General features: G+C 61.0%; 50 protein-coding genes, 1 pseudogene and 1 riboswitch (2 of these 52 only partly in view). Of the genes and pseudogenes, 18 read left to right on the top strand and 33 right to left on the bottom strand.

Annotated elements, in window-relative coordinates; translation table 11 throughout:
- The 6 genes in view from ADU59_RS02260 to ADU59_RS02235 are tightly spaced (at most 51 nt apart) and all read left to right on the top strand, a layout consistent with a single transcriptional unit that may run on beyond the window.
- Positions 1 to 668, top strand: the 3' portion of a protein-coding gene (locus ADU59_RS02260) for an SDR family oxidoreductase (RefSeq protein WP_068951277.1). Its footprint begins 112 nt before the window's first position; the window shows 668 of its 780 coding nt (coding positions 113-780); the start codon falls outside the window, past its left edge; the stop codon is at positions 666 to 668.
- Between the two features lie 5 nt (positions 669 to 673).
- The gene (locus tag ADU59_RS02255) at positions 674 to 1801 is read left to right on the top strand and encodes a pyridoxal phosphate-dependent aminotransferase (RefSeq protein WP_068951275.1); all 1128 of its coding nucleotides are present in this window, start codon (positions 674 to 676) and stop codon (positions 1799 to 1801) included.
- A 51-nt stretch (positions 1802 to 1852) separates the two neighbouring features.
- On the top strand, positions 1853 to 2731 hold the full coding sequence (locus tag ADU59_RS02250; protein ID WP_068951273.1) for an alpha/beta fold hydrolase: 879 nt from the start codon (positions 1853 to 1855) through the stop codon (positions 2729 to 2731).
- Positions 2731 to 3987: a Zn-dependent hydrolase gene (locus tag ADU59_RS02245; RefSeq protein ID WP_244506334.1), complete on the top strand. Its 1257-nt coding sequence runs from the start codon at positions 2731 to 2733 to the stop codon at positions 3985 to 3987. Before ADU59_RS02250 ends, ADU59_RS02245 begins: the two co-directional genes overlap by 1 nt.
- Positions 3987 to 4916, top strand: coding sequence for a cupin domain-containing protein (locus tag ADU59_RS02240; protein WP_068951268.1), 930 nt, complete (start codon positions 3987 to 3989; stop codon positions 4914 to 4916). The genes ADU59_RS02245 and ADU59_RS02240 overlap by 1 nt, the downstream gene beginning before the upstream one ends.
- 1 nt (position 4917) lies before the next feature.
- Complete coding sequence (locus tag ADU59_RS02235) at positions 4918 to 5859, top strand: nucleoside hydrolase (protein ID WP_068951266.1); 942 nt, start codon at positions 4918 to 4920, stop codon at positions 5857 to 5859.
- A gap of 76 nt (positions 5860 to 5935) precedes the next feature.
- Here the strand turns inward: ADU59_RS02235 and ADU59_RS02230 are convergent, their stop codons facing one another.
- The 7 genes from ADU59_RS02230 to ADU59_RS02200 form a co-directional block, all read right to left on the bottom strand.
- Complete coding sequence (locus ADU59_RS02230; protein ID WP_068951264.1) at positions 5936 to 7765, bottom strand: hypothetical protein; 1830 nt, start codon at positions 7763 to 7765, stop codon at positions 5936 to 5938.
- Between the two features lie 753 nt (positions 7766 to 8518).
- Entirely contained in the window at positions 8519 to 9865 is a 1347-nt protein-coding gene (locus tag ADU59_RS02225) for a hemolysin family protein (RefSeq protein ID WP_068951263.1), read from the bottom strand.
- 326 nt (positions 9866 to 10191) lie between these two features.
- Entirely contained in the window at positions 10192 to 11175 is a 984-nt protein-coding gene (locus ADU59_RS02220; protein WP_068951261.1) for an ABC transporter ATP-binding protein, read from the bottom strand.
- 4 nt (positions 11176 to 11179) lie between these two features.
- Complete coding sequence (locus ADU59_RS02215) at positions 11180 to 12007, bottom strand: carbohydrate ABC transporter permease (RefSeq protein ID WP_068951259.1); 828 nt, start codon at positions 12005 to 12007, stop codon at positions 11180 to 11182.
- A complete protein-coding gene (locus ADU59_RS02210) occupies positions 12004 to 12882 on the bottom strand; it encodes a carbohydrate ABC transporter permease (protein ID WP_068951257.1) in 879 nt (292 codons plus the stop codon). The genes ADU59_RS02215 and ADU59_RS02210 overlap by 4 nt, the downstream gene beginning before the upstream one ends.
- 71 nt (positions 12883 to 12953) lie before the next feature.
- Positions 12954 to 14234 carry an ABC transporter substrate-binding protein gene (locus tag ADU59_RS02205; RefSeq protein WP_068951255.1) on the bottom strand — a complete coding sequence of 427 codons (1281 nt, stop codon included), beginning with the start codon at positions 14232 to 14234 and terminating at the stop codon, positions 12954 to 12956.
- A gap of 49 nt (positions 14235 to 14283) precedes the next feature.
- Positions 14284 to 16605: an alpha-L-rhamnosidase gene (locus tag ADU59_RS02200; RefSeq protein WP_068951253.1), complete on the bottom strand. Its 2322-nt coding sequence runs from the start codon at positions 16603 to 16605 to the stop codon at positions 14284 to 14286.
- 154 nt (positions 16606 to 16759) lie between these two features.
- Here ADU59_RS02200 and ADU59_RS02195 point away from each other — a divergent pair, with 154 nt between their 5' ends.
- Positions 16760 to 17803, top strand: a complete 1044-nt coding sequence (locus ADU59_RS02195) for a LacI family DNA-binding transcriptional regulator (protein ID WP_068952504.1) — start codon at positions 16760 to 16762, stop codon at positions 17801 to 17803.
- Positions 17804 to 17820: 17 nt separating this feature from the next.
- Here ADU59_RS02195 and ADU59_RS02190 read toward each other — a convergent pair whose 3' ends face one another.
- The 8 genes from ADU59_RS02190 to ADU59_RS02155 all read right to left on the bottom strand — a co-directional run bounded on the left by ADU59_RS02190 (position 17821) and on the right by ADU59_RS02155 (position 28152).
- Positions 17821 to 18465 (bottom strand): ThuA domain-containing protein, encoded by a 645-nt coding sequence (locus tag ADU59_RS02190; protein ID WP_068951251.1) that lies wholly within the window; start codon positions 18463 to 18465, stop codon positions 17821 to 17823.
- A 10-nt stretch (positions 18466 to 18475) separates the two neighbouring features.
- Positions 18476 to 19573 carry a Gfo/Idh/MocA family protein gene (locus ADU59_RS02185; protein ID WP_068951249.1) on the bottom strand — a complete coding sequence of 366 codons (1098 nt, stop codon included), beginning with the start codon at positions 19571 to 19573 and terminating at the stop codon, positions 18476 to 18478.
- Between the two features lie 44 nt (positions 19574 to 19617).
- On the bottom strand, positions 19618 to 21633 hold the full coding sequence (locus ADU59_RS02180) for an aldo/keto reductase (protein WP_068951247.1): 2016 nt from the start codon (positions 21631 to 21633) through the stop codon (positions 19618 to 19620).
- Between the two features lie 65 nt (positions 21634 to 21698).
- Positions 21699 to 23834 carry a beta-galactosidase gene (locus ADU59_RS02175; RefSeq protein WP_068951245.1) on the bottom strand — a complete coding sequence of 712 codons (2136 nt, stop codon included), beginning with the start codon at positions 23832 to 23834 and terminating at the stop codon, positions 21699 to 21701.
- A gap of 23 nt (positions 23835 to 23857) precedes the next feature.
- The gene (locus ADU59_RS02170; RefSeq protein ID WP_068952502.1) at positions 23858 to 25000 is read right to left on the bottom strand and encodes an ABC transporter ATP-binding protein; all 1143 of its coding nucleotides are present in this window, start codon (positions 24998 to 25000) and stop codon (positions 23858 to 23860) included.
- A gap of 62 nt (positions 25001 to 25062) precedes the next feature.
- Positions 25063 to 25914 (bottom strand): carbohydrate ABC transporter permease, encoded by an 852-nt coding sequence (locus ADU59_RS30185; RefSeq protein WP_068951243.1) that lies wholly within the window; start codon positions 25912 to 25914, stop codon positions 25063 to 25065.
- Positions 25914 to 26798, bottom strand: a complete 885-nt coding sequence (locus ADU59_RS02160) for a carbohydrate ABC transporter permease (protein WP_068951241.1) — start codon at positions 26796 to 26798, stop codon at positions 25914 to 25916. The genes ADU59_RS30185 and ADU59_RS02160 overlap by 1 nt, the downstream gene beginning before the upstream one ends.
- Before the next feature lie 82 nt (positions 26799 to 26880).
- On the bottom strand, positions 26881 to 28152 hold the full coding sequence (locus tag ADU59_RS02155; protein WP_068951239.1) for an ABC transporter substrate-binding protein: 1272 nt from the start codon (positions 28150 to 28152) through the stop codon (positions 26881 to 26883).
- A gap of 267 nt (positions 28153 to 28419) precedes the next feature.
- Between ADU59_RS02155 and ADU59_RS02150 the strand changes: the two genes are divergently transcribed.
- A complete protein-coding gene (locus ADU59_RS02150; protein ID WP_068952500.1) occupies positions 28420 to 29643 on the top strand; it encodes an ROK family transcriptional regulator in 1224 nt (407 codons plus the stop codon).
- Between the two features lie 36 nt (positions 29644 to 29679).
- Here the strand turns inward: ADU59_RS02150 and ADU59_RS30540 are convergent, their stop codons facing one another.
- The gene (locus tag ADU59_RS30540; protein ID WP_158515691.1) at positions 29680 to 29844 is read right to left on the bottom strand and encodes a hypothetical protein; all 165 of its coding nucleotides are present in this window, start codon (positions 29842 to 29844) and stop codon (positions 29680 to 29682) included.
- Between the two features lie 29 nt (positions 29845 to 29873).
- On the opposite strand from ADU59_RS30540, the gene ADU59_RS02145 reads away from it, so the two are divergent.
- Entirely contained in the window at positions 29874 to 30311 is a 438-nt protein-coding gene (locus ADU59_RS02145) for an NUDIX domain-containing protein (RefSeq protein WP_068951238.1), read from the top strand.
- A 180-nt stretch (positions 30312 to 30491) separates the two neighbouring features.
- Complete coding sequence (locus ADU59_RS02140; RefSeq protein WP_068951236.1) at positions 30492 to 31025, top strand: DUF992 domain-containing protein; 534 nt, start codon at positions 30492 to 30494, stop codon at positions 31023 to 31025.
- A gap of 819 nt (positions 31026 to 31844) precedes the next feature.
- Here the strand turns inward: ADU59_RS02140 and ADU59_RS31430 are convergent.
- From ADU59_RS31430 to thiC, 7 genes and pseudogenes are all read right to left on the bottom strand, one after another.
- Positions 31845 to 32831, bottom strand: a pseudogene (locus ADU59_RS31430) (ABC transporter ATP-binding protein/permease); the annotation flags it as partial.
- A gap of 236 nt (positions 32832 to 33067) precedes the next feature.
- A complete protein-coding gene (gene thiD / locus ADU59_RS02130; protein ID WP_068951232.1) occupies positions 33068 to 33814 on the bottom strand; it encodes a bifunctional hydroxymethylpyrimidine kinase/phosphomethylpyrimidine kinase in 747 nt (248 codons plus the stop codon).
- Positions 33811 to 34416: a thiamine phosphate synthase gene (locus tag ADU59_RS02125; protein ID WP_068951230.1), complete on the bottom strand. Its 606-nt coding sequence runs from the start codon at positions 34414 to 34416 to the stop codon at positions 33811 to 33813. Before ADU59_RS02125 ends, thiD begins: the two co-directional genes overlap by 4 nt.
- Positions 34413 to 35186, bottom strand: coding sequence for a thiazole synthase (locus ADU59_RS02120; protein WP_068951228.1), 774 nt, complete (start codon positions 35184 to 35186; stop codon positions 34413 to 34415). The genes ADU59_RS02125 and ADU59_RS02120 overlap by 4 nt, the downstream gene beginning before the upstream one ends.
- 2 nt (positions 35187 to 35188) lie before the next feature.
- Positions 35189 to 35386 (bottom strand): sulfur carrier protein ThiS, encoded by a 198-nt coding sequence (gene thiS / locus ADU59_RS02115; protein WP_068951226.1) that lies wholly within the window; start codon positions 35384 to 35386, stop codon positions 35189 to 35191.
- Entirely contained in the window at positions 35383 to 36438 is a 1056-nt protein-coding gene (thiO, locus tag ADU59_RS02110) for a glycine oxidase ThiO (protein WP_068951224.1), read from the bottom strand. Before thiO ends, thiS begins: the two co-directional genes overlap by 4 nt.
- Before the next feature lie 2 nt (positions 36439 to 36440).
- The gene (gene thiC / locus ADU59_RS02105) at positions 36441 to 38276 is read right to left on the bottom strand and encodes a phosphomethylpyrimidine synthase ThiC (RefSeq protein ID WP_068951222.1); all 1836 of its coding nucleotides are present in this window, start codon (positions 38274 to 38276) and stop codon (positions 36441 to 36443) included.
- Positions 38277 to 38364: 88 nt separating this feature from the next.
- A riboswitch (TPP riboswitch) is annotated at positions 38365 to 38503 on the bottom strand.
- Between the two features lie 151 nt (positions 38504 to 38654).
- Here thiC and ADU59_RS02100 point away from each other — a divergent pair.
- The 6 genes from ADU59_RS02100 to ADU59_RS02075 all read left to right on the top strand — a co-directional run bounded on the left by ADU59_RS02100 (position 38655) and on the right by ADU59_RS02075 (position 44569).
- The gene (locus ADU59_RS02100) at positions 38655 to 39323 is read left to right on the top strand and encodes a GntR family transcriptional regulator (RefSeq protein WP_068951220.1); all 669 of its coding nucleotides are present in this window, start codon (positions 38655 to 38657) and stop codon (positions 39321 to 39323) included.
- 273 nt (positions 39324 to 39596) lie between these two features.
- A complete protein-coding gene (gene bioB, locus ADU59_RS02095; protein WP_244506348.1) occupies positions 39597 to 40547 on the top strand; it encodes a biotin synthase BioB in 951 nt (316 codons plus the stop codon).
- Complete coding sequence (locus ADU59_RS02090; RefSeq protein ID WP_068951215.1) at positions 40544 to 41689, top strand: 8-amino-7-oxononanoate synthase; 1146 nt, start codon at positions 40544 to 40546, stop codon at positions 41687 to 41689. The genes bioB and ADU59_RS02090 overlap by 4 nt, the downstream gene beginning before the upstream one ends.
- Positions 41686 to 42321 (top strand): dethiobiotin synthase, encoded by a 636-nt coding sequence (gene bioD / locus ADU59_RS02085; RefSeq protein WP_068951213.1) that lies wholly within the window; start codon positions 41686 to 41688, stop codon positions 42319 to 42321. Before ADU59_RS02090 ends, bioD begins: the two co-directional genes overlap by 4 nt.
- Positions 42318 to 43583 (top strand): adenosylmethionine--8-amino-7-oxononanoate transaminase, encoded by a 1266-nt coding sequence (locus ADU59_RS02080; RefSeq protein ID WP_068951211.1) that lies wholly within the window; start codon positions 42318 to 42320, stop codon positions 43581 to 43583. The genes bioD and ADU59_RS02080 overlap by 4 nt, the downstream gene beginning before the upstream one ends.
- Positions 43580 to 44569 carry a beta-ketoacyl-ACP synthase III gene (locus ADU59_RS02075; RefSeq protein WP_068951209.1) on the top strand — a complete coding sequence of 330 codons (990 nt, stop codon included), beginning with the start codon at positions 43580 to 43582 and terminating at the stop codon, positions 44567 to 44569. Before ADU59_RS02080 ends, ADU59_RS02075 begins: the two co-directional genes overlap by 4 nt.
- 16 nt (positions 44570 to 44585) lie before the next feature.
- On the opposite strand, the gene ADU59_RS02070 is transcribed toward ADU59_RS02075, so the two are convergent.
- A complete protein-coding gene (locus ADU59_RS02070; protein ID WP_068951207.1) occupies positions 44586 to 45290 on the bottom strand; it encodes a GntR family transcriptional regulator in 705 nt (234 codons plus the stop codon).
- Positions 45291 to 45442: 152 nt separating this feature from the next.
- On the opposite strand from ADU59_RS02070, the gene ADU59_RS02065 reads away from it, so the two are divergent.
- Both ADU59_RS02065 and ADU59_RS02060 read left to right on the top strand, forming a co-directional pair.
- Entirely contained in the window at positions 45443 to 46837 is a 1395-nt protein-coding gene (locus ADU59_RS02065) for a pyridoxal phosphate-dependent aminotransferase (RefSeq protein WP_083198093.1), read from the top strand.
- A gap of 155 nt (positions 46838 to 46992) precedes the next feature.
- Positions 46993 to 47217 carry a hypothetical protein gene (locus tag ADU59_RS02060; RefSeq protein ID WP_139093132.1) on the top strand — a complete coding sequence of 75 codons (225 nt, stop codon included), beginning with the start codon at positions 46993 to 46995 and terminating at the stop codon, positions 47215 to 47217.
- Positions 47218 to 47229: 12 nt separating this feature from the next.
- On the opposite strand, the gene ADU59_RS02055 is transcribed toward ADU59_RS02060, so the two are convergent.
- From ADU59_RS02055 to ADU59_RS02015, 9 genes are all read right to left on the bottom strand, one after another.
- The gene (locus ADU59_RS02055) at positions 47230 to 49575 is read right to left on the bottom strand and encodes a polysaccharide biosynthesis tyrosine autokinase (RefSeq protein ID WP_068951201.1); all 2346 of its coding nucleotides are present in this window, start codon (positions 49573 to 49575) and stop codon (positions 47230 to 47232) included.
- A 109-nt stretch (positions 49576 to 49684) separates the two neighbouring features.
- Positions 49685 to 50590 (bottom strand): UTP--glucose-1-phosphate uridylyltransferase, encoded by a 906-nt coding sequence (locus ADU59_RS02050; RefSeq protein ID WP_068951199.1) that lies wholly within the window; start codon positions 50588 to 50590, stop codon positions 49685 to 49687.
- Between the two features lie 4 nt (positions 50591 to 50594).
- The gene (locus ADU59_RS02045) at positions 50595 to 51614 is read right to left on the bottom strand and encodes a glycosyltransferase family 2 protein (protein WP_068951197.1); all 1020 of its coding nucleotides are present in this window, start codon (positions 51612 to 51614) and stop codon (positions 50595 to 50597) included.
- Positions 51614 to 52549, bottom strand: coding sequence for a glycosyltransferase family 2 protein (locus tag ADU59_RS02040; protein WP_068951195.1), 936 nt, complete (start codon positions 52547 to 52549; stop codon positions 51614 to 51616). Before ADU59_RS02040 ends, ADU59_RS02045 begins: the two co-directional genes overlap by 1 nt.
- Positions 52550 to 52557: 8 nt before the next feature.
- Positions 52558 to 53556 (bottom strand): glycosyltransferase family 2 protein, encoded by a 999-nt coding sequence (locus ADU59_RS02035; protein ID WP_068951193.1) that lies wholly within the window; start codon positions 53554 to 53556, stop codon positions 52558 to 52560.
- Positions 53553 to 54752, bottom strand: a complete 1200-nt coding sequence (locus ADU59_RS02030) for a glycosyltransferase family protein (RefSeq protein ID WP_068951191.1) — start codon at positions 54750 to 54752, stop codon at positions 53553 to 53555. Before ADU59_RS02030 ends, ADU59_RS02035 begins: the two co-directional genes overlap by 4 nt.
- A gap of 88 nt (positions 54753 to 54840) precedes the next feature.
- A complete protein-coding gene (gene exoK / locus ADU59_RS02025) occupies positions 54841 to 55635 on the bottom strand; it encodes an endo-1,3-1,4-beta-glycanase ExoK (RefSeq protein ID WP_068951189.1) in 795 nt (264 codons plus the stop codon).
- Positions 55632 to 56777, bottom strand: a complete 1146-nt coding sequence (locus tag ADU59_RS02020; protein WP_274534640.1) for an acyltransferase family protein — start codon at positions 56775 to 56777, stop codon at positions 55632 to 55634. Before ADU59_RS02020 ends, exoK begins: the two co-directional genes overlap by 4 nt.
- 404 nt (positions 56778 to 57181) lie before the next feature.
- Positions 57182 to 57671 carry the final stretch of a lipopolysaccharide biosynthesis protein gene (locus tag ADU59_RS02015; protein WP_068951187.1) on the bottom strand. Its footprint extends 995 nt past the window's final position, so the window shows 490 of its 1485 coding nt (coding positions 996-1485); its start codon lies beyond the right edge, outside the window; the stop codon is at positions 57182 to 57184.

The following is a 57671-nucleotide window of genomic DNA, read 5'->3' as shown; positions in this document are numbered from 1 at the left end:
CTCGTAACGGTCAGGCGATGGAGCAGCTCAAGAGCGAGCTTGCCGCGCAATACCCGGTCAACGTCACCGTTCATGAAGGCGACCTCAGCAGCGCCGAGGCCATGGTTGCGCTCGACAAGGCCTGCGGCGACTACGACATCCTCATGAACAATGCCGGCGATATTCCGGCTGGCAGCATCGAGGATGTGACCGACGAAAGCATGCGCCGCGGCTTCGATCTCAAGGTATTCGGTTATATCAATCTTTCGCGCGAGTTCTGGAAACGGCGCAAGGGCAGGGATGGCGTCATCATCAACGTCATCGGCAATTCCGGTGAAAATTGGGATGCCGCCTATTTCGCCGGCTCCACCGGCAATGCCGCGCTGATGAGTTTCACCAAGGCCCTTGGCGGGCGCAGCATGGATCAGGGTATCCGTGTTGTCGGCGTCAATCCGGGGCCGGTCGATACCGCGCGCATGTTCAAGATCATGAAGCGCAAGGCGATCGACATGCTGGGTGACGAGTCACGCTGGCAGGAACTGTATGAAAAATATCCGGGCAAGCGGCCGGCAACGGCGGAAGAGGTCGCCGATCTCTGCGCTTTCCTCGCCTCGCCCAGGGCGGGTTACATTTCCGGCACCGTCGTGACCATCGACGGCGGTATCGCGGCGCGCGGATCGGTGATCTAGTCGTCATGGCCGATGTTCGCACTCGTAACCGTTATTTCGACGATCTGTTTTCCACGCCGGACCTGGCCTGGATGGGGCAGAACACCAATCACATCCCCGCGCACCCGCTGGTGCGCGAGGCCATGATCCGCTCGGTCGAGGCCGGCGAGTTCAACGCTTACGCACCGCCGATGGGGTTCGAGGCGCTGCGCAGTGCGATTGTCAGCGATCTCGATGTGCCGGGCGAAGCTCTGGTGACCGAAGGTGGTGTCAATGCGCTTGCGATGATCTGCAAGGCGCGCGCGCGGCCGGGCACGACCCTCGTGACCACCGACCCGACGTGGAAATGGCCCTGCCTTTTCGCCGAGCAGGCCGGCGCGGAGGTGATCCAGATCCCGATCTACGATCCGGCGACGAATTACAAACTCACGCCGGATGCCCTGCGCGCTGCCGTGGATGAGCGTTGTGCGCTGATCTATATCGTCGATCCGAACAATCCGCTTGGTATCCGCTATGACCGTGCCGAAATCGAGGCGTTTGCCGAGATCGCCCGTTCCGCCGGAGCGCTGCTGATCCACGATTGCACCTATCGTGATTTTGCCGACGGACACACGCCGGTGCTGCGGGTGGCGCCGGAAGGAACGGTGGTTTCGCTCAGCTTTTCGAAATGGTTGGGCCTTGCCGGCATGCGGATCGGCGCACTGGTTGCCGAGCCGGGGCTGATCGACGAGTTTTCGGCGGCATCGACCTCCGTTCTCGGCGCTTCGGTGGTCGCCCAGCGTGCCGCCATGGCCGGGCTCTCGGTCAAATCCGAATGGATGGCGGACGTGCGCCGCATCGACCGCGCCAACAAGACCATGATCGTCGCCAGTGCCGAGGCCGCGGGACTGTCTGTCCCGGTTCAGCCCTCGCACGGCAATTTCCTTGTGATCGAGATCGCCTCCACCGGCGTTTCGCCCGAAGCAATCGTCGAGGCGGCGCGGCGTGAAGGCGTGATGATCCGGCAGGGGCGTTATCACACGGCGCGGTTCGGCGATCGTTTCATCAAGGTTTCGACGTCGGTTCCGACCGCATGGGCCGAGCGTTTTTGCGAAGGCTTGCCCGGTTATCTCGAAACCGCCCGTACCCTCAATGACGTGCCGGCCCTGTTCTAGGGCCGCGCATCGAAACCAAGAGCAGGCCAAGAAGAAAAGAAGGTCGATCGGATGTACGCCACGGCACAGGATGGGACGAAGCTCTATTACGAAACGGCCGGCGAGACCGGAACGCCGATCTTGTTCATCCACGAGTTCGGCGGAAATTACGACGCCTGGGAACCGCAGATGAATTTCTTCCCGCGCCGGCACCGTTGCATCACCTACGCGGCCCGTGGTTATGCCCCTTCCGATATTCCGGCCGATGTCGAGAAATATTCGCAGTCGATTGCCGCCAGCGATGCGCTTGCGGTGCTCGATCATCTCGGCATCGACAAGGCGCATATTGTCGGCCTGTCGATGGGCGGCTTTGCAACATTGCATTTCGGCCTGAAATTCCCGGATCGTGCCCTGTCGCTGACAGTCGCCGGTGCCGGCTACGGCACCGAGCGCGCAACGGCGGATTACTTCCGCAACACGTCCTTGAAAGTGGCCGACAATTTCGAGAAGGACCCGGTCGCCTTCTCGAGGATCTATTCGCTTGGCGCAAGCCGCGTGCAGTTCCAGAACAAGGATCCGCGCGGATGGGCGGCGTTTGCGGAGCGTCTTTCGCGCCACTCGGCTGTCGGTGCCGCCAACACCATGCGCGGCGTCCAGTGCCGGCGCCCTTCGTTCTGGGATCTGGAAGACGAACTGAAAGCAATGATGGTGCCGACACTGCTGATGACCGGTGACGAGGACGACCATTGCCTCGCGCCGTCCATCTTTCTCAAGAAGACGATTCCGGCCAGCGGCCTGTCGATCTTCCCCAAGACCGGGCATACACTCAATCTCGAGGAGCCGCAGATGTTCAACACGCTGGTCGCCGACTTTATCAGCCAGGTCGAAGCCGGAGCCTGGGGCGCGCGCGATCCACGCGCCGATCCGGGCCAGGTGATGCGGACGGAATGATGGAAACGCCCTCGATTTCCCCGGACCGCATCTGGTCGCGCCTGATGGCGCTCGGTCAGGATGGCGCATTGCCGGGGAAGGGCGTCAATCGCCAGGCACTTTCGGATGAGGAAATTCTCGCCTGGCATCGCCTGATCGGCTGGGGCCGGGAGGCCGGTCTGACGCCGGCGACCGACGCCGCCGGAAATCTTTTCCTGACCCTGGAGGGTACGTCTCCCCAGCTGCCGCCCGTCCTCGCTGGCAGTCATATCGACAGCCAGCCGACGGGCGGCCTTTTTGACGGGGCATTCGGAACTCTGGCGGCCCTTGAAGCCGTCACGTCGATTGCCGAGGCGGGATTGAGGCCGGAGCGATCGATCACGGTCGTTGCCTGGATGAACGAGGAGGGCAGCCGCTTTGCGCCCGGCATGATGGGATCCGAACTGTTTGCCGGCAAAAGAACGCTCGGTGAGGTGATGGCTGTCACCGACGCATCCGCCATCAGCGTCGGCGACGCCCTTGCCAGGGTCCATCAAGCATTTCCGCAGCTGGAGCGCCGGCCGCTCGGCTTTCCGATCCATGCCTATATCGAGCCGCATATCGAACAGGCGGACGGTCTGGAACGCGCCGGCGCCGTCATTGGTGTGGTGTCCGGCATCCAGGGCAAGAAAACCTTCGAGATGTGCATTGCCGGCCGTGAGGCCCATGCCGGAACCGAGCCGATGGGCCGCCGCCTCGATGCCTTGCAGGCCTTTGCCCGCGTGGCGCTGCGCATGCAGATGGAAACGGCCTTTGTCGATCAGGCCGTCAAATTTACCATTGGCCGGATCGAAGTCGAACCGAATGCCCCGTCCGTCGTTCCGGCACACGTTCGCTTTCGGATCGATCTGCGGCACCCGGACAACGCAGTGTTGGACCGGTTGGGGCAGCGGCTTGAATTCATTCTGGCGGAGGATGCTGCTCCCTGCGCCTTCTCGATCCGGCGGTTGGTCGATGCCCCCTCGAACGATTTCGATCCGGCCCTGCGGGATGCCATCCGGCGCTCGGCGGCACGGCACGGTTTCCCGGCGCTCGATCTTCTGTCGGCCGCAGGACACGACGCCCGGCAGATGGCCCCGCTTGCGCCGAGCGCGATGATTTTTATTCCCTGCCGTGGCGGCATCAGCCACCATCCCGACGAATGGGCGGAGCCCGCGCATGTTGCAGCGGGCACAACAGTTCTCTTGGATCTGATACTCGAGCAGTCAGGTCTTTCATCCCAACAAGGAGATGCATGATGAGCACAGTCAACGACATGGCCGAAATGCCGGTTCAATTGCCGCGCGAGCCGGCCAACGCGGCGGAAGCCCGCAGCCGCTATTTCAATTCGGGCAATGCCTTCAATATCAAGCTTCCTCCCGTGCCGGGCAGGATCTTCACCGACGAGCCGGCACAGGCGCTTGCCTTGCAACAGACCGGCTTCATCAACTGCGATCTTTCCGGTGAACTGGAATGCGCCTTCCCGGCAACGACGCCGCTGATGCTGGCACGCTACGCCGTGATCAAGGCCGGCGAAACGCTGGACACGACGCTCAACAATACCGCATCGATCTGGTACGTGATCAAGGGGCGCGCCGGTCTGACGGTCGGGGACGAAAAGGCCTCGCTCGGAAAGGGCGATGTGTTCCTGCTGCCCGGCGGCACTCCTTCCGCAATCGCGGCCGCCGAAGATTGCGTGTTGTGGGCGGTCGGCAACGATCCCCAGCTCCGGTTCGACCAATCCGTCCCCAGAACCGGTGAAGCCGCCGCCGTCCGTTTCGTGCATTATCCGGCAGCCGAAATCGAGTATCAGCTCGGCGTGGTCTACGGCACAAATGCCAATGCCTCGACCTCGGGCCACGCCCTGATTTTTTCCGCCGAGAAGACCGAAGCGGCCCGCAACATCACGCCAACGATGACGCTGTCGCTCAACACGCTGAAGCCGAAAAGCTCCCAGCCGCCCCATAAACACAATTCCGCGGCGATCACACTCGCCGTTGCAGGCGATCCGGCCTATTCGATGGTCGCGGATGTCAAATGCGACTGGTCGCCCTGGGCAACGCTGATCACACCGCCGGCGGCCAAGCACAGTCATCACAATGACGGCGACAGCCGTGCCGAATTTCTGATCGTGCAGGATGGTGGGCTCTATTATCATGCCCGCACCATGGGCTTCGAGTTTTACTGAGATGCGGCTCATCATCGACACAGATACAGCCGGCGACGACACCTACTCGTTGCTGCTCGCCATGCGCACACCGGGCTCGACGCTGGAGGCCGTTACCGTCTGCGTCGGCAACGTGCCGTTCGACCAGCAGGTGGAAAATGCGCTCGCCACCATCGAGGCTGCCGGCTTCTCCGGAAAGGTGCCCGTCTATCTCGGTGCCCGGCGCCCTATGGTCAAACCGTGGGAAGCCTCGACGATGCACGGCAATGACGGCATGAGCGGCGCAAACCCGCCGCTCGCACGCCAGCGCCCCGAAACGCAGCATGCGGTCGATGCGATCATCGAGCGGATCATGGCCGAACCGGGCGAGATCGATATTCTCGCACAGGCGCCGCTGACCAATATCGCGCTTGCCGTGATGAAGGAACCGCGCATTGCCAAAGCCACCCGTCACCTGTGGATCATGGGCGGAACCGATAATTCGGTCGGCAATATCACCCCATGCGCCGAATACAATTTCTTCATCGACCCGGAAGCCGCCCGGATCGTCTTCGAAGCCGGTTTCGACATCACGCTATCGACCTGGACGCTGACCATGCGATCGAGCCTTTTCGAGGGGGATCAGCTGGACGAGATTTTCGCGATGAAGACACCGCTTTCGGAATTCTACCGGAAGGTGTCTTCGACACCCCGTCAGATGGCGGAGGCCCGGTACGGCCGGCCGATCAGCACGCATCCGGATTCGCTGACCTGCGCGTGCGCACTCAACCCCGCCCTGATCGAAAAGGCCCGCGATGCCGTGGTCAGGATCGAGACCGCAGGCGAGATAACGCGCGGCTTTTCCGCCATCCATCCGGCGAAACTCGGCAACCGGTGGCCGGAATATTCCGTCAACGCCCGGGTGATTGAACAGGCGTCCAACAGCGGTTTCTTCGAGATGATGAAGCGTGCATTGTCCTCTTAGCGCAATTTTCCGGGAGCGGGACAAGAGTAGTGGGTGCCAAAAAAGGCGGCCAGACTGAAGCGGCGCCGCTGAGTGATTATCGACGAGGCGAAACGAACGAGCGGTAGCTCGCGTAGAAGAGCGCTATCGAAGCTACCGAATGGAAGGCCACAACCATCATGTTATGCCAAAACAGCTTGCTGGATATCTCCATCCACGATGTCGCCACCAATGACATAAAGCATACGGCGAGGATCGCCACGATCAATAGCACGGCATTCAACAAAACGTCTTGGCGTTGATCACTAACAAGATCGGCCATGACGCATGTCGCTACAGCATATAGAACTGCAGTCATTCCAAAAATGTACTTGAAAAACAATGCCGAAACGATCGTGAAAGAATTCATGTTTCCAAGTGTTGCGGCATCAGGACTGATGAAATTATAGAAAACAAACGTAAAAACCAAAGGCATGAAAGCAGCCATGCCACACCAGAGAACGATACCTACATAGTTCGAAACTCTAAACGAAAAAAATGAGCTAAATTTAACCCATGAGCCCTCATCAATCTTCATGGATCGAATGAATAGCGAAACTATGCTGGATAATCCAAAAGACAGTGAAATTGTAATTGTGGTTGACATTGATTTGCGCATCGCTTCGGAAAGTGTCACAGCGTTTTCATTTGTCTGAGAAAAATACTGACTGTCAAAAAAATCCACCGCGTAAAGATAGATGGAAAGGAGCGTAAAACAGACCGCGAACCCCCCGAATATCGCGACGGCGGCAGCCTCACTCCAGGCGGAATCTTCTGACTGATGATCGGCTATCAATTCAATCACAGCTCTCAGCACAGGATCAGAATGACTTGACTGCAGCATGTTGCCGTTTTGATTGGTTGACCTTTGGCCAGACAGGCGGCGCACCGCATCCTTGTCGCTTCGGGTCAGGATCGCGAAAAGAGCGCACAATTTGCGCACGACTAGATCGCTCTTGGCGACGACCTCTTGCCATTGCTTCGTAAGTTCTTCGATTGAAATCGTGCTTTCAGCCGTCCAGTTCGCTCTTACCGCGGCAAGATCCTCTCGCTTGGACTCATATTCCTCCAGAGGCAACAGATCGGAATTCGACGGGATCCCAAGAGCCTTTACCAGTTCCTGTAGCGGTTTCAGTTCGTAGCTCGCCTTTAAAAGCTTGTCCGTCTCCAAAATCAAATCGTCAACTTCAGGTGCGAGTTTTGCTATAATTTCGCCATAGGATTCGAGTTCGCCAGCCGACCAAATTCTTGACCCTTTGATAATCCATTGCGCAAACAGATCGACCGCGACGCACGTTCTGCCCTGGAGCATCGCCTCGTCAGTGGGGAAGTCCAGACATGCCAAAACGTTGTTGATCTTTCGGTATTTCCTCCTCTCCGGCCTGTATTCCGGTGAGGAATCGAACAAGGTTTCGATTTCACCGCGGGTTAGCTTTGCTATTCGGTTGAAAAAATCGGCGGGAATATTGGCTACCCGCTGGGCGAGCCCTCGCAGCAATGTCTCCACCTCGGAAACCAAAGGCGTGGAGGGCAGCAATCCAACAACAATCAAAGCCGCCCCCAATGGCCACGCCGCACCCTCAAAAGCGACTCCAGTTTTCTCATTTGCAATCAACAAAACCAATGGCTTCGACGCGCAGAGAAAGAAGTACAAAAATTCGAGCATCAGGACATAGATCACGTATGCCTTGTTGAAATTGGCCTCTCCGACGATGGTCTCGATAGGCAATGCCCTAACGAAATCATACTCTGCCCCTTTCGGGGGTTTCGTCAGCTCCGAGATCCTCCTCCTCGAATAGAAAGCGATTGCCGCCATCCCGACAAAAAAAGAGACGGCGAAGGAACCTTCATCGTTAAGGAAGCTGGTGGCCGTACCGGAACCGTCCATCCCGTCTACTTACAATTCTGGTTGATGCGCGGATCACAGCCAGTAGCCTGCGCATACGCAAAAATGGGCAGAAATGCGGAAAATACTGTCGAAAATACAATCAGCATCATAAGGTATTGAAAAGTATTTCTCATTGAAGCTTCCTTTCCAAAATATGAAACGAATTTCACAAATGAGATAAATATCTAAGCGACTACGCTTATCTGTATCTAAGTATGTTGGCTTCGGATTCTATTTTAGGACTATTAGCCACGTGCGGAAGTCGATTCTTCCAGGGAAACTTATCGACCAACCATAAAATTGATTTGATGCACACAGAACTGTTGCGCCAGTTTGTCCAGCGCGGACTGCAATGGGTAAAGTGGTTTTGAAGTTGCCACTTCTACCTTGCAGCGGATTTTAACATGCTATTGCCGACAATCAAGCTGCTTCGATCCAGCCCAGGTCAATAGCTTGAAGTGGCAAAGGATTCCCGCATGCGTTTTGCTGCGATTCATAGAAGCCCTCGAATTCTCGAGCATTTCTAAGCCCTCGATGATCCCAAGCAATCGTGGACGTTCGTCTCTGCAGGAGATCCTGCTTTTGTTCCTGTGCGGAGCGCTTGCGGGGTCACGTTCGGCAGCGATCATGACCCCAATGATGCTACATATTCATGCTGAAACAGGGAGCTTTCGCTGTTCATGCCAATCAGCCTGCGGTGTCGATTGGCACCGCAGGCCGTGCCTGGGCATTCTGGCACCCGGAGCAGCCATGTCACATCGCCGTTGACGTATGTGTGCCGGGTTTGCGGCGAGCAAGCAGCTTGTCGATCCGTTTTCCATCCATATCGATGATCTCGAACTGCCAGTCCTCGTAATCGAAGCGTTCGCCGGTTTCGGGCAGGTGTCCAAGCTGAAACAGGGCGAGGCCGGCGATCGTGTGAAAGTCGCCATCCGCCGGTCCTGACCGCACGCCCAGCCGCGCAAAGGCATCGTGTGCGGCCATCATGCCGTCGATCAGCAGAGAGCCATCCTCCCGCTCCACGACGTCGGGATCCTCGCCTTCCGCTTCCGGCAGGTCGCCCGCTATCGCTTCGAGAAGATCGGTCTGCGTGACGATCCCCTCCAGGCTGCCATATTCGTCAATGACGATTGCCAGCCGCACCGGCGCCCTCTTGAACTGATCGAAGACCCGGAAGATCGGCGTGGCCTCGTGAACGATCACAGGTTCCCGGATGACGGCCATCGGATCGAGAGCCTTGCCGTCGAGTACCTGATCGAGAAGGTCTTTCTTGAGAATCATGCCCAACGGTTCGTCGACGTCGCCACGGCCGACCAGAAGCTGCTCGTGGCGGCATTCGCGGATGGTGCGCAGGATTTCCTCCGGGCTGTCATTCGTATCGATCCAGTCGACATCGCGGCGCGGTGTCATGATATCGGCAATACGCCGGTCGCCGATGTTGAGGACTCTTTCGACGAGTTCCTGCTGCGCCTGCTGGAGAATGCCGGCCTCCTGGCTGGCCTGAACCAGCAGCTTCAGCTCTTCCGGCGAATGTAACGTCTCCTCGCCTGTACCGGGGCGAAGGCCGCAGAGACGCAAAACCAGATTGCCGAGGCCATTGAGCGACATGATCGCAGGCCGCAGCAGAAACAGAAAGAGGCCGAGGGGGCGCACGACCCAGAGGGCCGTCCCTTCGCTGCGCTGAAGCGCAAGGCTCTTCGGAGCAAGCTCGCCAAGCACGATATGCAGCGCGGTGATGATGATGAAGGAGATGACGACTGCGATCGTATGTGAGCCGGCGGTAGCCAGCGAGCCCGGCAAAGCGCTGAGCAGCGGCTCGATCAGATGGGCAAGCGCCGGTTCGCCGACCCAGCCGAGTGCAAGCGACGATATGGTGATGCCGAGCTGCGTGGCCGCGAGATTGGCATCGAGATTATCGACGGCCCGCTTCAGGGCCGCTGCATTCAGCCGGCCGGCATTGACCAGTTCGATGACGCGGCTGCGCCGGACGGCGACAAGTGAAAATTCCGCCGCGACAAAAAAACCGTTCGCGGCGACGAGAGCAAGTACGGTGAATATCCCGATCAGGTCGGTGATACTACTGCCATCGGAACTAGGCATAATCTCCTTTTGGGCGGCTTGCCGCCACGGGTTGTTGGTAGGCAATGAGGCGTAATACGGCTGCATTTCGCAATCGGGACCAAGCCGAAACCGTTCGGATCGGTCTGCCAATGCGATAACAAGGATCGCTCACCCGCACAAAACAGGAATGCGAGACAATGGACGTGTATACGGAAATCGTGACAGGTCGGCAATGTCCGGTTGCGCATCGCGTGTCATCCGGGTCAGGGGCGGTGTGCTTTCGGTGTCGTCTGCTTGGGTCGCGAACGGCCGGCGGCTTGCCTCTCGCCCGGCCCATCCGGCCACCACGCCGTTAAGTGTGATGCCTATGCCGCGAACCTGTGCTCGGCGCCGGTGACCGGGCTTGCCCAGAGGGTGGCGCCGGGTACGAAGGGGGTCTCGCCCTCGGCGCGGACAATCATTTCGCCGAGTTCGGGCACGTCCAGATAGAGAATGGCGTCGGCGCCGAGGCGTTCGATGTGCCGCAGACGGCCTTGCCATGTGCCGGCCTCCGCCGAGAGGCGGATGTGTTCGGGGCGGATGCCGTAGGTGGTGCAGCCCATGCGCTCTGCGACGGCGCCGCCATAGAGGTTCATCTTCGGGCTGCCAATGAAGCCGGCGACGAAGGGGGTTGCGGGATTGCGGTAGAGTTCCATCGGGCTTCCCACCTGCTCGATCCCGCCGCCGTTCAGCACCACGATCTTGTCGGCCATCGTCATCGCCTCGGTCTGGTCATGGGTGACATAGATCATTGTCGCCTTCAGCCGTGCATGCAGTTCGGCGATCTCCAGCCGCATCTGCGCCCGGAGCGATGCATCGAGATTGGAGAGCGGTTCATCGAACAGAAACACCTTCGGATCGCGCACGATCGCCCGGCCGATGGCGACACGCTGGCGCTGGCCGCCTGAAAGCGCCTTCGGCTTGCGGTCGAGCAGATGGGTGAGTTGCAGCGTCTCGGCGGCTGTGTGGACCTTCGCCTCGATCTCGGCCTTCGGACGGCGGGCGAGCGACAGGCCGAAGCCGATGTTTTCGGCGACGGTCATGTGTGGATAGAGCGCATAGCTCTGGAAGACCATGGCGATGCCGCGTTTCGAGGGCTCCGCATAGGTGACATCGTCGCCGCCGATCGTGATCGTGCCGGAGGTCACCTCCTCGAGCCCGGCGATCATCCGCAACAGCGTCGACTTTCCGCAGCCTGACGGACCGACGAAGACGACGAACTCGCCGGACCGGACATCGAGATCGATGCCCTTGATGACTTCCAGCGCGCCAAAGGCTTTTCTGATCTGCGTTAGCGTAAGGTCGGTCATGCAGTCAGCCTTTCACTGCGCCGGCGGTCATGCCCGCGACGATCTGCCGGTTGAAGAAGATGAAGACGATCAGGGGCGGGATCGTGACGAGCAGGATGTTCATGAACAGGAGATTGTACTGGCTCGTATACATGCTCTGGAAATTGTAGAGCGTCAGCTGCACGGTGACGTTCTCCTTGCCGGGCAGGTAATAGAGCGGATTGGTAAAGTCGTTGAAGATCGCGATGGACTGCACGACGATGTTGGTGACGGTGACGGGCTTCAGCAGCGGCAGGATGACCCGGAAGAAGATCTGCCAGGGTTTGGCGCCGTCGATCAGGGCTGCCTCGTCGAGATCGCGCGGTATGGTCGAGATGAACGACCGGTAGAGCAATGTCGAGAAGGAGAGGTTGTAGGCGACCTGGATCAGCACCATGCCGTGGATGGTCTTGAACAGGCCGAGTTCCTGCAGCAGCCCGATGGTCGGCACCACGGCCGGCGGCATCATCAGGCCCATGAACAGCGCGATCTGGGCAACGGCATTCCACGGCGTCCGCCGCCGCTGCATGATATAGCCGACCATCGCCGAGAGGATGACCAGAATGGAAACCGATGCGACGGTGATCAGCGTCGAATTGAAATAGGCGAGCAGAAGCTGGTAGTCGCGCGCCTTGAAGACCGCGACCAGATTTTGCCAGAACAGCCAGTCCTGCGGCAGCGAGAAGCTGAGGCGCGAGGCTTCGGATTTCGATTTCACCGCCTGGATGAGAATGAACACGAAGGGCAGGATGAAGACCACGGCTGCGAAAACGAGCGCGATGCCGCCGGTGATGTAAGGCCGGATATGTCTCATTGTGCGACCTCGCGCCGGTTGAACCAGAGTGTCAGCGGCAGGATGATCGCTACGATGAGGGCAAACAGGATGACATTGCCGGCAGTCGACAGGCCGTAGAACCCCGCCTGGTACTGCTTGTAGATGACGGAGGCGACGACATCGGAGGAGAAGCCGGGGCCGCCCCTGGTCATAGCCCAGATCAGATCGAAGGATCGCAGCCCGCCGATCAGGGACAGCGTCACCACCGTGATCGTTGCGGGGCGCACCAGGGGCAGCGTAATCCGCCGGAATTGCTGGAAACGTGTCGCCCCGTCGATCCGCGCCGCCTCGTAGTAATCCGTGCTGATGGCGGCGAGGCCGGCGATGAAGATCAGTGTCGCAAGGCCGACGCCCTTCCACAGATCGACCAGCGCCACGGAAAACAGGGCCAGCGAGGGATTGGTCAGCCAACCCGGGCCCGCGATGCCGAGCGTGCCAAGAGCGACGTTGATGATGCCCTTGGTCGGATGCATCATGACGGTAAAAGCGATGCCGATGCCGATGGTCGAGACCAGCACCGGAAAGAACACCACCGTGCGCAGAAAGCCCCGGGCAAAGATATTGCCGGTCAGAAGCACGGCCAGCAACAGTCCGCAGACGGTCTTCAGCCCGGATGTCATCACGGCATAGATCAGCGTGTTGACGAGGCCCTGAACCAGAAAGGGCTCCGAGAAGAACTGCCGGAAATTTTCGAGCCCGATAAATTCCGCCGTCGTCAGGTCCCAGCGGGTCAAGCTGTACCAGAAAGATGTCGCGGTCGGCGCCAGAAAGAAAACGCCGTAGATGACCGCCGCGGGCAGGAAGAACCACAGGGGATAGGGGGATTTTTGTGAGCGGGGGCGGGGCGGAACCATGGACTACCTCTGCGTTCAGGAAAGTCCCGCCCATGACTTTGGGGCGGGACCGGCTTTCCCGAAGGATGCCACTACCAGTTGGACAAGCCGAGCTGTTTTGCCTGCTTGCGCACGTCGTCGTCATAAAGCGCTGCCGCTTCGGCCGGGCCGCGGATGCCGGAGCCGATCTCGACGGTGATCTGCTCCAGCGCCGGTCCCTTGATCGGCGAGACGAACTCAAGCGCCGGTGCTGTCAGTCCCTGCGTCTTGAAATAGGGAAGCATATCGGTGACCGCTGGGGGAACGTCGGCCGGCAGCGGGCATCCGTCGATGAGCGGCGGGCCCTGCACGGTATTGGTGTCGGTCATGATCTTGCAGCCTTCGACACTGCTGACGAAATTGGCGAATTTCTTCGCTTCCTCGATCTTTTGGCTGGCCGCCGGAATATAGATGGCCGGTGGCATCCAGACGGTCAGGCCGTTTTTCGCCGCGTCGTCGCCGGGCTGGGCGAAGAAGCCGACATCGGCAAGGTTTTCGGGATAATTCTGCTTCAGCGCGCCGATCGCGAAGGTCAGCATCGGATAATGCGCGGCTTCGCCTGTCGCCACCATTCTCAGGCCATCGTCATAGCTTGCCGCCCCGAAATCCTCGTTGAAAAGGCCTGCGTCGTGGACCTCCTTCAGATGCTCGAAGCCTTTCATGGCGGCCGGCGTGGTCGCATATTTCGCCTTGTTGTTGGTATAGTCTTCGGCGAAGTTCGGGACCGCGGCCTGGAGGTTGTAGTAGTCGGCAAGAACGAACAGCTGCGATGTCCAGGTGTCGCGATAGGTCTGGGCCACCGCGACCTTGCCGGCGGCCTTGATCTTTTCGTTGTTGGCCATGAATTCGGCCCAGGTCTTGGGAACGGACAATCCAAGTTCCTGATAGATCGCCCTGTTGTAGAAGATCCCGCCGCCCATGGCCGTGCCGAAGGGGACGCCGTAGACCTTGCCGTCGGCGCTGACCACGGATTTGAAGCCCTGGTCGACTTTTGCCTGCGCGGGCACGTCGCTCAGATCGACAAGCGTTTGCTGGGGCTTCAGGGCCTGCAGCAGGGAGCCGGAATTGTAGAGAAAGACATCGGACATTTCGCCTGTGGCAAGCCGCGTCTTGATGATGTTGTCGCCTTCGCCGCCGCCCGCGCGCTGCTCGATCTCGATCGTCACGTCGGGCGCTTGCTTCTGGTAGGCCTCAACGAGCGCCTCGGCGGCTGCGACGGTATCCGGGTTGTTGTCGATCAGGAAGGACAGCGTCACCTCGGCCTGGGCCGGGGTGATGGCGGTCAGTGCAATAAGAGCTGCGGATGCGAGATAGGCTTTGATGTGAATGGTCATGTCGTTCCTCCTCCGAACGGTTTGACGGTGGCCTTTCGATGAATGCGTCTTACGATCCTTGCAGTGTGAAGGTGAGATGGTGTTGTCCTGGCGGAAGAACGGTTTCTCCAGTGACCGCTTTGCCATTCAGGACAGGTGTTCCGTGCCGCGGGCCGGGCCGGAAGCGGCCGCTGCACCCCTCGGGCAGCGTCAACGTATACACGACCTCGTCACCGGTGCACTCCCAGCCGGCTTCGATCCGGCCATGGGCCACATCGTGATAGGCCGATACCGGCGACAGCGCAGCAATCGGAGCGGGATCGATGATGACCTCCGCAAAGCCCGGCGCCTGCGGATCCGGGGCGATGCCGGCGACGCTTTCGAACAGCCATTGGCAGACGGCGCCATAGGCATAATGGTTGTAGCTGTTCATGTCGGGCTCGTAGATCGTGCCATCCGGCGCCATCGAGTCCCAGCGCTCCCAGATCGTCGTGGCGCCTTGCGAAACCTGATAGAGCCAGCCGGGAACGTCCTGCTGCAGGAAGACTTTTCCGGCCACCTCGTCCAGACCGAGCTTGGTCAATGCCGGCAAGAGCGCCGGCGTCCCGATGAAGCCGGTGCCGATCTTGTAGTCGGCATCCTCGATCAGTGTTTTGAAATGCCGTCTGGCAGCCTCGTAGTGCTCGGCCGGGATCAGATCGTAGAGAAAGGCCAGCGCATAGGATGTCTGGTCGTTATGTGCCAGCCGGCCGGACGGCGCGATGAATTCGTGGGCGAAAGCGCTGCGGATGTCGTTGGCGCGCGATTGCATCTGGCTCTGGAGTTTCGTTTCATCGAGAACGCCGGCGATCTTGGCCAGAAGGTCGGTTGCAATGAAATGGTAGAGTGTCGCAGCGCAATCATCCGAGATCGTCGGCCGGGGTTTGCGGTTGTCTCCGACCGGCTGCAGCCAGTCGCCGAAGGTGAAGCCGCGGTCACCCCAGTGGGACGGTGGCCGCACGAGCGGGCCGTCCGAAATCGACCAGACGAAATCGACCCAGCGCACCATGGCATCGAGGCATTCGGACAGCACGGCGCGATCGCCGTAATGCGTATAGAGAACCCAGGGGATGACGACGATGGCGTCGCCCCAGCCGGTCGATCCGGCAAAGCCCGGGAAGTTCGCCGGATGAAGGCGGGTCGGATCGGGTGAGAAGTGGGAGACCGCGCCGTCCTCGCGCTGATCCGCCATCACGTCGCGCAGATATTTGCGCAGGAAGCTCTGGCTGTCGGTCAGCCAGCAGGCGGTCGCCGCGAAAACCTGGGCGTCACCCGTCCAGCCGAGGCGTTCGTCGCGCTGCGGGCAATCGGTCGGTACCTCGATGAAGTTGGCGCGCTGCGACCAGATGGTATTTTCCACCAGACGGTTGACCAGCAGGTTGCCCGAGGTGAAGCCCGCCGCGACATGCGGCACGGACGAAATCGGCACCGACGCGATCGCGGTGATCTTTGCCTCCCCGGTGATGGTGACGCGGGCATAGCGAAAGCCCTGAAATGTGAAATAGGGCGCGTAGGTTTCCGCACCCTTGCCGCTCAGGGTATAGATCGTATGGGCGGTCGCGGTCCGGTAGTTGCGGTTGTCGAAATAGCGATTGGGGCCGAGAACCTCGGAATGTTCGACGCGGACTTCAGCGCCTGCTGTGCCCTCGACCGTGTAGCGCACATAGCCGCCGGCGTTCTGCCCGAAGTCGTAGATCGTCCGTCCCTGGTCGTCGACCCATGTTTCGATCGGCGCGATCGGAGCCATTTCACGAACCGGTTTCGTTTCATGGGCGACGAGCAGCGTCTTGTCGAAGCTGATGGCCTCCGTGCCGTGGCTGTCGATGCGCGCCTCGTCGCGGGCATCGTAGATTTCACCGAAATAGATGCCGGATTTGAGGACGGGCAATCCGCCGCTGACCCAGCTGGCATCCGTCGACAGGATGATGCCATCGGGGCCGGCAAGCTCGGCGATCGCCGCGATCCGGCTGCCCCAGCAATTGGGAATGGGCTTGTCGCTCCACATCATGGGGGAGCGGTACCATCCGTCGCCGAGCCAGATTTCCAACCGGTTTTCGCCTCGCTGCAAAAGGCCGGCCACGTCATAGCCCTGATAGGCGATTCGGTGGTCGTAATTGGTCCAGCCGGGTGTCAGGAGATCGTTGCCGACGCGCTTGCCATTGAGGAAGCAGCGATAGAGGCCAAGAGCGGAAATGTGGAGTTTGGCGGTCGTCGGGATCGTTGTGAGCGTAAAGCTCTTGGCGACGAAGCTGGCACGGGTGCCTTCACCCTGATCTGCGAGCGGCGCGATCATGTCCGCCGTCCAGGTGCGCGAAACGATGCCGCCTTTGACGGCTGCAGACTGAAAATCCATCTCTTCCTCCCTGTCACGTTCGTCGTGTAGAACGTTATATGTGTAACGTTCTACATTTTTTTGGGAAGCGCAATAGAAATTTTCAAAACAACCTGTCATGGTGTTCCGGCGAGCTGTTTTCGAAGGCTTGGCACCGCTTGCCGCAAGGGAATTCATGTCACCGAAAGACGGGCCGAAGGCCGCCAAAATAGACCGCGTCACCATTCGTACCGTTGCGTCACATGCCGGCGTTTCCGTCGCTGCCGTGTCCAAGGTTCTTCGCAACGCCTATGGCGTCAGCGACAATCTGCGCGGCAAGGTGACGGGTTCTATCCAGGAACTCGGCTACCGGCCGTCAAGAACGGCGCGGGGCCTTCGCGGCCAGACATTCACCATCGGGCTTCTGCTTGTCGAGATCGGCAATCCATTCCTTCCGGGCGTGATTGCCGGCGTCAACGGCGTGCTGGCGCCCTCGAATTATCAGGCGATGATCGGGGTGGGGGAGGCGCGCACCCAGCTTGAGACGTCGCTGATCGAAACGATGATCGACTACAAGATGGACGGCTTGATTCTCGTCGCGCCGCGATTGCCGTCCGAAGTCGTCGCGGCCTTCGCAACCCAGATTCCAATCGTCGCGCTCGGTTACCACGATGCCTTTGCCGAGGCATTCGATACGGTCAATACCGACGATCAGCGCGGCGCGGAGATCGCCGTCGAGGCCTTGCTGGAGTGTGGTTATCGCGACATCGCGATGCTCAGCCAGGATGCGGATGAGGGGTACAAGGTCTCCGTCGTCCGCCAGCGCGAAATCGGCTATCGTCGGGCGATGCAGCGCTCCGGCATTCCGGGAGAGCCGGAAATCATCAACATTACTATCGATTCACCGCGGCGCGAAGAGGCGATGCGGGCGTTTCTGGTTTCTGAAAGCCGGCCCCGGGCGATCTTTTGCTGGAGCGACATCGATGCGGTCACCATCCTCAGTCTTGCCGCGGAACTGGGGATTCGTGTTCCCGAAGATCTGGCCGTGGTCGGCTATGACAATTCGCCGACATCGGCACTCAGCCTGATCAACCTTGCGAGCATCGATCAGTCGGGCCGCCACCTCGGCGAGACGGCAACGCGGACCCTGCTGTCAAGGATCGAGGGGCGCACTGCGGCGACCCATATCCTGATGGAGCCTTCGCTGGTGAGGAGGGCGAGCCTCGGCTTGAAACGATAGCCCGCCCGTCCGTTCGCCTATCGGCTGGCCCAGAGCGCGCCGCGCTCGAAGATCGTCTTCATCTGCGGCACGTCGAATTCGTCGGCCGTATGACCCAGCGCGCTGTAGAAGACGCGGCCCTTGCCGTAGCGCCGTTTCCAGACGACCGGCATGACGACGCCGGCGATGGTCTCGAAATGTTCGCCGCTAAACGTCGTCGTCGCCAGCACCTCGTTGCTCGGATCGACATGCATGTAATATTGCTCCGAGCGATAGGCGAAACCGCCGATGCCTGCGACGATCGGATCGTCCGGTTTGGCGATGTCGATCCGGTAGTCGATGATATTGCCGGGATGGGAAACCCATTGCCCGCCAACCATGAACTGGTACTCGGTCTCATTGCGGAAGCTGTCGCCCATGGTGCCGTGGAAACCGGCAAGACCGGTACCGCCGCGAACCGCGGCAACAAGATTTTCCAGTTCCGGCTTCTCGATCGTCGACATGGTGACCATGGGAACGATGAGATCGAATTGCGAGATATCGGAGCCGGTGAGCACTGATGTTCCCTGCTCAAGCGTGATATCGAACCCGTGCCCCGCCAGCATTTCCTTGACGATATTGGCGCTGCGGGCCGGCGTGTGGCCTTCCCAGCCGCCCCAGAAGATCAGTGCTGTCTTGCTCATGCTATTGTCCCTATTCCAGAATTCCGAAAGGCAGATCGGCGCGCATCGGCGCCGGCCGGGCGCAGCCATGTTTCAGGTCGATGCGCTGTCCTATTTCCGCAGAGCGGATGATCGATTCCATGATCTCCAGAACATGCAGGGAGAGATCGAGATTGGCGCGGTGCTCCCGCCCGGAAACGATCGCCTGCGCCATGTCGGCAAGGCCGAGAATACGGTAGTTGCCGTCGCCGTAGGAATGAACCTGTTCGGCCACCGTCCAGTCGCCCTTGCGCTCGCTGGTCCTGATGTCGCCCTGGAACTGGTTGGGATCGGAAACGATCATCGCTCCTGTCGTGCCGTAGAGTTCAATATGGTTATGCTCGTGCTTCCAGACATCGAAACTGGTGGTGATCGAGATCGCCGCGCCATTCTCGAAATCGAGCAGACCGGAAATGTGCGTCGGCACTTCGACGGTGACCACCTGGCCTTCACGCGGTCCGGAACCGATGGTGCGGGTAGGATAAGACGATTTCGCCTGGCCGGTTACCGATTTCACCGGACCGAGCAGATTGACGAGGCAGGTCAGGTAATAGGGACCCATGTCGAGCATAGGGCCGCCGCCGGGCTGATAGTAGAAATCCGGGTTCGGATGCCAGAGTTCGTGGCCGGCCACCTGCATGAAGGCGGAACCGCCAACGATGGTGCCGATCGTACCCTCGTCGATCACCCGGCGGGCGGTCTGATGTGAGCCGCCAAGAAAGGTGTCGGGCGCACAGCCGACCCGCACGCCTTTTTCGCGGGCCGCCGAAACCAGCCGTTCGGCATCGGCGAGCGTCGTTGCCAGCGGTTTTTCCGAATAGACATGCTTGCCCTGCGCCACCGCCTGTAGCCCCACCGGCACATGATGCTGCGGTGTCGTCAGGTTGAGCACGATCGCGATGCGCGGATCAGCCAGCAGCCCGTCGATGGTCATGGCCGCGACGCCATAGGCTTCTGCCTTGGCTTGCGCCGCCGTGGGGTTGATATCGGCGACGCCGACAATGTCGAGCACGGGGAATTTCGGCGCGGCCTTCAGATAGGCGTCCGAAATATTGCCGCAGCCGATGATGCCGATACCGATTCGCCGCATGGTTTCCTCCCCGCTCCGCGATGCCATTGATGACGTGCCGGCGCTCATTTGTCACCCCTTTCGAGCCAGCGGGCGTCATCCTGCGAAAGCTTGATGTCGAAGGCTTCCATGCTGTGGTTGAGTTCGGCCAGCGAGCCCGGGCCGATCAGCGGCACGACGCGGCCCTGTTGCGCCAGCACATAGGCGAGCGCCACCTGAATGGGGTCCTTGCCGATCCGCTTTCCAAGTTCGATGGCCCGGTCGCGGCGGGCGAAGTTGGCTTCGGAATACCAGGAGCGTGCCAGCTCGACGTCGTCCATCTTGCCGCGTCCGGCCCGTTCTGTGAAGAAGCCGCGCGCCTGGCTGGACCAGGCGAAGTTGGTGACCGCCTTCTCCGCGAGCCAGTCCATCCACTCCTTGCCGGTCGATGCGATGCAGCCGGCCCAAACGGGATCGACCATGTCTGCCAGCGAGAAGTTGTTCGACAGCACGCTCGGCCGCGTCTTGCCGGTTCGCTCGGCATAGGCGATCGCCTCGTCGAAGCGTTCCCGGGTCCAGTTGGAACCGCCGAACGGGCCGCGAATGCGCCCTGCCTTTACCTCGGCATCCATCGCATCAACGAACTCTCCCACCGGGATGTCGGGATTGTCGCGATGCATGAAGTAGATGTCGACATAATCCGCCTTCATGCGGTCAAGGCTGACGGTCAGCTGCTTGGCGATCACGTCGGGATAACAGAGCGGCGTATGAACCCCTTTGCCGATCACCACGGTCTCTTCACGCACGCCACGGCTGCGGACCCATTCGCCGACCAGACGATCCTGCAGCCCGTTGCCGTAACCAAACGCAGTATCGACGAGATTTCCGCCGGCCTCGAAGAAGGCATCCAGAACGATGGCCGCGCCCGAGAATGTGGAAAACTCCATCAGGCCAAGGGCGGCGAGCGATACCTCCTTGGGCAGGCCGGGTATGCGGCCGCGCGCGACCTTGTTGGTCTTGCGGGCCAGTGTCTCGCCTTTCAGCGTTCGCGTGCGAGCCGTATGTTTCTCGCTCTCGTATTCCAGTCCGATCGCTGCCCGCCACTTGTCCATCACACGCAGATTGCCGAGTGTGTCGGCGCGGCTCATGCCGGGATAGGTGAACTCGATGCGGTCAGCGCGGATAGCATCGCTGGCGGCATCGACCTCGAAGCTATAGAGATGACGGGGCTCATCGACCACGACCTCGCTGCGGCTGCCGTCCGCGCCGATAATGCGGATCGTGCTCTCGCCACCCTGCTTGCCGCCGGCAAACCAGAACTGGTCGAGCTCGATCCGGCCCTTGGTGCCGATGATCCGCAAAACATTGTCCTGCGCCAGCGAAACCGAGCAGGAAACCTCGGCGATGATGCCGTTGGGAAACTGCAGCAGCGCCGATGTCCACTCGTCCACGCCGGTCTCGCCGAGATGGCCGACGGCTGTCACCTTGTCGGGATTGAGGACGCCGGACGTCTCGTCGACGCCCGCGATCAGCCTTGCCATCGAAACCGGATAGCCGCCGACATCGAGAATGCCACCGCCGGCAAGTGCGTTGGAAAACAGCCGGTGTTCGGGTTCGAAGGGCAGCTTGGCGAAGCCGAAGCTGGACTTGATCATTCTGACATCGCCGATGGTCTTGGCTTTCAAGAGCTCGATCAGCTTCGCCGTCAGCGGATGCAGGCGGTACATATAGGCCTCGCCGAGGAAGGTGCCGGCCTTGCGGGCCGCTTCCTGCATGGCCTCCGCCTCGGCTGCCGAAAGGCCCATCGGCTTTTCGCACAGCACATGCTTGCCCGCTTCCGCCGCCTTGATCGCCCATTCGGCGTGGCCGGGATGGGGTATGGCGATATAAACGGCGTCGATCTCCGGATCGGCGAGCAGCGCGTCATAGCCGTCGATGATCCGCGTTCCGGGGAAGCTTTCCGCCAGTCCGGGTTTGCCGGGGTTGCGCGTGCCGATCGCTTCGATCGGACCGTTGTCCGATTGCGCGGCACCGGCGAAGAAGTCCTTGGCGATCGTGCCGGGACCGAGAATACCCCAGCGGATTTTGCCTGTGGTGGTCATGCTTTCATTCCTTTTCAGATGCAGGGCTCCGGCGGTGGCGATCGTTATCCTACCGGTACCAGCCCTCAGTTCAATTCGATGATGGCGCAGCCGTAGCCTTCAAGCGTCAGTGCACCGGTGATGGCCCTGTCGCTGTCCAGCAGGTTCTTGCCTGACGGGACACCCGTCACCTCGGCGGTCGTGTCCTTGATATTCTGCAGGAAGAGCAGGCGCCTTTCGCCGTTCTCGCGCAATGTCACCTCGACGCCTTCAGGCAGACCGGCAACCAGCGGCGCAACATCCGCGTCCGCAAAGGTACGGGTGGTCAACTGGTGGGTAAGTTCGGGGGTGAGGTAGGTGCCGACATAAAGCACGCGGCCCTTGCCGACGGTGCGGGACGTGATAACGGGCGTGCCCTCGGCATATCGGTTCGACCAGACACCGAGCGCTTCCACATCGCTATCGACGGCAAGGTTCTCGTAGAAATATCCGGCATCGAGTTCCCGGTTGCCGAAGGTGAAGCGCCGGATGCGGCGGCTGGATTCGGCCGGCCTGTCGGGCGGAATGACGAGACCGCCGGAGCGTGTCATGGTGGCGAACAGGCCGTTGGCACCCGGTGCCGCCAGCCGTCCGAAATCCTCGACGCGCACACCGGTGAGCTTAGACAATGACGACCCCGGTGCTGTCTCCCGGATGACGTGGTTGTTGCCGTCGCGGGTCCCGGTGCGGGCACCGATGATGACGGTGCCGCCATTGCGTGCGAAGGTTTCCAGCCGCTCGGTCCAGCCGTCCTTCCAGATAACCCAGTGCGGCACGTAGAAGACCTTCAGCTTCGACAGATCGTCTTCCGGGTGGATGAAGCCACAGGCGATACCGCGGTCATAGCAATATTGATGCAGCAGGATGGCGTCGTCCTGCGGGCTCGGCAGGCCGATCGGAAAGGTCTTGTGGGCTTCCTGGTTGTCGAAATCGGAGCCGGCGATGCCGACATCCATGCGCACCCATGTACCGAGGATCTTGTCCTTCAGCGCCGTCATTTCGGTTGCGAACTGCTTTGCTTCGTCATAGCGGTGGCGGGCGACGTCGTCATGATCGATGACGCCCATCCAGTAGATCTCGGCGCCGAAATGGGCGGGCCGCCAGCGGAAGAACATCACCCCGTCGGCGCCGCGTGCAACGGAAGACATCGCCATGCGGCGCATCTCGCCGGGTTCCGGCGTCAGCGTGCAGAAACCCGGCTGGGCGCCAAAGCCCGACTGCTGTTCCGGCACGATATAGTTGCCCGAAAAGCCGCGGCAGACGTCGAGATGCAAGGCTTGCGCCTTCGCATGATCGCCGAACCGGAAGAACTCGTCATAGAGGAACGGATAGATATCGTAGCCGACGAAATCGAGATCGGTCGAGAACTGGCCGCGAAAGTCGATATCGCGCAGGCCGCCGAGATTGTGGAAGATGAACCAGTCCTTGTTGGTGGCCCGCAGGATCTCGACCTGATCGTGCTGGAAGCGCGCGGTCGAAAACGCGAGGAAGCGATGGTAGTCCTGCAGGTGGCCGGGGCCGGGAAAGGTCGGGGCGAAGTCCTGTGGGAAGACGACCTGGCTGAAATCGTCGTAAGCCGTCGCCCAGAAGTCGCCGCCCCAGGCGAAGTTGAGCTTGTCGATCGTCTTGTAGGTGTCCTGCAGATAGGCCTGGAATTCCTTCAGCGCGGAGGGCGAATAGGATTCCGGCATGCTGGTGTTGAGTTCGTTGTCCGTCTGCCAGCCGATGACATGCGGATTGTCGCGGTAGTGCTCCGCCATCGCCTGCGTGATCTTGCGGCTATACGCGCGAAAGATCGTGCTCGACGTATCGGCGTGCTGGCGCGAACCGTGGCTCATTGATCTTCCGTTGCCGTCGAGCCGCAGGATCTCCGGGTGTTTGACCGTCAGCCAGCGCGGCGGCGTCGCGGTCGGGGTGCAGAGGATTGTCTTGATGCCGTGGCGGCCAAGGCCAGCGATCGCCCGGTCGAACAGGTCGAAATCGAAGGTGCCTTCGTGCGGTTCGAAGATGTGCCAGGCGAATTCGCCGAGGCGGGCGGTATTGAAGCCGGCTTGCGCCATGCGGCGGGCGTCATTGTCCCAATAGCTTTCGTCCACATGCTCGGGATAATGCGGCGTGCCGACCAGAAACGTGTCGGTGTCGATGGTGCGCCAGACGGAGAGGGCACGCGAAGTCTTGGTCATGAAAATGCTCCTGAAATGGCAGGTCAGTCGGCGAGGATGGATTTGCGGGTGCTGATCGTCCGCGCCGCGCCGGAGGAAAACAGATAGACGTCGCGCGGATCGATGCTGAGACCGATGGCGGCGTCTGCGAAGATGGCGGTGACATGGCCGATCTGCACGGTGACAGTCCCGTTGCCGCTTTCGGAGCTGACGCATTGCAGCGGACCGGCATCGACATAGAGGATGGTTTCACGGCCAAGATGCTCGACCAGCCGGACTTGTCCGGAGAAGGTTGCCGTTGCGGGATCGGAAACCACACTCAGGTTTTCCGGGCGGACCCCCATCGTCAATGTGTCGCCCTTCTGAACTGAAGCGCCGTCCGCCAGTTCGATCGACAAAGGCGCGAGGCCAGCCGCCGAGACAGTGGCGCTGCGGCCGGAGACGGAATCCACGGTCACTTCGAAGAAGTTCATCCGCGGCGCTCCGAGGAAACCGGCGACGAAGAGATTGGCGGGGTTGCGGTAGAGTTCCAGTGGCGATCCGACCTGCTCGATCGAGCCGTGATTGAGCACGACGATGCGGCTGGCCATGGTCATCGCCTCGACCTGGTCATGGGTGACGTAGATCATGGTAGCGCCGAGCTTGGCGTGCAGGCTGGAAAGCTCGACGCGCATCTGTGTACGCAGCGCTGCGTCGAGGTTGGAGAGCGGTTCGTCGAACAGGAAGACGTCGGGCGATCGGGTGATCGCCCGGCCGATGGCGACGCGCTGGCGTTGGCCGCCGGAAAGCTGCTTCGGCCGCTTGTCGAGCTGGTCGGTGATGCGCAGGATTTTTGCTGCGCGCAGCACGGCGGCGTCGATCTCGGCTTTCGGCCGGTGCGCCATGCGCAGGCCGAAGCCCATGTTTTCCGCCACCGTCATATGCGGATAGAGCGCATAGGACTGGAACACCATGGCGATGCCGCGCTCTCCCGGTTCGGTGTTGCTGACATCGCGGCCATTGATGAGGATCTGGCCGGACGAGATGGTTTCGAGCCCGGCGATCGTCTTCAGCAGCGTGGACTTGCCGCAGCCGGAGGGGCCGACCATGACAATGAATTCGCCCTGTTCGACGTCAAGGTCGATGCCGCGCAGCGCATGGTAGGCGCCATAGTTCTTCTGGATCTGGCGGAGTTCGAGACTGGTCATGGCATCCTGCTTGGCGATTGCGGTTTCAGGTCTGTCGGTCGAGGCGTGGAGGTGAATATCCGTCATCCCTTGACCGCTCCCATGGTGAGGCCGGCGATGAAGTGCTTCTGCATCAGGAAGAACATGATCACCGGCGGCACGGCGACGATGATGGTTCCGGCCGAAATGAGGTTCCAGGCCGAGACCCATTCGCCGCGCAGGTTGGCAAGGCCGGCCGTGACCGGCTTGACGCTGTCGCTGATGGTGAGCACCACTGCCCAGAAATAATCGTTCCAGATGAAGGTGAAGAGCAGGATGGCAAGAGCCGCCAGCGCCGGTCGCACCAGCGGGATCACCACGTGCACCAGCGTCTGGAACGGTGTTGCACCTTCCGCGCGGGCCGCCTGGAACAGTTCGTCCGGCAGCGCGGCGATGAAGTTGCGCATGAACAGGGTGGCAAAGCCGGTCTGGAAGGCGACATGAAAGATGATCAGCGCCATGGTCGTATCGTAGAGGCCGAGCTTCACCATCAGGTCGCGCACCGGGATCATCATGATCTGGTGCGGCAGGAAGTTGCCGCCGACGAAGAGCGCGAAAACCAGCATATTGCCGGGAAACCGGTATCTGGAAAGCACGAAGCCGGCGAGCGTGCTGAGGATCAGCACGCCGATCACCGACGGGACGGTGATGATGAGGCTGTTGAGGAAATACTGCACCATCGGCGTCTGGGTGAAGACGGCGGTGTAGTTTTCGATCAGGCCGAACTGGGTCGGCCAGCCCCAGAGATTGCCGCCCATCACATCCTGCATCGAGCGGAACGAGGTGAGGATGACGGCAAACAGCGGGCCGAGCCAGACGATCAGGATGCCGACGACGACGGCGACATAGAGGCGGCGCTGCCAGACGGCGGTTTCGGGAATGGGGCGAGGATACATTACGCACCCCTTTCTTCGGCGCGAATGATGCGCGAGAGATACCAGACGATGAAGACGGACATGATCACGAACAGAACCGAGGCGATCGCCGCGCCATAGCCGAACCGGTAGGAAAAGATCGACTGCTCGAACATCTGGTAGGCAAGCACCGAGGACGAACCGAACGGCCCGCCGCTGGTCATCACCGAGATGATGTCGAAGGAGCGAAGCGCGCCGACGACGGTGACGGCAATGGCGATGAAGGTGACCTGTGTCAGCTGCGGCAGCACGATGTGGCGCAGCATGTTCCACCCCTTGGCGCCATCGACTCTCCCGGCGCCAATCAGGTCTTCGCTCAAATTGTTGAGGCCGGCGAGATAGAGAACCATGCAGAACGCGGTCTGCGGCCAGAGCGCCGCAGTGACCACTGCAAAGGTGACGAAATGCTCGTCCGACAACACGGCTGGCGCGGTTGCGCCGAAGAAACGGAAGATGATCGCCAGCAGCCCGAATTGCGGCGTGTAGACCCAGGAAAAGACCACACCGACGGCGACCGAGGCGAGTACCAGCGGAATGAAGAACAGCGATTTCAAAAACCGCATGCCGCGGATCTTCTGGTTGACCAGAAGTGCGATGGCGAGCCCCAGCGGCGGCGCGAGCATGAACATCACCAGCCAGATGAGGTTGTTCTTCAGCGAGACGTAGAACTGCGGATCGTTGAAGAGTTCGCGATAATTGTCGAAGCCGATCCAGATCATCGGGCCGAAGCCGTCCCATTCGTGCAGGCTGATCCACAGGCTCTCGACCGAGGACGCCAGGATGACGACGGAAAACAGAATGGCGGCAGGCATGATCAGGAGCGTCGGTGTCAGCCACCATCGATGGCGGCGCCAAAGGGTCTTCATCCTTGGGGTACCTCATTCACGGTATGGATATGGGCAGGCATCGGGGAGCGGAACAAAGCCCGCTCCCCTCCGCCGGGAGGCGCTAGATCTTGAAGATCCGGCGTCGTGTTCCCTCGAGGCGCTGAAGGATGGCATCGCGGCGTTCCGGCTTTGCCATGAACTCCTGGAAGCCGGTAAGGCCGGCCTGGGCCATGTCCGGATCGGTATCGCGGTCGTAATATTGCGACGTGCCGGCCACCGTCTTCAGGTTTTCCACGGCAGCATTGACCAGCGGGTCCTTGCTGGCCGGAAGGTCGTTGCGTGGTGGAACGTTGCCGCCGGGCTCCAGATAGGCACTGAAGTTTTCCGGCTGGTAGAAGAAGGCGAGGAATTCGCGGGCGCCCACCTTGTTCTTGGCATTGGCCGGAATGTGGACCGAGTTGACCGAAAACTCCTCGTAGCGATCGATGCCTTCGATCTTGGGGAAGGGGGCAAAGGTGAGCTGGCCGACATCCTGTTCCGGGAAGGCGTATTTGACGAAGGCGCCGAGATTCATCATGCCGGCCTTCTTCTGGGCAAGGAAGGCGCCGGCCTCTTGCCAGCCGAACGAGGTATGGTCCGGTGTGAAGAAGCCCTGCTTGATCAGCTCTTCCCAATGGTCGAAGACCGGCTTCAGCGTCGCATCGGTATAGGCCATCTCGCCATTCATCAGGGCAAAATGCTTGTCGAGACCGTTGATGCGCAGGTTCATCTGGTCGAACCAGCCGGCAGCCGGCCAAAGTTCCTTGGTGCCGATCGCGATCGGGGTAAGGCCGGCATCCTTGGATTTCTTGCCATAGGCGAGGAATTCGTCCCAGTTCGTCGGCACAGTCAGGCCATGTTCGTCAAAGACGTCCTTGCGGTAGAACATGCCCCACATGGTGCCGCCGGTCGGCAGGCCGTATTGCTTGCCATCGACGGTGACGGCACCGATGGTGGCGCCCAGAACGTCCTTGTATTTTTCCTTTTCGACGAGATCGGAGATGTCGTCGAAAAGCCCGCGGTTGACGAAGGCCTTCATGCGGTTTCCGGAAAACCAGAAGCAGACATCGGGGGCACCGGCGACCAGGTAGTTGCGGATCGCCGTCTTGTGCGCTTCGTGATCCATATTGTTGATCACGACCTTGGTGCCGGACTGTTTTTCGAAATCCGCGCCGATGCGGCGCAGGATCTCCAGCGCTTTCGCATTGCTTTCCGCCGCGATGACCGTGACCTCAGCCGATTGGGCGAGGGCCGGCGTTGAGAAACCGGTCGTCAGTGCCGCAGCGGAAACGCCGCCGGCAGCCTTGAGGAACGTACGTCTTGTTGATGCCTGTTCAATCCACCTGAATGTCATTGTCACTCCTCCCTGTGTTGTCGCTCTTCACCAATCCCGTCCGTGCGGCCGTTCTCCTCAACGGCCGTTTGCGAGCCCGGCAAGACAAGGCATCTCCTCGGGCAAAGCATATACTTGCCCGCTCCTTTCGGATCGCGATGACATTGCCAGAATGAACCGGATTTAAATTCCGCAGAACCCGGTTCGGGTGTTGATCAATCGGGCAAAGTTATGCATATGTTCCAACCAGAGGCAATAATTAATTTACAAAATAAAGAAAGAATGTTCGTGAAGCTGAAAGGTGACCAGAGCACGGCCCGGGCGATGAACCGCAGACTGATCCTCAATCTGCTGCGGCAGGACGGCGCGCGCAGCCGGGCCGACATCGCCTCGGTGACAGGGCTCAGCCCGGCCGCTGTAACTTTCGTGGTGGCCGATCTGATCGATGAAGGCCTGCTGATCGAGGGCAAGACCGTGGCCGGCTCGACCGGACGCCGTCCCATCCCGATCGATATCGACTACGCCAGCGGCCTCGCGATCGGCTTCAAGCTGATGGTCGGCTCGGTGGAATGCGTCGTCACCGATCTCGCCACCAATCCTTTGGGTTCGCTACGCCTGCCGCTTGCCGGTCACGATCCGGATCATATCGTAGCCGCATTGGCAGAGGCGGTGCCCGAACTGGTGTCGCTCGTCGATCGTCCGGGCGCGCGGCTGGCCGGAATCGGCATCTCCATGCCCGGCGTCATCGACAATCACAAGGCGGTCTGTATCCGTAGCCATCGCTACAATTGGGACAATGTCCCGCTCGGCCGCATGCTGGCCGAGCGTGCCAATGTTCCCGTCTGGCTGGAGGACGATACCAACGCCTACGCGATTGCCCAGCAACTGTTCGGCCTCGGGCGCCAGCATCGCAACATGGCCGTGCTGGCGATCGGCGTCGGCATCAGTTGCGCGCTGGTCTTCGAGGGCAAACTCTATCGCGGCGCCAACGGGGCGGCCGGCAAGTTTGGCCATACCTCCTTTGAGGAAAACGGTCGTCTGTGCGAATGCGGCAAGCGCGGCTGTCTCATGGCCTATTATGCCGAGCCGGCGATCCTCAGCACATGGCGCAACGCCACCGGTCGTGGCGAGGTGGCGGGCAGGTCCGAGCTTCTGGCTGCCTTGAAGACTGGTGAGCCACAGGCGATCGCTGTCCTGGAAGAGGCAGGAAACGGCATCGGCCGTCATCTCGCCAATCTCGTCAACATCACCGATCCGGAGGTCATCCTCGTCGGCGGCGAGGCGGTATCCTTTGGCGACGCGCTGTTCGGTCCGCTGCGCGCAGCGCTCGAGAAAAACACGTTCCGCGCTCCACCGCCGGTTCTGCCGGACTGGGAGGACAACTCCTGGGCAAGGGGAGCCGCGGCGTTGGTCACCCAGAAGATATTCGATTTCGAAACCTCGGCCGGCAACGCGGCGCCGTCACTGGATCAAGGCCGCGCACCGGGCAAGGAGCAGCGCCAGCCTTTATAGTTTGTATGGCTTATCCCGTTTGCACCGGTATCAACCCTATCGAGGCGAGATCAGGCGGCGGACGAAGCCGCCACGCTCTGCGTTTCCACCCGCCCAGCTTAACGGATCGCCAAAGGCTTTCTCCGGCATGTGCCTGTTGGCGAGGCCACAGAAAGGCGCTTCATCGGCGCTCTTGCCGAATCGTTTCTCGGCATACAGCATTGGCTATCCACTCCAAGGGAAATGCCCGAATGACATCCTATCCCATGAATCTTCGCGGTTTGATCGGAAACCGCTTGCTCCTGCTCCCCTCGGTTGCTGCCGCCATCCACGATCACGCGGGCAATCTGCTTCTGCAGGAGAAGGCCTCGGGCGAAGGGTGGAGTCTGCCTGCTGGTGCAATCGAGCCAGGCGAAACGCCGCAGGAAGCCATCATTCGAGAGGTGATGGAAGAGACCGGTCTTGTCGTCACCCCAACCGCCATTCTCGGCGTTTTCGGCGGAAGGGAGTTTCGGTACACGTATCCAAATGGCGATCAGGTCGAATACGTCGTCACTTTGTTCGGATGCCGGGTTCTTGAAGATCAAGGTTCGTGGACGGACAGCGAGACAAGATCGCTTGGATATTTCGCGCGGGACGACATGCCGCCGCTCGCATTGCCCTATCCTTTGTCCGCTCTCTTTTCATAGATATTTCCACCTGGCGATGCGCTGGCTGGCGCGTGCGTTGGGAACCGGCGGCACCGCTTTCGCGGCTTTGCCTTTGAAATGTCCTAATGAAAGGTAAATTGTGCACTGTCTATTGCTGCATTTACCAACCGGACGGCCGGGTTACCATTGCACCGGTCACGGATTGAGGGGGAAAGAATGATGAAGAAGACACTTGCGATGGCGCTTGCCACTGCGTCGCTGGCTTTCGTTGGTTCGACAGCTGTTCGCGCAGCCGATTTGGCAGAGAGTGCGCCCGCTCCCAGCTATGAAGAGGGCGATGTGCGTGGCGGCGTGAAGATCGGTTACCTCGAATGCGATATCGGCGGTGGCGCCGGTTACGTTCTCGGCTCGGCCAAGGAGGTCGATTGCACCTTCCATTCGAGCGTCGGCAGGGAGCGTACGGATCATTATACCGGCACGGTCAGAAAGCTTGGCGTCGATCTGGGCTTCACGACGCGTAGCAGGCTCGTCTGGGCCGTTCTGGCACCGACAGCCGGTTATCATCAAGGTTCGCTGAGCGGCATCTACCAGGGTGCCAGCGCCGAAGCGACGATTGGCGCCGGTGTCGGCGCCAACGTTCTGGTTGGCGGCACGTCGGGTTCGATCCATCTGCAGTCGATCAGCGTGACCGGCCAGCTCGGCCTCAACATCGCCGCCGGCGGTGCATCGATGACGCTCACCTCCGCGAACTGAGCCATTCGTGTCATGCCCTTCCGCTTCAGCGGAAGGGCAATGGCTTTCGCTCGAAAGCCATGCGTAGCGTCTGCCAATTCAATCCGCCAGTTCTGCATTCCCGGTGCGCAGGCTTTTGGGCCTGAGCAGGCGTAGAGATTTGCCGCCTGGATCGCTTTGAAGCTGCAACACGCGGGTGAAGAAGCGGTCGCCGGATGCCATCCTGCCAATATTGACGATTGCCGCATTGCCAAGCTCCTGTTCCAGGAAGCTCAGAACGGTGTTGTATGCGTCGCGCTCCAGCGTATCGAGCGCCTCATCGATGATCACCCAGCGCGGTTTGTGCAGGCCAAGCCGTGCGATGGCAAGCAGCCTGATCTCAAGTTCGTTGAGCTTCAGTCTTGTCCGCATGTCCTGATCGAGGTGATTGTTCAGCTTGCCAAGACCGACCTTGGACAACACCGAGACCATGTCCGCCTTTTTGAAACTGCCGGGGTTATTGGGGTAGGAGAGCACTTCTTCCAATGTGCCGGGCGGAAAATAGGGCGTTCGGGGTACGAAGGCCATGCCGTCGCCTTCTGGCAGGGCGATGCGGCCATGCCCCCACGGCCAGAGCCCGGCGATGGAACGGAAGAACGGCGCCTTTTCCACGTCCGACGCGCTGGTCACGAGGACCCGGTCGCCCGGGGCGATTTCGACATGAGGTTCCGCCAGCTTGATACATCCGGAAGGCAACGCGATTTCAAGGCGGTCGATCGTCAACCGGTGGCCGTCGGTCTTTGCAAACTCGATGCGCTTGTCGTTTTCGTGCCGTTCGTCTGTAGCCAGGATCGCAGAACGGAAGGCGGCCACCCGCAGCAGGGTCGCCCGCCAGTCGGCGATGCTGTCGATGTTGTCGACGAACCAGCGCAGTGAGGCGTGCACCTGGTTGAAGGCGCCGACGGCCATCATCAGGCCACCGAAACTGAGATCGCCGGCAAAATAGACCGGGGCTGCGATGACGATGGGTGCAACGACCGTGATCCAGCCATAACCGGCCGTCACCCATGTCAGCCGGGTCAGGGCAAGCATCAGGCTCTGGCTGATTTCCAGGACGGAGGAGAGGTCGCGCTGGAGACGGCGCTTTTCGTTGGCTTCGCCCGAGGAAAGCGAGACGGCTTCAATATGCTCGTTGACCCGCATCAGCGAGAACCGCAACACCGCTTCCCGGGCGTAGTGTTCGCCGTTGAGCTTGACCAGCGGGCGGCCGACGAACCAGCTCAAGGTGGCTGCCGTGCCGGCGTAGAGGAACGCGGCCCAGACCATATAGCCGGGAATATCGATGTTGTAGCCGCCGATATGAAAGACGAAGCCGGTGGAAAGCGACCAGAGGACACCGATGAAACTGGCAAGCAGGATGCCCGACTGCAACAGGCCGATGGTAAGACCGGCCGTCAGATCGGCGAGATGGCGCGCGTCCTCGTGTATCCGCTGGTCCGGATTGATGCCGATGGCGCCGGCATTGGCGAGACGGAAGGCGCGGGCCGGCTGCATCCATTCCTTGATGAGGTCCAGCGTCAGGCCTTCCCGCAGCTTGATCCGGATCCATTGGCTGAGCCAGGTTTGCAGCACATTGAGGATCAGAAGCGTGCCGGCAATCTCGGCAAAGGTGATGAATTGCAACAGAAAGGCCGAGAGATCGCGCCGCTCCAGGGTATCATAGAAAGGCTTGTACCATCTGTTGAGCAGAATCTGGCCGAACGACGTTGCCAGGATGACTGTGACGATACCAACTGCGAGCCAGACGATCGCCTGGCGGACAGGCGAAGCGATGAAAGCCCTCTGCATCATTCGCAACTGTTCGCGAAATGGCTGTTCGTCGTCTGTCTCTGCGGGTGGGGTGTTCTGACCGTTTTTTTGATGCGACATCGGCGCGAATCTCTCCAACACGGTGTTGACCTGCCAAATATAGCGCGTCCGAGGCGCTCCCCCTATCGAAGAATATGAGCGGAATGTGTTGCAAGGCTGTCCAACCGATCCGGCTGCTGGTCGATGCCGCGAATTGGATGCCGGATAGTCCCGGCTTATCCTTCGCTGAGCTTGCGATGGACAAAGGCCTTGGCAGTGGCAATCGCGGTTGCAAGGCTGTCGCCAAAAGCCAGGCGCGCGGCAATCGCGCTCGCCAGCATGCAGCCGGTGCCGCGCATCGAGGCCTCAAGGCGCGGTGCCGCGAAGGATTGATCGGCCCGATCCGGCTGTATGAGGATATCGACGGATTCCATTCCATCGTCGTGACCGCCCTTGACAAGCACCGCTCGCACACCGGCCGCAATCAGGCGCCGCGCCTGACCGGCCGCATTCTCTCTTGCTCCAGCCGTTTCAACCGCCGTCAGCCGTGAAAGTTCCGGTAGATTCGGCGTGATCAGCGTGCAAGACCCAAACAGATCGCGCAGTGCAGCCATCGAGCCCGGTGTCAGAAGCATACCGCCGGAGGTGGAGACCAGAACAGGATCGAGCACCACCGGAATGTCCGGATGATTCGCCAGTACCTTGGCAACAGCCTCGATTGTTGCTGTTGTTGCCAGCATGCCGATCTTGATCGCGGTGACCGGATTGGCCGTCAGCGCCGCATGCATCTGTTGGACAACCCGGTCGGGGGGGATAGTTTCGACGTGAAGAACGTCTCGATGGGTCTGGGCGGTGACGGCGGTGATCGCGACCGACGCCTTTATCCCAAAGGCTGCCAGCGTCTCGATGTCGCGGACAATGCCGGCGCCGCCCGAGGAATCGGACCCAGCCACGACAAGCATATGCGGTGTACTGCGCGTCATCTGAAACGGGCCGTCCGTTCGATCCATTCCAGTGTCCGCGCCTCCGGATCGGCATGGAGGGTAATATCGGTCACGACGGCGGCGCAGTCGGCGCCATGGGCAAAAACGCTATCGATACGGTCGGCATTGATGCCGCCGATCGCCACAAGGGGCAGGGGGCCGATCCGCGCTTTCCAGTCCCGCAGCCTGTCCAGTCCCTGCGGTTCCCACTTCATCTTTTTGAGGATCGTCGGCCAGACCGGCCCAAGCGCCACATAGTCGGGCGCGGCTGCAAGCGCCGTTTCCAGCTCCGTTTCGTCATGCGTCGAGAGCCCGAGCTTGAGGCCCGCGGCGCGGATGGCGGCAATATCGGCCCCGGCCAGATCTTCCTGGCCGAGATGGACGAAATCGCAGCCCTCATCGATGGCCAGCTGCCAGTAGTCGTTGATGATGAGCTGGCAGCCATGTTCCGCGCAGATCGCTTTCGCGTGGCGGATTTCGCGACGCAACTGCCTCGCGTCGCAATCCTTCATGCGCAGCTGCACCAGCTTTACGCCGAGCGGCACGAGGCGGTCGATCCACTCTGCGCTATCGACGATCAGGTAGAAGGGATCGAGCTTCATGAAAACACCGCCTTGCCGATGATCGGTGTCGAGGGAACAGCCATGTCGCGCGGCTCCAGCATGCCTGCCTGAAAGGCGGTGCGGCCGGCCTCGATTGCGCCGGTGAAGGCAGCGGCCATGGCGGCCGGATCGGCAGCCCCGGCGACGGCGGTGTTTAAAAGCACGGCGTCAAAGCCAAGCTCCATGACCGTTGCGGCGTGAGAAGGCCTGCCGATACCGGCATCGACGATCAGCGGGACGTCCGGAAAATTGGCGCGCATGGTTCGCAGCGCGGACAGATTGACCGGGCCCATGGCCGAGCCGATCGGCGCGCACCAGGGCATCAGCACCGCGCAGCCCGCCTCCAGCAGCCGCTCCGCCACCACCAGATCGTCGGTGGTGTAAGGAAAGACCTTGAAGCCCTCGTTGCTCAGGATGCGTGCCGCCTCCACCAGCCCGAACACATCCGGCTGCAACGTGTCATGATTGCCGATCACCTCGAGCTTGATCCAGTCCGTGGCAAAGACGTCGCGTGCCATCTTTGCCGTCAACACGGCTTCCGAGACGGTGTGGCAGCCTGCAGTGTTGGGCAGAACCCTGACACCGAGCGTGCGGATCAGTTCGGAAAAAGCGCCGCCGGTGCGGCTGCCCGCTGTCTCCCGGCGCAACGACACGGTGATGATCTCCGTCTTCGATGCGCGCACTGCATCCGCAAGAATGGCAGGAGAGGGATAGCGGGCCGTTCCCAGCAGAAGGCGGGAGGCGACGGAGGTTCCATAGAGTTCGAGCATGATCAGCCTCCCTGCATCGGCGAAAGGATCTCGATGCGGTCTCGGTCGTTCAGTGCAAAGGCCTCGCGATCGTCCCGATGCACCAGCTCGCCGTTGACGGCCGTCGCCAGCCAGTCGCCTTCGTATTCCAGCGCGGTCAGCAGCTCCGAAAGGATGGATATATCGGTCTGATGGTCTTCGCCGTTGATCGTCAGTTTCATCGGCTTGCTCCAATCTTCAGGTGAGTGGCGGTTTTGCGTTCGGTTGCTGCAGCCGGTTTGAACGGCCCGGTGGACGGCAGGTGTTTTGTCTTCGAAGGCGAGATGATTTGTGTTGCAACGTCCCTGGCGACGGATGGCGCAAGCAGGAACCCATGCCGATAGAAGCCGTTGACACGGATGGTCCTCCCATCGACCCCGATGCGGGGTAGATTGTCCGGGTAGGACGGGCGCACGCCGGTGCCGGTTTCGATCACCCGGGCTTCGCCGAAAGACGGGTGAAGCGCATAAGTCGCGTTCAGAAGCTCCATCAGCGACCGGGCGCTGATCGGTCCGTCGTCGGCGCTTTCGATCATAGTCGCGCCGACCATGAAGCGGCCATCGCTGCGCGGCACGATATAGAGCGGAATGCGCGGATGCAGCAGCCGGACCGGGCGCGACAGCGTCACCTCCGGTGTTTGCAGCATCAGCATCTCGCCGCGCACGCCGCGCAGATCCTCCGCTTGGCCGATCGCACTTGCCCCGGTGCAATCGATGACACAATCGAACCCGGCATCCGGAAAGTCCATGGCGGCGTTGAAATGGAACCGCACGCCCATCGCCGCCAGTTTTCCATGCAGGGCGTTTAACGCCCGCCTCGGGTCGAGATGTGCTTCGCCGCGAAAGAGCAATGCCTTGCGGAACCGTCCGGCAAGGCCCGGTTCCAGGGCGTCGATGTCATCCGCATCCAGCCAGTCGAAACCCGATGTGCGGTCTGCAAAGCGGGTCAGTTCGGCCGTATCGCGTGGTGGCGCCACCACCAATGTGCCCTTGCGGGTGACATGACCGGGCAGGGCCGCATCCCACCAGTCGGCTGCACCGCGCCCGAGCGTGAGGACCGTTTCGGGCGCACTTTCGCGCTCGCACCAGGGCGCCAGCATGCCGCCGGCAAACCACGAGGCTCCACCGCCGGGCCGTGACGACGTTTCGGCCAATTCGACCGCGACGCCCTTCGCCGCCAGTTCATGGGCAAGCGTGAGGCCGGCAACGCCGGCCCCCCTGATCAGGACGCGCATGCTCACTCTCCCGCGGGTGGAACGGGTCCGGTTTTGGGGAGCGGCATATAGAGATCGCCGCCCGCCTGGAATTTCGCGGCCATCGCCTCAAGGCCTTCCTTCTGCGCTTCGGCCCGGATGTCGTGCGAGATCTTCATCGAGCAGAATTTCGGCCCGCACATCGAGCAGAAATGCGCCACCTTGTGGGCTTCCTTCGGCAGGGTCTCGTCATGGAAGGAGCGTGCCGTTTCCGGATCGAGCGACAGGTTGAACTGGTCTTCCCAGCGGAACTCGAAACGGGCCCGTGACAGCGCGTCATCGCGAAGTTGGGCGGCGGGATGCCCCTTGGCAAGATCGGCGGCATGGGCGGCGATCTTGTAGGTGATCACGCCGACCTTGACGTCGTTGCGATCGGGCAGGCCCAGATGCTCCTTCGGCGTGACGTAGCAGAGCATCGCCGTGCCGAACCAGCCGATCATCGCAGCCCCGATGCCCGAGGTGATGTGGTCGTAGCCGGGGGCGATATCGGTGGTCAGCGGCCCCAGCGTATAGAACGGCGCCTCGCCACAGACCTCCAGCTGCTTGTCCATGTTTTCCTTGATCTTGTGCATCGGCACATGGCCGGGGCCTTCGATCATCACCTGGCAATCCTTCGCCCAGGCGATCTGGGTGAGTTCGCCGAGCGTTTCGAGTTCGGCAAATTGCGCGGCGTCATTGGCATCGGCGATCGAGCCGGGACGCAAGCCGTCGCCGAGCGAGAACGTGACGTCATAGGCGCGGGCAATGTCGCAGATTTCGTCGAAATGCTCGTAGAGAAAGCTTTCCTTGTGGTGATGAAGACACCACTTGGCCATGATCGAGCCGCCGCGCGAGACGATGCCGGTGACACGGTTGACGGTGAGCGGAATGTAGGAGAGCCGGACGCCGGCATGGATGGTGAAATAGTCGACGCCCTGTTCGGCCTGCTCGATCAGCGTATCGCGGTAGACCTCCCAGGTCAGGTCCTCGGCAATGCCGTTGACCTTCTCCAGTGCCTGGTAGAGCGGTACGGTGCCGATCGGCACCGGCGAATTGCGGATGATCCATTCGCGGATATTGTGGATGTTGCGGCCGGTCGACAGGTCCATGACGGTATCGGCGCCCCAGCGCGTCGCCCAGACCATTTTCTCGACCTCTTCGGCCATCGAGGAGGTGACGGCGGAGTTGCCGATATTGGCGTTGATCTTCACCAGGAAATTCCGGCCGATGATCATCGGTTCGGATTCCGGATGGTTGATATTGGCTGGGATGACAGCCCGTCCGCGGGCGATTTCCTGGCGGACGAACTCCGGCGTCACGTGGTCCGGAATGCTGGCGCCGAAGCTTTCGCCGTCGCGCACCAACGCGCCTTTCGGGACCTTGCGGCCGAGGTTTTCGCGGATGGCGATATATTCCATCTCCGGCGTGATGATCCCGGCGCGGGCATAGGCAAGCTGGGTGACGGCCTTGCCGTCCTTGGCCTTCAGCGGCCGGTTGCGGATCGGAAATTCCGGCGTCAGCCGCTCGCCGGTGGCAAACCCATTGTCTTCGGGTTTGACGTGCCGGCCGTCATAGGCCTCGACGTCATCGCGGGCGGTGACCCAGGCCTGGCGCTGGCGGGGCAGGCCGGCATCGATCGAGACGAGATGCGCCGGATCCGTATAGGGGCCGGAGGGATCGTAGACGGTGACAGGTGGTTCGCCCGATGTCGGATGCACGGAAATCTCGCGCATGGGCACACGGATATCCGGGTGCAGGTCTCCCGGGATATGCACCTTGCGGGAGGCCGGCAGCGGGCCGGTGGTGACTGTGGGAGTAATGTTCTTTGCGGCAATAGTCATGGTTGAGGCTCCAAAGGTTGGAGACCCAGTCATCAGAGCCGGAATGATGAAAAGACGCTGACGCGAATCCGCGTGCGGAATCCGAGTCGCTACAGCGCTTGCACCGTCCCTACGCCAGTATGAACTGGATCAGGTTCAACGGGTCACTGCGCTGAATGAAGGCGGCATGGCCGCTTTTCACCCCAGCAGAATCTCAGCCCCTTGTCGGGACCCCCCTGGTGAATGCGCCAATCTAGGCACAGTTTTGGACGGAGCGTCAAGAGCCGTTCAGCGCGACACCTTCAGCCGGCCTTTGCTTCGGGCCCGCAGGCTGTGAAGATGTCCAATGATTACAAACGCGGCCTCGACAGCGCTGCGGTAGCAAATTATCTATAAAAAATGACCTCGACGAGCGAAGACACGATTGCCAGCCGCATCAGCCGCATCCTTGCCGACAGGATCGTGACCGGACAACTTGATCCGGGCACGAAGCTGCGGCAGGACCATATCGCGGAAGAATTCGGCACGAGCCATGTGCCTGTGCGCGAAGCCTTCCGCCGGCTGGAGGCGCAGGGGCTTGCGGTCAGCGAGCCGCGCCGCGGCGTGCGGGTGGCTTCCTTCAATCTCGAGGAGGTTCGCGAGGTCGCGCAGATGCGCGCGGCGCTGGAAGTGCTGGCGCTTCGGCACGCAGCGCCGCATCTCACACCATCGATCCTCGACCTGGCCGAGGAGGCGACCGTCGCCGGCGACAATTCAGTCGACGTCCGCTCGTGGGAAGAGGCCAACCGGCGCTTTCACACCCTGATCGTCACGCCTTGCGGCATGCCGCGCCTGCTGGCTGCGATTGGCGACCTGCACGCCGCCAGCGCCCGTTTCCTGTTCGCCAGCTGGCGATCGGAATGGGAAGTGCGCACCGATCACGATCATCGTGCGATCCTGACCTTCCTGCGTCAGGGCAATGTCGAAAATGCCGCTGCTGTTCTGGAGCGTCACGTCCAGTGGATCGGACAAAAGCCGGTCCGCAATGCGTCCGGCACAACACGCGACGCCTTCGCCATCGTCGGCTGATATCCGGCGCTCAGCTTCTGTTTTTGCCGTTTGTCCGCTTGGCATTTGCGAATGCTGGGTCGCGCCATGGTGATGGAATTCCTCTCAGGATTGAATGATTTCGAAGGCCTCAACGCTAAGGCGGTTGCGCCGGAGTGCGCTGTAAGAAATTATAGATAATATTGAGTCTTATCTATATTTCTTTTGCCGGTAACGGCGACGGGAGAGGGAAGGTCGGAAATGCTGCAGAAAATCACCGCCGAAGAGCATGCAAAAGCGCATCGTGCAGCTTTTATGGGGCATGTGACTCTCGCTGATGCGAAAATTATCTATAATTCTTCATTCAACGATCTGCTGTTCCGGGCGCAAACAGTTCACCGGGAAAATTTCGATCCCAACGCGGTGCAGATCAGCCGGCTGCTGTCGATCAAGACGGGGGGCTGCGCCGAGGATTGCGGTTATTGCAGCCAGTCGGCGCATGCCCCGACCGGTCTCAAGGCATCGAAGCTGATGATGGTCGAAAAGGTCGTCGCCGAGGCACGCAAGGCCAAGGCCGAGGGTGCGACCCGCTATTGCATGGGTGCTGCCTGGCGCAGCCCCAAGGAGCGCGACATGGAAACGCTGGTTGCCATGGTCGGCAGCGTCAAGGCGCTGGGCATGGAGACCTGCATGACGCTCGGCATGTTGTCGCCGGGTCAGGCGGAAGCATTGGCCGATGCCGGCCTCGACTACTACAACCACAACATCGATACGTCTGAGGAATTCTATCCGCAGATCATCACCACCCGCACCTTCGCTGACCGGCTGGACACGCTGGCCAACGTGCGCGAGGCGGGCATGAAGGTCTGCGCCGGCGGCATTCTCGGCATGGGCGAGACGGCGGAGGATCGCATCTCCATGCTGGTGACGCTTGCCAATCTGCCGGCGCCGCCCGAAAGCGTTCCGGTCAACATGCTGATCCCGATCCCCGGCTCGCGACTTGCCAATGCGGAGCCGGTCGATCCGGTCGAATTCGTTAGGACCATCGCGCTCGCCCGCATCCTGATGCCGCGTTCGCATGTGCGCCTGTCGGCCGGGCGGACGCAGATGAGCGACGAAATGCAGGCGCTCTGTTTCTTCGCCGGCGCCAACTCGATCTTTGCCGGCGATACGCTGCTGACGGCCGACAATCCGGGAGAAGATCACGATGCAGCGCTCTTCCGCCGCCTTGGTTTGAAGCCGGTGGAGTTGGAGCAGGCGGAATGACACCCGCAGGCCTTGCTCGCTATGAAACGACGCTGGCGGGATTGGACCGCAAGGGACGGCGACGGGTTCTGATCGCGCAGGACGGCGCCGATTTCAGCTCTAACGACTATCTGGCGTTCGCCGGTTCCACACGGTTGAAGGCGGCTATCACCGCTGCCGTTCAGCGCGGCGTGCCCGTCGGTGCCGGCGGCTCGCGCCTGCTGCGCGGCAATCACGCGGAGCACGAGGTACTGGAAGAAGAGGCCGCCGCATTTTTCGGCGCCGAGCGGGTTCTTTATTTCGGCAGTGGTTATGCCGCCAATGCGGCTCTGTTCTCGACCCTGCCGCAGCGCGGCGATCTCATCGTCCACGATGCCCTGGTCCATGCCAGCGCGCATGAGGGAATCCAGGCGAGCCGGGCACAGGCCGTGGCGGTGGCGCACAACGATGTCGGGGCTTTCGAAGACGCCATCATCGACTGGCGGCGCAATGGTGGCACCGGCCACCCGTGGATTGCGGTCGAAAGCCTCTACTCCATGGACGGTGATCGCGCCCCGCTCGCAGAACTGGCAGCCCTTGCCGAACGGCACGACGGCTTTCTGGTGATCGATGAGGCGCATGCCACCGGCGTCTTCGGCCCCGGCGGGCGCGGTTTTGCCGCCGATCTGGAAAACCGGGAAAATGTCATCGTGCTGCACACCTGCGGCAAAGCCCTCGGCGTTTCCGGTGCGCTGCTCGGCGCAAGTGCTGTGCTTTGCGATTATCTCGTCAACCGGGCGCGGGGTTTCATTTATTCCACCGCGCCATCGCCGCTGATGGCCGCCGCCGTGCGCGAAGCGCTGCGAATGCTGACGGATGAGCCGCAGCGCCGCACGGACTTCGACGAATTGAAGGCTTTCGCCAATACCGAACTGACAGCCAGACTTGGCATGAAGGGCAGCGGATCGCAGATCCTGCCGGTACTGATCGGCGATAACGGCCGGGCCGTTCGGATAGCCGCGCGCATGCGGGGCGAAGGCTTCGACATCCGCGCCATCCGCCCGCCGACCGTTCCTGAAGGCACGGCAAGGCTCCGGATCGCCATCACGTTGAATGTCGACAGGGCCATGATTGCATGCATGTTTACCCGGCTTGCGGCGATCATGGCGGAGAACGCGCCATGATGCGTTTCGTCATCACCGGCACGGATACCGGCATCGGCAAGACGGTGTTTTCGGCGGCGCTCGCCGGTGCGCTTTCCGGCTATTACTGGAAGCCGGTGCAGGCAGGGCTCGATGAGGAAACGGACAGCCAGATTGTCAGCCGGCTGAGCGGTCTGCCGCCGGAGCGTATCCTGCCGGAAGCCTATCGGTTGAAGACACCGGCATCGCCCCATCTCGCGGCCCGCATCGACCACGTCACGATCGTGCCGGACATGCTGGTACCGCCCGTCACGAATGCTCCGCTCATCATCGAGGGTGCCGGCGGCCTGCTGGTGCCGTTGACGAAAACGGAGGTGTTTGCCGATGTCTTCGCGCGCTGGCAAATCCCGGTCATCCTTTGCGCCCGCACCGGGCTCGGCACGATCAACCACACGCTGTTGTCGCTGGAAGCGCTGCGCCGCCGCTCCATCCCGGTTTTCGGCGTCGCCTTCATCGGCGACGAGGCGGCCGAAACGCAACGGATCATCGCGGCAATGGGGCATGTGCGGATACTCGGCCGCCTGCCACGGCTTGACCCGCTGACACCGGACCTGTTGCGGCTGGCCTTTCACGACAGTTTTCCGCTTTCCCCGTTTCATGAGATGATCGCATGACGTCACCCGTCTGGCACCCCTTCACCCAGCATGCGCTCGAACCGGCGATGAAACGGATCGTGCACACGGATGGCGCCTGCCTGGTCGATGAGGACGGTGCGCGTATCCTCGATGCCATCTCCTCCTGGTGGGTGACCACCCATGGCCACCGGCATCCGGTGATCGTGAGCGCCATCCAGGCGGCATGCGAGAATTACGACCAGATCATTTTCGCCGAATATACCCATGAACCCGCCGAGGAACTGGCGCGGGGTCTGGTGAAGATCGCGCCCGCCGGCCTCGACCATGTGTTCTATTCCGACAGCGGATCGACCTGCGTCGAGGTCGCGCTGAAAATGGCGCTCGGGTTCTTCCACAATTCCGGCGCGCCGCGCCGCCGCGTCTGCGTCATGGAGCATGGGTATCATGGCGATACGATCGGCACGATGTCGGCCGGGGAGCGCGGTGTCTTCAATGCGGCCTACGAACCGCTGCTCTTTGGTGTCGATCGCCTGCCGTTTCCGGATCCTGGCCATGAGCAGGACACGCTCGACGCCTTCGAGCGCTTCTGCGCGACCGGCCAGGTGGCAGCACTTCTGATTGAACCGCTCATTCTCGGAGCGGGCGGCATGCGGACCTATCCGGCGTCCGTCCTCAGCGAATTGAAGCGGATCGCCGAACGGCATGGTACCCTGATGATCATCGACGAAGTGATGACCGGCTGGGGCCGGACTGGCAGCGTGTTCGCTTGCGAACAGGCCGGTGTGACACCTGACATTCTCTGCACCTCCAAGGGTTTGACCGGCGGCGCCCTTCCGCTTGCGGCCACCCTTTGCACGGCCGAGATTTTCGATGCGCACCTGTCGACGGATCGCCGCCGGACATTCTTCCATTCCAGTTCCTATACCGCCAACCCGATCGCCTGCGCGGCAGGGGTTGCCAATCTGACGGTTTGGGAAAACGAGCCGGTCGGCGAGCGCATCCGCGCGCTTCAAGGGTTACAGCAGGAGGGGCTGTCTCGCTTCACATCCGATCCGCGCTTCGGCAATGCCCGCCAGATCGGAACGATCACGGCCCTCGATCTCATCGTCCCGGCAAGCGGCTACCTTTCGGATGTCGGTCCAAAGCTCAGGGCATTCTTTCGCGAACGAAAACTGCTGATCCGTCCGCTTGGCAACGTCATTTACCTGATGCCGCCCTACTGCGTCACTGCCGCCGAACTCGGCCGGGCCTATGACGCGATCGACGAGGCGGCGGCCTATTTTGCGGCGGGCCGGTTGTGAGGAGCGCGCGTTCGTCCTGCCTTGCCGGTTTCGGCCACGCCGTTCCGATCCGGCGTGTCGAAAATGCCGAGATCGAGGAGAGGCTTGGCCTCGAGCTAGGCTGGATCGAGCGCCGGACCGGCATCCGTGCACGGCATTGGGCCGAGCCGGGCGACACGTTATCCGGTCTTGCGGCAAAGGCCGGGCAGGCGGCCATTGAAAATTCCGGTATCGCCCGGGACGATGTAGCGTTGACGCTTCTCGCCACGTCGACGCCCGATCATCTGCTGCCGCCTTCGGCTCCCCTGCTTGCCCATCGTCTCGGGCTGGCGAACTCCGGTGCCATTGATCTCGCAGGCGCCTGCTCCGGCTTTCTCTATGCGCTGACGCTGGCCGACGGCTTCGTTCGTGCCCAAGGTCGGCCGGTGCTGGTGGTCGCGGCCAATATTCTCAGCCGCCGTATCAATCCGGCGGAGCGGGCAAGCGCCGTGCTGTTTGCCGATGCGGCGGGCGCCGTCGTTCTGATGCCGTCACAAGATCCGGAAACGGGACTTCTCGGTGTCGATCTCGCCTCCGACGGCAGCCGCTACGATCTGATCTCGATCCCCGCCGGCGGCAGCAACCGGCCGTTTGCAGCCGATGTGACACCGGACGAATGCCTGATGACGATGCGCGACGGCCGGGAAATGTTCACGCAGGCGGTCAGGATGATGAGCCTCTGCGCCAACCGGGCGATCGCACACGCAGGACTTGGTGCAAGGGATGTCAGCCGGTTCGTTCCCCATCAGGCCAATGCGCGCATCTTCGATGCGGTTTGCGGCAATCTCGGTATCGATCCCGAAAGGACGGTGCGCACCATTACGAACTACGGAAACTCATCCGCCGCAACGATCCCGCTGTCCCTGTCGCTCGCCCATCAGGCCGCGCCCTTCGCCTCGGGCGAGAAATTGCTGCTGACCGCGGCGGGGGCGGGGCTGACGGGAGGCGCCTGCGTGATCGGGATGTAGGCGGGAGCGCGATGGCTTATGCGACTTCCTCTGCATAAATCCGTGCAAGGCCCTCGTGAATGCGGGACTTCACCTCCTCGGAACTGAAGCTGAGATGGTGCTGCATCAGGGCCACCGCTCCCTCCGCATCGCGCCTGGAAAGGGCATCGAGGATGAGGGAATGCTCTCCAAGCGAGGCCGAGCGGCGTGCAGGATCTTCCAGATTGATGCGCCGCACGAAACGGATTCGCGCATTGATATTTCTCAGATATTTCAAACGTTCGGCATTTCCGGCCAGGGCCGCAATATCGAGATGAAAGGCCTCGTCCGCCTCGACCAAAGCGTGGATCGTCATCCCGGGTTGCTGGGTTTCAACACCTGTCCACCGCGCCTGCTGGATTTCGATGTCGGATTGCGAAGCGACGGCACAGGCCTGACGCACGGCGGAGAGTTCGAGATCAGCCCGGACGCCGAAAAGCTCGGTGATTTCCGTGACGCTGAGCTTCCGGCAAAAAAATCCACGCCTCGGTTCGAAAGCCACCAAACCGTCAACGATCAGCCGGTTCAGGGCTTCGCGAACCGGCGCGCGGCTCATGCCGAGGATGGCCGCCAGCTCGACTTCGTTCATCCGCTCGCCCGGGCGGAAACCGAAACTGATCGTCCGGTCCCTGAGATAGGCGTAGGCGCGTTCGACAGTGTTGTCGCCCGACGCTTGTCCCGGCTGCTTCCCGTGTTTTTCCATTGTGCCTCTCGATCGATTTCAGGCGGTCATAGCATGCGCGGTTGACAGGCGCAAAGGTTGTCGGCATGAATGTATTCTGTATTGTCGACAGTTCTGCCGACAGAATAGCGGCCATAAAAACCAGCGGCAGCAAGCCAACCAGAGGGATATGAATGATGGAAAAATCTGCGATCGTCGAAATGCAGGAGCGGCTGCTGTCCAAGCGGGCAAAGACCTTGCTTCACCATCCACAGGGCATGGGGAACTACTTCACCTTCAAGACCGCCATCGATATTCTCGGCCTCGACTGGAACGACGTCGCGCCCGGCGGTGTCTACAACGTCACCGGTGCCGGTTATTTCGATATGGGCTATATGGCCAACCATATCGGCCCGTCGGATGCCGCGCTTCAGGCCTTTCGCGATGCATCGACGCCGGAGAAACTGGCGATCTATCCGCCGGATTGCCTGCCCGAACTGAAGGAACTGGTAGCGCGCAAAAAATTTGGCCGGGCACTCGGGCCCGATTTCGAGGTCATGGGTGTCGAGGGTGCGCAGGGCGGCATCGGTTATACCTATCTGACTTTTCTCGATGAGGGCGATGAGGTGATCGTCACCGATCCCGGCTATTTCCATTTCGTGCCGGCGGCCGAGGCCTGCGGCGCCCGCATCGTGCCGATCGAGCTCAACGAGGCCAATGGCTATAAGCTTGTTCCGTCGCAGGTCGAGGCGGCCATCACGCCACGCACCAAGATGATCGTGGTCTGCGACCCGATCAACCCCTTCGGCACCGTGCAGACACGGGAAGAACTGCTGGCCATCGCCGCGATCGCCCGCCGCAACAACATTGTCGTCTTCAACAACGTCACGCACAACACCCATCAGACCGACCCGTCCGTTCAGCAGATCCCGATGGCTTCGCTGCATTCGCAGGAAACCCCGATGGATCACGTCGTCTCGGTCAGCGGCATGTCGAAGGGCTATGGCATGCCGGCGATCCGCGTGGGTTTCATGGCGGCGCATCCGGCGCTGTTGCGTGGCGCGTTCCTGACGAAGATGGAGATCACCAAGATCCACATCAACTATCCCGGCCAATATGCCGCTCTCACCGCCATGCAGGACACGGCCTATGTCGCTGCAAGCACCGAAACGATCCGGCGCAACTACGCCCATATCCAGGAGACGGTGGAACGGACGCAGGGCGTCTCCATTCCCGTCAGCCCGGCTTACGGGTTCTGCATGATGATCGATGTCTCCGGCGCGGGCGTGACCGCGCAGGAAGTGACGGTCGGGCTGCTGAAGGAAAAGATCGCCGCCATTCCGGGCGATGGTCTGGGAGATGTGAAAGCGGCCGACTATCTCCGGCTCAACTATTCCCACCCTGATATCGCCTGTTTCGAGCGCTTCCGCGAAGCCTTGCCGAAAGCGATCGAGGAAGCCCGCGCGGGGCTCTATGCCGATGCCGTCATCGGCTTCTTTGAACGGGCAGGCACCGAGCGGGGAAAGACGATTATCGCAAAGATCCGGGCACGGCAGCAGGCAGGCCAAATTCTCAGCGCCGCGGAATGAGACTTCGAGGCACCCGGTCAGCCGGGTGCCTTATGCCTTTCAGGACTCGCCGGCGTGTATCCCCGGCGAATTTCAAGGTTGGGTTTGGTTGCGCGCGCCCGTGGTTTTTGGTAAATTTTTACTAAAGATTGAGAGAGTTGGCAGAGCGGTCACCCATGCCCAGTGTCATGCATCGTTTCGACAATTATATGAGGAACGGCATGGGCGGCTGGGCGTGGTCGCAGCCTGCAATCATCCGGGCTCTGCTGTTTTTGCCCTGTCTGATCGAGTATCTGATTGTCTTTGCCGTCTGTGTTTTCGCGATTGCCGCGGTGGTCTTTCTGATGGCGCTGGTGATGGTGTTCGGTCTTGATGCGGAGCGTCAGCCAGGCATGCGCTGACGCTCCGGGGCCTCAACGGGCCGCCGGCTTCAAGGGCTGCTCGATATAGTAGCTCTCATAGCTCCTCCGGTATTTTTCCGCAGCGCCGAAATCGCTGTATTTCCCAAGCTCGTCCATATCCGTCTTGTTGAGCATGACGCCGAGAATCTTGGCGTTGAATTGCGGATCGGATTGCAGCACGTCCCGGACGAGACGGGACGGTGTCTTGCCCCATTCGATGACCATCAGGAACCCGTCGGCGAAGGGCGAAAATGCCTTGGCGTCGATGACCGGAGCCAGCGGCGCGAGATCGACGATGACATAGTCGAAGGTCTTGCGCGCATTGGCGATAAGGGTTTCCATGCCCTGGGAGGCGAGCAGTTCGTTGGTATGGTAGAGGTGTTCGCGTGGCGCGATCGGCAGGATGGCAAGCCGGGTCTGCGGATCGACCCTCAGCGCCGTGGTCCATTCCTCTTCCCCGAGAACAGCTTCCACCAGTCCTGTCTTCGGTGCAGGAGAAATCATCTTGCTGATCGCCGGGTTCCTGAGATCGGCGTCGATCAGGAGCGTGCGCTTGCCACTGGCCGCAAGCAGCCCGGCGAAGTTCGCGGCAATGGTCGATTTCCCTTCGCCCGGTAGCGCCGAGACGACACCGATGACGCGGTTGGGGCGGCCTTGCAGGATGACGTCGCTGGCGAGCTTGGCATTGCGCAGCGTTTCGGCAAAGGCCGACCGCGGCGCATCGACGGCAATCCGGGTCATGCGTGTCAGGGGAATGTCGGCATCGGCCTCGATATCGGCTTGCTCCGGTTCTGCCTTGGCAAAGCGTCCGCGTGTCTTATGCCACAGGGTATCGGTCTTTTTCCCGATCAGCGGCAGATAGCCGAGCGACTTGTGGCCAAGAACGGAGCGAACGTCCTCTTCCAGGCGGAAAAAGCGCTCGCGAAATTCCTGAAGGCCGGCGATGACGGCGCCCAGCATGAAGCCGAGCACGATGGAAAGGGCCAGAACCATCGTCTTCTTGGGGCTGGATGGCGAGATGGGAACGCCGGCCTCCGAGATGATCCGCGCTTTTGCGATCGGGAAAGACCGTTGCTGGGCTGCCTCCTCGTAGCGGCCGAGATAGGATTCGTAGAGCGTCTTCAGCGCCGTTGCCCTTTGCTCCAGCTCACGCAGGTCGACCAGCGACCGGTTGGCCTGCGAATTGCTGCCGACGACGCCTTCGATGCTCTGGCGCAGCGATGCTTCGCGCGATTTCGCCACTTCGAATTCATTGCGGTAATTGGCGGTAATCTGTTGCAGTTCACGGAAGATCTGGCCGGCCAGTTCCGATTTCTCAGCCCTGAGAGCCACCGCCTGCGGGTGATCGGCGGAGAAGTTCTGGGTGATGACCTGCTCGCGTTTGCTCACCGCCAGATAACGGGTCCGCAAATCCTGGATGACGGAATTGTCGGTCTGGTTCGACGAAATCGTCGCATTGTTCACGGCGTTTTCGGCACCCTGGTCGAGGATCGACTTGAACTGGTTGTAGCGGGCAGATGCGCTGGCGCTGTCTGCCTGCGCGACGATCAGCTGGCTGTTGAGATCGGACAGTTGCTGCTCGGACATCAGCTCACCCCGGGTCGAGGTCAGGCCGTTGTCCGCCTTGAACTTTTCCGCTTCCAGCGAGGCAGCCTGCGCGCGTTGGCGCAGGTCGGTCAACCGCTCCTGCAGCCAGACGGAAGCGCGCTCGGTGGCGTCGAAATTGGCGTTCAGCTGGTCGGTCAGATAGGCATTGGCATAGGCGCGGGTGATGGTGGCGGCGAGACGCGGATCGGTCGATTTGTAGGACAGCGAGACGACCGAGCTTCTGGACACCCGTTCCACGGTCAGTCCCTGCTGGATATAGGCGGCCGCCGTCTCCCGCCTGCCGTTTCGCATGGCCTCTTCGGAAATTTCAGGCCGGCTGACGAAGAGGCCGACGGCCGATCGGATCGCCGATTTCACCTTCGACATCAGAGATTGCGGCGGGTTGAGAACGGTTTCGTTGTCGCCGAGCTTTTCCGCATCGGTGACGTGCAACGCCAGTTCGCCCGATTTCAGAATCTCGACGGCGCTGGCAATTTGCGTGTCGGCCTGCTGGGCGCTTTGGGGCGAGGGGGTCTCCTCCGCATATTTCGACAGGTTGTCATCCAGCAGGATCTGCGTCTCCGACGTATAGAGCGGCGTCGCAAACAGCAGGTAGATGGACCCTAGAAGGAAGCACGCGATGACGCTGGCAGCCACGACCCTCGAACGGCGCAGCGCAATCGCGGTCAACCGGTTGAGATCGATGAACGAGTCGGACTCATCGCTTCGCAGCGACGGGACAGTGTTCAACGGAAGAGGTCTTTGATTCATGGGCCGTTCGGTCTCCGGGTGTATGTCTGTGGTCGTGTCTCACCCCAAAACACGTCAGGGGTGAGACCGGATTTCTCGACAGTGCCAAACCGTCGAAAAAACATCATTTTCAGGCCGCCCGTATGGCCTGTTCGTGTGACAGAACCATCTCGCGGACGGATTCGAAGACGAGGTTTCCGATGTCCGCGCGCGCCAGTGCAAAGGCGACATTGGCTTCGATGAAGCCCTGCTTGGAGCCGCAATCGAAGGTCCGGCCTTCGTAAGGATGGGCGTGGAACGATTGCTCAGCCGAAAGGCGCAGCATGCCGTCGGTCAGCTGGATCTCGTTGCCGGCGCCGCGCTGCTGATGCGCAAGGATCGAGAAGATCTCCGGCTGCAGGATGTAGCGGCCATTCAGGTAATAGGTGGACGGTGCCTCGGCGACGGGTGGCTTTTCCACCATCTGGGTGACTTCGAACCCGTGCCGGGTTTTCTCGCCCATGCCGACGATGCCGTATTTCGAGGTGTCCTCAAGGGCGCATTGCTCGACCGCGACGACATTGCCACCGACATCATTGTAGAGATCCATCAGGCCGGCCATGCAGCCACGCGCACCATAGGAAATCATATCGGGCAGAAGCAGGGCGAACGGCTCGTCGCCGATCAGATCGCGGGCGCACCAGACCGCATGGCCAAGACCGAGCGGCGCCTGCTGGCGTGTGAAACTGACGGAGCCGGCTGTCGGAAGCATGCGCGCCAGCTCGGAAAGCTGGGCATCCTTGCCCGATCGCGTCAGCGACGAAATCAGCTCCGGCACATCGTCAAAGTGATCCTCGATCGCCTGCTTGTTGCGGCCGGTCACGAAGACGATGTGCTCGATGCCGGCCTGCATCGCTTCCTCGACGGCATATTGCACGACGGGCCGGTCGACGATGGTCAGCATTTCCTTCGGCATCACTTTGGTGGCGGGCAGAAACCGCGTGCCGTTGCCGGCAACGGGAATAACGGCTTTGCGAACGGGTCTGATAGGAGCCATAGAACTATCCTTTGCTTTTGTGCGGACTGTTGCCCGGGGTGGTTCTATTCATCGTTTTCGGCGGGGTGCCGAAAGGGCGAATTGCCGTGAACGGCGCCATCAGGCGCCGCAGTCTGACGGCAATGGGCATCCGCAGATGACGAATTGCCGCCGGATTTCTCCACGCGGTCCTGACCGCGCCGGAAAGGGATCGTGCCTTGATCTGATCGACCAGGATGATGAAGGATCGTGCGTCCTCGATGCTGCGGTGACGCCGGCTCTGGGCGGCCATCGATGCCGCGTCCAGCCGGTGATTTCTCAGAAACTCGGCATCGGCGGCCAGCATCGCATCCACCTGATGCAGCTTCAGCACCCGCGAGATGGAGCCGGTTCTTATGTAATAGGTGTAACCGGCACTGGGCTCGACGGCGCAGCGGCCACCTTTTGCAAGGGCCGATGCCAGCAGCATGTAATCCTCGCCGATCGGCAAGGTCTCGTCGAAACGAAGGCTGTGCTCTTCGAGAAAGCGGCGCTCGAAGACCGGCTTCATGTAGCCGTAATTGTGTTCGGACTGAAACAGCACGTTCGACCCGATGAAAGCCGGGAGTGTCAGCGTTTTCAAAGCCGCCAGGGACGCGTCCTCGAACATCCGCTTCGTTTCGCCGTTCAGCGAGATGACGTCGACATTATCGACGACGATCTGCGCGCCTGCCTGCCTGGCCCGGGCGATCATTCGCGCGGTGCGATCGGGGAAAACCGCATCGTCGGAATCGAGGATGACGATCCAGTCTCCACGCGCGGCGGCAAGGCCTGCGTTGCGCGCGCCGCCAGGCCCGCGGTTCTTTTCCAGCCGAATCAGCCGGACGCGCGGATCGGTATAGGCGTCGACGATCTCGGCGGTATCATCCGGCGAGCAATCGTCGATGACGATAATCTCGACGCTGACGCCGGTCTGCGCCAGCGCGCTGTCGATAGCCCGCTCGATCGTGTCCTGCGCCTTGAACGCGGCGACGATGAATGTTGCCTGGGGGGGATGCAGCTCCATCAGGACGACCTTGCCTCGGCTGCGCCGTACTGCTCGATTTCCCGCACGCCCAGAAGCCCGACGACGACGCCGGCATGCATCGAGGACCGCAGGACATACTGGTTGCGGCGAACGGGAGAGAAAAGGAAGAGGACGCTGGCCAGCGCACAGAAACCGCTCTTGGCGGAAGCAAGCGCCAGCTGGCGGACTTTCCCCATGAGGCCAGCCCCCGCGTCGAGCAGGTGGCCATGGGTCTGGCCGAAGCGAAATTTCCGTTTGGCCAGCCATGAAAAGGCGGCGCGCTTGGCTGGCACAGGTTCCTGCACCCAGGCGGCCGGAGCGTAGGCTATTCTGCCGCCCATCCGGTGCATATGCGTGAAGAATTCTGTATCCTCTCCGCCGCTGCGGCCGAGCGCCAGGTTGAAGCGCCGTCCGGCAAGCGACGGCGCAGCGAGGCGCAGAAGTGCATTGCAGGTGTAACCGGTGATGATCCGGTCGCCGACCCAGACCGGGAATGTCGAGTGAAAATCTCCCCGGCGCATCCAGCGTGGCGCGTCCTTGCCGTAGACGGCCTGGACCGGGCCGAGCACCACATCCGCGTTCGTCGCTTCCGCCGTTTCGATCAGCCGGACGATCCAGTCTTCGCTGGCCGTCTCGTCGTCGTCGATGAACGCCAGGAAATCGCCCGTGGCATTGTCGAGGCAGGCATTGCGGGCGATCGAAATATTGGAAGACGGGCAATGGACATAGACGATCTCGTGCGGCACCAGGGTGCGCAAAGCATCCACCCGTCCCCCGGCACTTGGCGTATCATCGTTGTCAGCCACGATGATACGGATTTGCGCCCCCTCGGGAACAGCCATCACTGCGAGCGAGCACAGCGTCTGCTCCAGCTCGGGCCGCCGATAGGTGCACACGCCGATATCGATGCGGATGTGATGTTCTTTTCCGTGCATGTCTGTCCTCATGAGGCGACCCGGCGATTGCGGAAATCGAGAAGTTCGCGCCAGAAACCGGCCGACCAGGCGAAATGCATCACCATGGCGGACACGGCGGCGAGCGGCCCGTAAGGATTCTTTTCGCCGAGTGCCATCCACACGCCATAACCAAGGCAGGCGACGGCCCACAGGCCAAAGGGAATGACGGCGGCCCAATTGATGATCGCCAGCAAGGCACCGATGGCGACCGGTGCGACGGCCAGCGGCAGCATCTGCCGGATGCTCGGCATGGCGCGGTGTTTCATGAAATTCTTTGCCCGGCCGCGGCCATAACCGAAATACTGGCGGAAAAGCGTGCCCGCTGTGCTGCGCGGATAATAGATCATGCTCGTCTTGTCGGTCATCCAGATCCGGTAGCCGGCCTTGTTGAGGCGGTAATCGAATTCGGCATCCTCATTGTGGCTGAACATTTCGTCATAGCCGCCGATCGCCTGGAAGGCGGAAATCCGCATCAGCGCGTGGTGGCCATGATCGGCCCAGTGGCCGACAGCACCGGTGCGGTGTTTCGAACCGCCATTGCCGAGCTTGGAGTTCTGCGCGTAGGCCGTGGCCTTCTGGAAGGTGCTGAAGCCAACGGTCTGCATGGCGACGACGACTGAATCGGCGCCGGTCGCAATCGCGTCTTCCATCAGGCGCTGGCAATAATCCGCCGGATATTCGCCATGCGCGTCGATGCGGATCATATAGGTGTAGTCCGCGCCGAGCTTGTCGACCGCGAGGTTGACAGCAGCGCTCTGGATTTTCTTCGGATTGTCGAGCAGCCGAACCTTCGGATTGACGCCGGCGATCCGCTGGACGATGTCGCGCGTGCCGTCGGTGCTTCCCCCGTCGACCACGACGAGATCGGCGTCGAGATCCCGCATGGCGCCGGCAAGCTTGCCGATCAGGGCTTCGATAAATTTGGCCTCGTTGAGGCAGGGAATAACGATCAGGCTGCGGCCATGCGTCAGATCATCGGCTGTCATAGCAGTCCACCCTTGTTGCTGTGTGTTTGAGAAAGCTCTTGCATCGATGCGGTAGGGGCTTCGTTGGCGCGCAGCGCCGCGAGCCGGTTGACCAGCCGCTGGCAATCGGCCCGGTCGAAGACCCAGCTTTGCGATCCCGTTGCAGCGACCTTGCCGAACTCCGCGAGGTAGCGTTCCGGCGTCATGCCGGCAAAGAGTGTGGCAAGCGCTGCGCTGTCGGCACGGTCGAGCACGAGGCCGATGTGCTTGGCGCTGATAAAGCGCGCCGTTTCCGTTCCCCGCATGGCGATTGGAACGGCGTTGTAGCGGCATCCCTCGTAAAGCCGGTTCGGCAGCAGCCAGCTGGAATTCAGACCTTCCTCGAAGAAGTCGATGCCCCAGGAAAATTGCACCTCGTCATAGATCCGGGCAAGGTCTTCGGGGTTCTTGTAGGCCCCGTGAAAATGCATGAACGGCTCGTTTGCAACGAAGCCGTCAAAGTCGTCGAATTCCGAATAGGCGGGGCGTCCGCGCAGCACGATTTCGAATTTCCCGTCCATCGCGCGGGTGAATGCGGCCAGCAGCTTCAGCGACTTGCTGCATCGCAAGGCGCCGAACCAGCCGATCTTCCAGGGCTCACCGGGTTGCGGCGGACGGGGCCGGGCGGTTTGCAGTGCCGCGCCGTCCGTCAGATCGATCACCTGGTTTTCCAGAAGCAGCACCGGCGCTTTCAACCGTGAGACCGGCCGGAAATAGTTCTCGATGAAAGCCGGCGAGCTGGTGACCAGCAGGCTGACATTGCGTCCCAGATAGTGTTCGGCGGCACGAAGGCCCCGGCCGGCAAGATCCTTGCGCAGCAGGAGGCGGTGAATATCCAGGCATTCGTAGACGATCGGAACATCGCCACCGAAAATCGCATTTGCCCTGTTGGCAAGGGCGAGCATTTCGAGATTGCGGGCGATGATGATGCCGGGTTTCCGGGCACCGCGAAGTTTATGACGCAGGAGCATCACCGCCTTGGCGACAGCGGCGATCCGCTGGCCGAACCGTCCGTCTCTGGTGACGCCGAGTTCGATGAGGCCGTTTTCGGCAACTGTGTCTGCACCGCGCCGGAAGCCCGCCACCGTCACATTGGCACCACCCGCTTCGAGCGTCAGGGTCCTGCGCCTGATCGCCGGGTCCGCCACATCATGTGCCAGGTACAATACATCCAGCATGAAAACTTCCCGTTTTCCGCTTAGCCCATGCCAAGCTTAGTTCAGTTTTTTGTGCGCCGCAACATTCATGTTGCGACTGCGAAATGCGTCAGTTGAGCGTGCAGGTGATCGATTCCGGAAACAGGCATTTTTCGCCGGGCGCGGTAAAGGCAACGCGGTCGATCTGCATCTTTGCCGGCCCCCGATAGTGAAACTTGCCCATCCAGTCGCTCAAGGTGTCGGTTCCCCAGAGGCTGAAGAAGATTTTCTGATCGTTGACGGGAATTTTCGCAGGATCGGTCACGTCCTGCACCAGCTTGCCGTTGACGTAGTAGCGCAGCCGTCCCTGTTCCCAGACAAAGGCATAGTCGTTGAAGCCGGCATTCGCGCCGCCTGCGACATCGACCAGTTTCTCGTTGCCGCCCTTGGCGGAAATGTACTGGTTGACCTGGACCTTGCCGGAATCCTTGCCCAGCACCTCGAAGTCGATCTCGTCATGCGGTTTCTTGTCGGTCGGGCCGATATAGGTGAAGAAGGCGGAGTTGAGCCCGGAGCCTTCGGCCGTCTTGATGCGCGCCTCGTAGGTGCCGTAACCGAAGCGCTTGCGGGTCTGGATCTCGCCGCAGGCATAGTCACGCTTGCCGGTCTTGCGCTGCTCGAAGGTCAGTTCGAGCACACCGTTTTCGACGGAAATCTGTTTTTTCGACCAGGTGCAGTTCTGATGGGCGCCATTGTCCCAGCCGTCCGAGATGTACCAGATCGCGTTATCGATCCTGTCGAAATTCTCGACGAAGGACGTGCCTGTGCTCGTCTTCTGATTCGTCTCCTGCGCGAAGGCGGAGGGGGAAAGAGCGGCGGAGAAAACCGCCAGTGCGGCGAGCGTTTTTGCGATCGATCGTGTCATCGTGTCACCTCTTCCTTTGGGGAACGGGGATCGGACCAACCCTTCTGGCCTGCCTCAATGTCCATCGAGCGCCTGAGCGCAGAACCGCCTGCGCGGCTGCCGGTCAAAATGGCATGCAGCCACGGTGTCAGGCGCTTGGCGAGATTGTCCGAGACGACGAGAATGAGAAGGGCGAGGATCGGTGCCGAGAAATAGAACAGCGGATAGAGCCCGGGATTTGCCGCCCGGTTCCAGATCATCCAGAACGCGATGAGCAGCGGATAATGGGCGCAGAAGATCCAGAAACTGAGACCTTCCGATTTGGAAAGCTGGCGCCCAAGCTGAGAGCGAATGAGGATTGCGGAGATTGTCCAGGAGCCGACAATGCCGCAAATCGCTGCCAGGCCGCGTAGCATTTCGATCCAGACCGGGTATTCAGGGCCTGTCCAATACAGCGCTGTCGCCAGCAGGGCGGCCACGGCCAGAGACAGGACGGCAATCTTCTCGGCATGCGGATCGAGCGCCCGGATGTTGATCCGGTGAAGGCTCGCATAGATGCCGCAGCTGAAGCCGAACAGGATCGATTTTTTCAGGAAAAGACCGTTGTGGATCGGGAACACCGCATAGACGAAGAACACCGTCAGCGTTGTCAGCGGATAGCGGCGGATCAGGGCGGCCAGGATCGGCGCCAGCAGGATGCACAGCAGCAGATCGCGCAGGAAGTAGAGCGGAACGTTGATCGGCAGGGATTCGACCGCGAATGCCAGCGTCGCCAACTCGCGCGGCGTCGCATGGATTGCGTCGGGAAGGTATCCGAAGCCCATGCCGCTTCTTTGGGCGATGACAACGAGCAACAGGAAAGAGAGGTTCCAGATCAGGAACGGCAGCAGAACGGTGCGTGCCTTCGAGCGGAGCGTCTTGCCGTAATCGAAGGCATCGATTCCCCGGCGAAACATGAGGTAACCTGAAATCGCGCTCAGGCAGGGTACGCCGACGCGGAAAAGACTATCGCCCAGAAAAACGCGTATCCAGTCGATGAAGCCGTTGTTGCCGAGAAACGGGCTGGTCTGTGGGTCATGAGGAACGTGTACGAAAACAATCCCCGAGATGAGCACGATGCGCATCAGATTGATCCGCGATGAAATATTCGCGTCGATAACCAAGGCGACATCCCCTGTTTGGGTCGCTCCCTCCCCGAAGCGACCGTTTCAACCAGAGCAGACTTGAACCTGCATCTCGAAGATAGGGCAGTTCATCTCGAAAAATATGGCGCTGCAGCAGAAAAAATCGCCGTCATGCTGCATTGCACGCAAACATGGAGGCGAACCGGCGCTTGGCTTTCGCGTTCGATTTTACGGTAAAACACGGAAAATTGCATGACGGCAGGGCGTTGCAGCATATCCGAATATTCCAATGGAAGCCCGCCGGTGGCGGTTTTTCACGGGTGAAAATTAATGTTGGAAATGTGCTGATTTGCACCTCATGGTTTATGCGTCTGTGCCGGTATGTATAAGCCTGTGCCGAAATAAGGCGTCTGCGCAACCGTGCGGATATGCTCTTTTGTGGTTCACGCAGACGTGGTTTCGGCTTTGGTGCCGCCGCGCCTGTTTTTGACGAGCTGGTAGATTTTCGTCAGCAGCGGCCTTTCCGACAGAACCACCAGCACCGCATAGAGTATCCCGCCAATGGCAGCGCCGGCGAGGATCTGCAGGACCGGATTTGGCATGAGGGAGCCGAACGTATCGAGCAGGTACCGAACGGCGAGCGCCATCGCCAGTGCCACCAGCATGGGCCGGCTGCTGACATAGAGACCCTTGAAGAACGGCGTCCCGTCCGCCTTGAAGACCGCCCAGGAATAACCCACCAGCGTCACGGCATTGACGATGCACAGCCAGATCATCGCATCGATCAGCCTGCCGCTGCTTGCGCCATAGGCGACCGCGGCTGAGGTGGCGACCGCGCGAATGATGGCAGACCAGAACAGCGCCCGGCCGTGCCCCACGCCCTTGAGATAGGGAATGAAGGTGCTGCAAGGCGTCAGGATGCCCTTGGACAGC

This window comes from Pararhizobium polonicum (assembly GCF_001687365.1).
Taxonomy (GTDB): domain Bacteria; phylum Pseudomonadota; class Alphaproteobacteria; order Rhizobiales; family Rhizobiaceae; genus Pararhizobium; species Pararhizobium polonicum.
This window is presented reverse-complemented; position numbering and strand designations above follow the sequence as displayed.

Excerpts from the sequence above, each read along its gene's own strand:
- ADU59_RS02225 (WP_068951263.1), bottom strand. The coding sequence starts at position 9,865 with ATGCCTAGTTCCGATGGCAGTAGTATCACCGACCTGATCGGGATATTC.
- ADU59_RS02255 (WP_068951275.1), top strand. The coding sequence starts at position 674 with ATGGCCGATGTTCGCACTCGTAACCGTTATTTCGACGATCTGTTTTCC.
- ADU59_RS02185 (WP_068951249.1), bottom strand. The coding sequence starts at position 19,573 with ATGCGGCGAATCGGTATCGGCATCATCGGCTGCGGCAATATTTCGGAC.
- ADU59_RS02040 (WP_068951195.1), bottom strand. The coding sequence starts at position 52,549 with ATGCACGGAAAAGAACATCACATCCGCATCGATATCGGCGTGTGCACC.
- ADU59_RS02240 (WP_068951268.1), top strand. The coding sequence starts at position 3,987 with ATGAGCACAGTCAACGACATGGCCGAAATGCCGGTTCAATTGCCGCGC.
- ADU59_RS02175 (WP_068951245.1), bottom strand. The coding sequence starts at position 23,834 with ATGACCAAGACTTCGCGTGCCCTCTCCGTCTGGCGCACCATCGACACC.
- ADU59_RS02060 (WP_139093132.1), top strand. The coding sequence starts at position 46,993 with ATGCCCAGTGTCATGCATCGTTTCGACAATTATATGAGGAACGGCATG.
- ADU59_RS02125 (WP_068951230.1), bottom strand. The coding sequence starts at position 34,416 with ATGAAGCTCGATCCCTTCTACCTGATCGTCGATAGCGCAGAGTGGATC.
- thiD (WP_068951232.1), bottom strand. The coding sequence starts at position 33,814 with ATGACGCGCAGTACACCGCATATGCTTGTCGTGGCTGGGTCCGATTCC.
- ADU59_RS02100 (WP_068951220.1), top strand. The coding sequence starts at position 38,655 with ATGACCTCGACGAGCGAAGACACGATTGCCAGCCGCATCAGCCGCATC.
- ADU59_RS02250 (WP_068951273.1), top strand. The coding sequence starts at position 1,853 with ATGTACGCCACGGCACAGGATGGGACGAAGCTCTATTACGAAACGGCC.
- ADU59_RS02065 (WP_083198093.1), top strand. The coding sequence starts at position 45,443 with ATGATGGAAAAATCTGCGATCGTCGAAATGCAGGAGCGGCTGCTGTCC.
- bioB (WP_244506348.1), top strand. The coding sequence starts at position 39,597 with ATGGGGCATGTGACTCTCGCTGATGCGAAAATTATCTATAATTCTTCA.
- ADU59_RS02195 (WP_068952504.1), top strand. The coding sequence starts at position 16,760 with ATGTCACCGAAAGACGGGCCGAAGGCCGCCAAAATAGACCGCGTCACC.
- ADU59_RS02190 (WP_068951251.1), bottom strand. The coding sequence starts at position 18,465 with ATGAGCAAGACAGCACTGATCTTCTGGGGCGGCTGGGAAGGCCACACG.
- ADU59_RS02030 (WP_068951191.1), bottom strand. The coding sequence starts at position 54,752 with ATGCTGGATGTATTGTACCTGGCACATGATGTGGCGGACCCGGCGATC.
- ADU59_RS02205 (WP_068951255.1), bottom strand. The coding sequence starts at position 14,234 with ATGACCATTCACATCAAAGCCTATCTCGCATCCGCAGCTCTTATTGCA.
- thiO (WP_068951224.1), bottom strand. The coding sequence starts at position 36,438 with ATGCGCGTCCTGATCAGGGGGGCCGGCGTTGCCGGCCTCACGCTTGCC.
- ADU59_RS02160 (WP_068951241.1), bottom strand. The coding sequence starts at position 26,798 with ATGAAGACCCTTTGGCGCCGCCATCGATGGTGGCTGACACCGACGCTC.
- ADU59_RS02140 (WP_068951236.1), top strand. The coding sequence starts at position 30,492 with ATGAAGAAGACACTTGCGATGGCGCTTGCCACTGCGTCGCTGGCTTTC.
- ADU59_RS30185 (WP_068951243.1), bottom strand. The coding sequence starts at position 25,914 with ATGTATCCTCGCCCCATTCCCGAAACCGCCGTCTGGCAGCGCCGCCTC.
- ADU59_RS02230 (WP_068951264.1), bottom strand. The coding sequence starts at position 7,765 with ATGGACGGTTCCGGTACGGCCACCAGCTTCCTTAACGATGAAGGTTCC.
- bioD (WP_068951213.1), top strand. The coding sequence starts at position 41,686 with ATGATGCGTTTCGTCATCACCGGCACGGATACCGGCATCGGCAAGACG.
- ADU59_RS02145 (WP_068951238.1), top strand. The coding sequence starts at position 29,874 with ATGACATCCTATCCCATGAATCTTCGCGGTTTGATCGGAAACCGCTTG.
- ADU59_RS02215 (WP_068951259.1), bottom strand. The coding sequence starts at position 12,007 with ATGAGACATATCCGGCCTTACATCACCGGCGGCATCGCGCTCGTTTTC.
- ADU59_RS02120 (WP_068951228.1), bottom strand. The coding sequence starts at position 35,186 with ATGCTCGAACTCTATGGAACCTCCGTCGCCTCCCGCCTTCTGCTGGGA.
- ADU59_RS02070 (WP_068951207.1), bottom strand. The coding sequence starts at position 45,290 with ATGGAAAAACACGGGAAGCAGCCGGGACAAGCGTCGGGCGACAACACT.
- ADU59_RS02050 (WP_068951199.1), bottom strand. The coding sequence starts at position 50,590 with ATGGCTCCTATCAGACCCGTTCGCAAAGCCGTTATTCCCGTTGCCGGC.
- exoK (WP_068951189.1), bottom strand. The coding sequence starts at position 55,635 with ATGACACGATCGATCGCAAAAACGCTCGCCGCACTGGCGGTTTTCTCC.
- ADU59_RS02045 (WP_068951197.1), bottom strand. The coding sequence starts at position 51,614 with ATGGAGCTGCATCCCCCCCAGGCAACATTCATCGTCGCCGCGTTCAAG.
- ADU59_RS02170 (WP_068952502.1), bottom strand. The coding sequence starts at position 25,000 with ATGACCAGTCTCGAACTCCGCCAGATCCAGAAGAACTATGGCGCCTAC.
- ADU59_RS02035 (WP_068951193.1), bottom strand. The coding sequence starts at position 53,556 with ATGACAGCCGATGATCTGACGCATGGCCGCAGCCTGATCGTTATTCCC.
- ADU59_RS02245 (WP_244506334.1), top strand. The coding sequence starts at position 2,731 with ATGGAAACGCCCTCGATTTCCCCGGACCGCATCTGGTCGCGCCTGATG.
- thiC (WP_068951222.1), bottom strand. The coding sequence starts at position 38,276 with ATGACTATTGCCGCAAAGAACATTACTCCCACAGTCACCACCGGCCCG.
- ADU59_RS02210 (WP_068951257.1), bottom strand. The coding sequence starts at position 12,882 with ATGGTTCCGCCCCGCCCCCGCTCACAAAAATCCCCCTATCCCCTGTGG.
- ADU59_RS30540 (WP_158515691.1), bottom strand. The coding sequence starts at position 29,844 with ATGCTGTATGCCGAGAAACGATTCGGCAAGAGCGCCGATGAAGCGCCT.
- ADU59_RS02235 (WP_068951266.1), top strand. The coding sequence starts at position 4,918 with ATGCGGCTCATCATCGACACAGATACAGCCGGCGACGACACCTACTCG.
- ADU59_RS02055 (WP_068951201.1), bottom strand. The coding sequence starts at position 49,575 with ATGAATCAAAGACCTCTTCCGTTGAACACTGTCCCGTCGCTGCGAAGC.
- ADU59_RS02080 (WP_068951211.1), top strand. The coding sequence starts at position 42,318 with ATGACGTCACCCGTCTGGCACCCCTTCACCCAGCATGCGCTCGAACCG.
- ADU59_RS02090 (WP_068951215.1), top strand. The coding sequence starts at position 40,544 with ATGACACCCGCAGGCCTTGCTCGCTATGAAACGACGCTGGCGGGATTG.
- ADU59_RS02180 (WP_068951247.1), bottom strand. The coding sequence starts at position 21,633 with ATGACCACCACAGGCAAAATCCGCTGGGGTATTCTCGGTCCCGGCACG.
- ADU59_RS02200 (WP_068951253.1), bottom strand. The coding sequence starts at position 16,605 with ATGGATTTTCAGTCTGCAGCCGTCAAAGGCGGCATCGTTTCGCGCACC.
- thiS (WP_068951226.1), bottom strand. The coding sequence starts at position 35,386 with ATGAAACTGACGATCAACGGCGAAGACCATCAGACCGATATATCCATC.
- ADU59_RS02155 (WP_068951239.1), bottom strand. The coding sequence starts at position 28,152 with ATGACATTCAGGTGGATTGAACAGGCATCAACAAGACGTACGTTCCTC.
- ADU59_RS02220 (WP_068951261.1), bottom strand. The coding sequence starts at position 11,175 with ATGACCGACCTTACGCTAACGCAGATCAGAAAAGCCTTTGGCGCGCTG.